Origin of the sequence: Shewanella sp. 10N.7 (genome assembly GCF_020806285.1) — a bacterium.
Classification (GTDB): Bacteria; Pseudomonadota; Gammaproteobacteria; order Enterobacterales; family Shewanellaceae; genus Shewanella; species Shewanella electrodiphila.
This window is the reverse complement of sequence record NZ_JAJGZS010000016.1, coordinates 1-57,671: the sequence shown is the minus strand read 5'-3', so window position 1 is coordinate 57,671 and position 57,671 is coordinate 1. Positions and strand designations below refer to the sequence as shown.

Below are 57,671 nucleotides of genomic sequence, written 5' to 3'. Positions count from 1 at the left end.
TGAAGCCGATACAGAACCGTAAGTTTCAAACTGTGTCGCTGCTGGCAGTAAATACACACCATCAGTACGTTCGTGCATGACACCTGCCATTGTTGGGAAAGGATCCACAACAACTACTGTGTCCATTTTGTTCAATGCTTCACGCACTTCACGGCCACGAGTTTCAGTGTTAACTGATTGACCCCAGAAGAATGACATACGGATGTTGTCGTTCTGAGCAATCTTAGATTTGTCTTCAAGCACACCATCATGCCAACGTGAACATGGGATACCCGTTGAAGTCATTGGGTCTTGGCCTAAATGTTGAGCTTGGTCGAAACGGCTTTTAACCCAATCGAAATCAAGATCCCATACATTACACCAATGCTTCCAAGAACCCGTTTTCAGGCCGTAGTAACCAGGTAATGTATCGAACAATAAGCCAAAGTCAGTTGCACCTTGAACGTTATCATGACCACGGAAAATGTTAGTACCACCACCTTCAACACCCATGTTACCAAGGGCTAATTGGAGGATACAGTATGCACGAGTGTTCGCATTACCGACGTGATGCTGAGTACCACCCATACACCAAACCACAGTGCCAGGCTTAGTCTCTGCGAGTAATTTAGCCACGCGATGCATTTGCTTTTCTGGTACACCAGCAACATTTTCAACTTCCGCAGGGTTCCACTTCTTCACTTCCTCACGGATACGTTCCATACCGTATACACGTTGGTCGATGAAAGTTTGGTCTTCCCAGCCGTTTTCAAAAATGTGCCACAACAAACCATAAATGTAAGGAATATCCGTACCAGGACGAATATGCACGAACTCGTCAGACTTAGCTGCAGTTCGGGTGAAACGAGGGTCGACTACGATAATTTTCGCGCCGCGCTCTTTACCTTCAAGGATGTGTTGCATTGAAACTGGGTGAGCTTCACAAGGGTTCGAACCGATAAACATCATCGCTTTCGATTTACGAATGTCATTAAATGAGTTCGTTTGCGCACCGTAACCCCAAGTGTTTGCAACACCGGCTACAGTGGTAGAGTGACAAATACGTGCAGAGTGGTCGACGTTGTTCGTGCCCCACATTGCCGCTAATTTGCGGTACATATAAGCTTGTTCGTTTGAGAATTTAGCACTACCCATGAAGAACACTGAATCAGGGCCTGACTCTTGACGAATGTCGAGGGCTTTTTGACCTACTTCTTCAATCGCTTGTTCCCAAGAAAGTTTCTTCCACTTTCCGCCTTCCAGCTTCATTGGGTACTTAAGACGTTTCTCACCATGGCCGTGCTCACGTAGTGCAGCACCTTTAGCACAGTGACCACCAGCGTTAAATGGGTGATCGAATGCAGGTTCTTGACCTGTCCACACACCATTTTGTACTTCAGCGTAAATACCACAGCCCACTGAACAGTGAGAACAAATAGTACGTTTTACTTCAGTTGGTGCATCATGTGGTACGTCTTTAGCTTCTGCTTTACGCATCATTCCAGCACCAAGCATTGATGCAGCGGCGATACCACCTGTTGCGAATGTTGCTGACTTTAAAAATTGGCGACGATTCAGTCCAAGTGCAGGCTTATCTGCCACTTCAACTGTCTCTGTTTTGCGGGTTAATCGCATCACATATTCTCCTTAAATTACTTACTACGTAACGTGTCGTAGTAACTACGTACATGGCTTGTTTCTCTATAACCATCACTTTTACCCACAACTGGTGTGGCTTCTGGTGAGGCAGCTAGAGCTTGTCCGCTAACAGTAGCAACTGCGCCAGCGGCACTGCCGACAGCCAATGCTTTTAGCATTTGACGACGACCCATGTCGGAAGCTTGCTTCTTCATAGTCTCTCCTTAATAAACGCTTAAAATAAAAGGGTAAATACACCCTAGATTGAGTGGGAGTAACCTCCCGTTTCGGTCTATGCCACTGAATTTACATTCAGTGGCATAAATCTTTGTACCAACAACAATGTAGGCTAATTAAGATGCCAATTCATTGGTTGAAGGTTCAATTTTTTCTGCAGATTCTGATGCAGCAGCTTCTGCTTCACTGCCTGGGCAGTTCACAGGGATATCTAAGCTTAATTGCTCAAATTCATTTGCTTCTACTTCAAAAAATGCTTTAGCTAGTAATGCAACTGGAGCGTAAAATGCAGCACTAGGTGTTTTTTCTAATGTGTCACAAAAACGAGCTATCCAGCTGCCAATATGGCGTTGGTAAAACGCTAACTGACGGTAACCGGGTGCTTCTAAAATCAGAGTCCCCATCACTTCACATAATGCAGCAACATGATCTTCAGGCTCTTTCACTTCATCTTCGCGAGCAAAACCCAGTTGCAGTAGGTCTTGACGCAATAAAGCCAAAGGCTTATCCATCAATGAACCTGTCATAAACCAACTTGCATAAGGCAATACTTCACCACGGCCAACACCGTAGAAAATGTTGAAGTATTCTTCTTCGAGTTCTTTTGCGGTGTACTGAGTTGCAGCAACTTTCAATGCAGCCCAAGCCGCTGTCATGTCATTTTCTTCTTCAGCATCGATTTCAAGCTCAGCTAAAAACGCTAGCAGTTCAGTACTTGGCTCACGGCGTAATAAGGCTGCTAATATTTGGTAAATATCTGCCCGTAGCTGATCGTTTTCTGAAATTTCTCTAACTAATTCGGTCATATCGGGTCTCTTATCGAAGTTGCTTCTCAGGGTCTTCAAGAATGTCTTCAAACATATCTTTTACGCGGCAATCACCACACATTTTTAAACGCTCAATATTGGCGTTAAATGCTGAGTGACCTCCAATCATATCAATCATGCGATGAACCATTGATTGAGTTGCAAACGCTGTACCACAGCGAATACATTCAAATGGAGGTTCTTCTTTTAAGGTTTGGCGCTGCTGACGTGACGCTTGGTCTAAATTGACTTGTGAAGTAATCGTAATCACATTCTCAGGACAAGAGCTTTCACATAAACCACACTGAACACAGTCTTGTTCAACAAAATGTAGTGCCGGTTTATCACCGCCATCAGTCAATGCTTGAGTTGGACAAGTCGCCACACAAGACATACATAAAGTACATTTGTCTTGATTAACTTCGACTTTACCGTAAGGCACATTGTGAATAGCAATACAGGTGTCACTTGCTGCAGCTTGTTGATTAAGATGATCAATAGCTGCATATAATGTTTCACGCTTGGTTGTTTGCGTGAAAGCTGCTGGCACAGTTAATGGCCAATCTAAACTTATAGCCAATTTGTCATTAAGTGACGCTAAGGTCTCTGTATCAATTAAACTAATACGTTGCGGCTGACCCATTTCATCTAAAACAGTATTCGCCAGCGACAATTCACCGTTCAACATTTGCGTCAATGTCGGTGCTGTTGCATCTGTATTTAAAATTAATACCTGACGTGCGCCCCAAGCTAACGCTGACATCCAATGATCAATACTGGCAACGGTAATTTCTTCCAGCTCAACCGGAATAATGTCACCGACCAAATCTGCAGTAATTAATTCAGCACCAACGGCACTGTCATGGAATAAAATGACAGGTGCAGCTTGAGCTTGCTCAAGGTAGCGGCTGATTAACTTTTGAATGTAACTATGAAGTGCTTGTGGCGTCGGTAAATCAAATGCGATTGCACCAGTTGGACAAGCATTGGTACAACTGCCAGCACCATGACAAAGGTATGGATCGATTTCAATTTTCTGCTCGATACTGCTAATCGCATCTGCAGGACAGAAATTCAAACAACGGTTACAGCCATTAACGCCATTACGGTTATGTGCACAGATATCACTGTTCACTTTCACATAGCGTGGCTTATCAAACTCACCAACAAGGTCTGGAATTTGCTCTAATGCATCAGCGAGTTTTTCAGCATCTTGGCCGACGTAAAAGTAACCCGGTGGCAGCATTTCAAGGTTTAAACATGGCTCCATGCTCAAATCTAAAACGATATCAAAATGCGGCTTACGGATGGCGATTAAGCTTAATTCAGCTGCTTTACTGTCTTGTCCGTCACTTTCTACTGTTACTTGGAATTGGCCTAAAAAGCCTTTAACAGAGATAAGTTTGTTGTAATAGCTTTCACTATTCACAGCAGCATTCATTACCGCTTCAAGATGCGCTTCATCTTGGCTAGTAATGGCTTCGTTAGCCAAAATTACGGTATTGGCCATAGTAGACAGTTTGTCTGCAGCTAATCGAGCCAAATCTTCTGGGCCGATGACTAACACATTGCCTTCAGTCGTATAACTGACTGTTGGTGGGATCAAGTTTTGGATCACTTGAGTCTGTGCTAATACCTGCTGGCGAACTTGTTGTAGTTCAAGCGGGGTTTGACTATTGCTCACATTGCGTTCCTGAACAGTTTTCAGCTGCTGGGAATACTTATTACGCTGTTCAATCCATTCATAATCAATGCGTCATCTACTCGCGTTAATTACATCAGCTAAAACAATAAGTAAAACACCTAACACGCCAAAATAGTGGACATAAAATTATTGCGTCGAACTAGACTTTTACTTGGCTTTGAAGCGGTTGTTCCACTTCCTGCGCCAGAATCAGATCATCATTCTGATTAATTAAGTCAGTCTCTGCGACTAATTCACTCTTCTCATTTATACCTTGTGGGGCATCAGCTGCATCACCAACTGTGTCATCTCCCTCACTGGCTAATAACTCTTCATCTTCAGCTGTTTCTTCCTCGTCTTTCATGACGTTTCGGAAAACTTTTTTGGCCAACTCAGCAGAGACTTCTGGGCTCAGTTTGGGTTGGTTGCTGTAATCTAAGGCATACTCAAGTAAGCCATCAATTTCGTTATACTGTGGTTGTTTCCATAACGCTTTTAACGCTGCCGATTTTGCCTCAGGAGAGACATTAGCTCCCATAAACGAAGCAAAACTACCGCCAACTTCGATTTTTTCTGGGTCAGGTAAATCTTCAGCTTCAAGTATCTTCTCAGGTTGGTCTGCTTCTGCCGACTCAGCTTGAGCATCATTACTTGGGATTTCTTCGTTATCAGCTTGCGCCTGTAAAGCTTGTGCTTGTTGCTCTTGTTGAGCTAACTCAGCAGTTTCTGCTTCAACTTGTTCGCGACGCTCTGTCCAGCGAGAGAAAAATCCTCTAGGTTTATCGCTCATTAATGACTCCGAAGGTGATCTGTACTTGGGCCTTGATCCTTGCGGCGATTAACGTGTTTACGTCGTTTAGCTGAAATTTCAACTTCTCCATGACGCGTGATAAATGCTTCAACCCAACATGCTAATGCTTCTGGCATTGGCATATTTAACACCGGAGTTTCTGACTCTAAGCAACCTGCAGCGACATTTTGGTCACATGAAATAACGGCAGGAACATAGGTTCCATCCGCTAGCTCATCACACACGATATAAAGCATGGTGTTGTCCATATCTAAATTGATACGGTAACTTCCGCGCTCATCTTTATGTAATTCAAATAACACTAACTTCGCGCCCTCGGGAGCTTCGTGAGTCGCAGGAAGCATTTGATCGACTTCCCACGTCACCGATGGCCACCGACCTATCATTTTCTCAACTTTCTTGAGTGATACGTACATAGGCCAAACATTTTCAGTGTGTTGCATAAAAGCTGTGCCCTTAAAAACATGAATCAACGAGGAATAAACAAAAGAATAATAAATACATAAACTTAATTAACAATTGCGTGACCTTTTCAAATACGAAATATGGCCTTATTCCTCTATATAGTCATTAACCTGCAATAATAGTGCCAAATAAAATCAAACCAAAAATTTGACCTAGATCTCTTAATCAACATTAAGAGTAGGACAATTTGTCCATATTGCTAATTTTACTAGGACATAAGGCTACGTTAATTAGCTGTTCCTGATTAACTTTTGTGTTAGATCACGCATTTACAATCTACTTGCTGTTACGGGAACAAAAGTTGCTATGCTGATACGCAGTTACTTTAATCACGATACTCATCTTAAAGCCGATGACGGCAATGGATGACACAGTCAGAGGCCTCAATATCAATGACGCAATCCAATACACGTGCTAAAGCCCCACTGAAACTCGTCAAAACTCAAGCAGAAGTGCCTTTAACCTTGCCAGTTAAAGCCATAAATGAATTAGGCGAGAGCATTGATAAATTTGTCGCCTGCGAGCGACCACTGACGGTTTACTTGAATTGGCAACCCATTGTGACCTTAATGACTTTGGGCGCTAAGCCTGAGTCTCTTGCCCTTGGCTATTTGAAAAACCAAGGGTTTGTGAATGATGCGAATTTACTCGAATCAATTATTGTCGATTGGGATGTCAATTCGGCAGCTATTCTGACGCAAGAACAAACCGCCGATTTAGATGCAAAGCTCTCTGAAAAAACAGTGACCTCAGGTTGTGGACAAGGCACGGTGTATGGCGGTTTCATGCAAGGGTTGGATGATATCAACTTACCGACACCAGAACTCAAGCAATCTACCTTGTATAGCTTGCTAAAAAATATCAACGCTTATAACGAGACCTATAAGAATGCTGGCGCGGTACATGGTTGCGGTATTTGTAAAGACGATACCATTCAGGCCTTTATTGAAGATGTCGGGCGTCACAATGCTGTTGATACTCTAGCGGGTGATATGTGGCTTGAAGGTGAGAACGGCAATGATAAGATCTTTTATACCACCGGTCGTTTAACCAGTGAGATGGTGATTAAGGTTGCCAAGATGGGGATTCCAGTATTGCTTTCTCGTAGTGGTGTAACCCAAATGGGACTTGAATTAGCACAAAAGATGGGCATTACCATTATTGCGCGAGCTAAAGGGCGCCACTTCTTGGTTTACCATGGCGCTGAAAACATTGAATTTGATGCTAATAAAGAGAAATAACATCATTTATTCACGCTGAGTCAAAAGTGTGTTTTAGCAAAAAAGCCTACTAAAAAAATGGCTCCAAACAAGGAGCCATTTTTATTGCATATTTCTAAATTTTGCCCATTGAAGCCGCTGCGCTTTGGTTAAAAAGCTCCATGCCAATACTCGAGTAATCTTATTTCCCTGTTGCATTTCAATGGTTTTGACACTATCTGCTGATAGTTTCTCTAACAAGGCATAACACGGCTTAAGGTTTTCTGATTTAGACACTAACGAACTAAACCACAAGCACTGTGAAGCAAATTGCTGACTTTCAGTAATCATATTGGCTAAAAACTGCTGCTCACCACCTTCACACCATAACTCGGCTTTTTGGCCACCGAAGTTCAAACCACTTACTGCATTATCTGGTTTTTTAGTGGTTAAAGTTCCAGATGCAGCACCTTTAGCTGTCCCCTTCTTTGCTCTGTTAGCAGCTAAATTGGCGTTTTTCTTTACACTGCCTTGGCTTGCCTCTTCGAGAGAGCGATGAAAAGGCGGATTACACAATGTGATATCAAAGCGTTCATTCTCAGCAATGATACCGCTAAAGATGTGATTGGGGTTATGTTGCTGACGTAAAGAAAGCTTTCTTTTAATCGCCTGATTTTTATCAGCAATACTAGCAACATTGGCAATCGATATAGGATCAATATCACTGGCAACAAATTGCCAACCGTATGACTGAATCCCAAGTAATGGGTAAATACCGTTCGCGCCAGTACCAATATCTAACGCAATGACTTTCTGACCTTTCGGCACTTTGCCTTTGTCACTTAATAAGTCCGCAATGTAGTGTAAGTAATCAACTCTACCTGGAACAGGTGGGCATAAAAAGCCTTGGGGAATATCCCAATGCTCAATCTGATAATCAGTTTTTAGGATTGCCGCGTTTAATGATTTAACTGCTTGAGGATCAGAAAAATCGATTGATAAGTTGCCATAAGGATTAGGCTTAACAAAGTGGGACAATTTGGGACACTCTAAAATAAGCTCTTCAAAATCATAACCTTGGTTATGCTTATTACGAGGGTGTAAAGTCTTTGATATCGGTTTAGCGACTTTAACCTTCGACGATTGAGAAGATTTATTCACCTTTTGAGTTTGCTTGGCACTTTTCGTATTGAGATTAGATTTACGTGCAGTGCCTTTGCTTGATGCTTTGTCTGCTGATGTCGATTGATTTTTATGTTTCATTAATCGTATAAGTACTTAGTAAACAATAAATTAACGACTATTTGTTGCCCAGTTTCTTCTTCTAGAAGCCTATTAACGGTTTCGTAGCACTCACGTCGAATGTCTTCACGGCCCGTTAATGATTTCACTTTGTCTTCCGCTTGGTTACCTAATACCTCAACAATTGCTGAGCGTAACAATGGATCATGATGCTCAATAAGCAAAAGGTGATCAGGATCTTTTACCATCAATTCTACACTGATTTTAACAAAGCCTAACTTCTTACGATTTGAAATGTAATTCGTCACTATGTCAGGTTCAAACCCATAATAAGCAAAGTTTTCTACCGTTTTTTCATCGGCACTATATACATTCATCGATAACATCATTGAAAGTAAAATTGCGTATACATACTTTGCCATAGTTAAACAAACTCCATTATTTATATAAGCTCTGTCGTGATAAACTGCACTCGTTGTGTACATTGTAACGAGTAATGAATGAAAGTGACCAGCCTTAGCTTCCCTTATGGTGAATCAATCCAATGGTTTTCACCTGAGAATTTCAATTCTATGCCAAAAACAGCGCTAAAAGAATGGTTACTTGCCACAGGCAGTTTAACTCAAAAATTAAGAAGCTGTTGCCAACATTTTGAAGTCAAAGTACTTGGGGAGCATCTAACGACCCCGTTAGCTGGCGAATGTCCTCATCAACACCGCGTTTGGGTTCGAGAAGTTTTATTATGCCTCGATGGCGAACCTTGGGTTTTTGCACGGACATTAATCCCCGAAGTATTAACCACTTTTCACCAACATAACTTCAAAGCACTCGGCACTAGACCCTTAGGTGAATTGCTATTTTCAAGTAATGATATTGTCCCAGGAAAAATTGAAGTTGCTGAGTTTGAAAGTTGCAGTAAGCTAGCCCAACTGGCCACCAGCTTATCTCAAGAGGTGAACACGCCTTTATGGGGGCGTCGCCGTTATTTCAATTTAGCTAACCAAGACATTATCGTCAGCGAAATATTCTTACCAGCTGCTGTCGCTAAGATTAATCAATCTATTTAATTCTAGAACAACACCTAACAATAAAAAGGCAGGGATTTCGCCCTGCCTTTTAACATGTCTTGTGTCTTCGCTAAAACAGCGTTAACAGCGCTTTTGTCTTCCAGAGGCAAACAGACCCAATAAAACAATCGATAACCAACCAAGGCTACCGCCACTGCTGCTTGATGGCTCCACTTTTTCTTCTGCTATCTCAGCTGGCAAAGTTAAACTCCATGCATGTCGCTTTTCAGTGCCCTTTTCATCAGTGACGCTCAGCACGATAGTATAAGACCCAGCTAAGGCATAGGTATAATTCTCAGGGCTCATACCCACTATCGTATTGCCATCACCCATATCCCATGAATAATTCAACTCACCAAAGCCACCCGTCGTGGTATTAGTTAACTTAACCGTCATACTGTCATCGCCAACAACTGCAATCTCAAAATTGGCGTTCAACTCAATGATCACTTCAACAATCTGATTGTGAGTCACAGTTGCCCCTTCTGAGTCAGTCACCGTCAGTGAGACCACAAAGGCATCTGATGAACTATAGGTGTGCGTTGGGCTAGCCAAAGTACTGGTTGCATTAGACTCACCAAAGCTCCATAAGTATGTGTAATCAGCACTACCACCTTGGATTACAGCACTAAAGTCAGCGGTATAATCTGTAACGACAACCTCAAAACTGGCTTCAAGAGTCGACTCGTCCGGATTTGTAACCACCGCATTTCGCTTAAACTCTACTGTCGCTGTGTCACTATTTGATGACTGAGCTATCACACTCATGGTTAAGCCTAGCTCTTGCAATACCAAGCCTGATTGAGGTTTTAATGGCGCACTATAATCTCGACTGTCATCAAACAAACTGCTGTTACTCAAATGAGTATCCGATGCATAAGCTGATTGTGTATATAAACTGAAACTCGCGTCACGGATCTGTACATCCGTGCTGTTATTGCCAATAAGGTTTTGATCCGCATCAACAACACCAATTAAGCCGTAACCTGCATGCTCACCAACGTTATTATCTTCATAATTACTGTTTTCAAGCCAAAGCAGCACACCGGCCTCGTAACCGATATTTTCAAGACCTTGGTCAATGCCTTGATAGTTACGCAGCTGGACAATATAACGCTGAGGCAAACCGGGTAAGGTATCTTCAATTCGGTCAAAACCATTGAGAATGACAGCTCCAGCAACTTCAGCACCATCTTGAAGTATCACACTTCCTTGATGATTTATTTCAATATCATCAATCGCAATACCATAACCACCTACAGCCTCGTCGGTAATATAATTGATTTGAATCTGTACATTTTGCCCTGCAAAACTGGTTAAATCATAGGTGAGTTCAACCCAAGAATCAGAACCAATAGCACTGCTATTATCACTCGATAAGCCGGAAATATAGTGATTTACACCACTATAAAGTGAGTTATTAGCCACGGTATGATTACCTTCAATGGCAACCCCATCAACTAATACTTGTGTGTAATCGTAGTCCACCTCGATATCCCAATGCGCTTGAAAAGACAGAGATAACGGCGTGCCAGCAGGTAAATCAGCATCAAAGCTCATGCTATTAGACATTAAATGACCTTTGCCTGAGTGATACTGATACTCACCTGTCAATGGCTGTTTAAAGTCGACTCCTGAGGTTGGAATAGCAATGGAGAGTTGGTTAATATCATCAGCGTTCACTGCTGACACTAAATCAGCGCTAAGTCCTGACTGGTCAATATCGTCCCAACTAATTGATTGTTCGTTAACCCACTTGCCTTTATAACGCTCTTGTAAATATGAACGGGCATACGGGCTAAAACCTGAAGGCCTGGTCCCTGCAATATAAGTTCCACCAGTCGATTGCCCGACCCAAGAACCGCCAGACATTAATGACCAGCTCCCGACAGGCGAACCATCACCACTATAAGCAGTGTCATACTCATCTGGTAAACCTAAGTCATGACCAAATTCATGGGTGATAACTCCCGTTGCCGAATCAATAGGCTGCACTGTGTAACCAAAAACCTTCATTGATGTGCCAGGAATGGTGCTTCCAAAAGAGCTGGCACCGACAAAGAATCGATGCGACCAAATAGCATCAGTACCTAAGGCGCCGCCTCCCGCCTCTTCACCGACACTAGAGTGAAAAATAACAATATGATCAATAATGCCATCAGCTTCATCCAAATTACCGTTGTTGTTCACGTCATAAGGATCTTCAATATCAAACTGGGCTAGCTCAGCACTCGTCATGCCAGCAACAGCTTTGGTCACCGCTTCCATGACTAAATCCGGAGCCGCCATATCATTGTCATCATTATCTGTGTCATTGCCACCATAATGCGCGGCATTATTATCTGCAGTAACCCAGCCTTTAACTTCGCCGTTAAAGGTAAAAGTATCACCGGATGCTTGTTCAAAATACTGATATGCAGTTTCTAGGTTTTCACCATTTGGACCAGTAAAGCCAGTGGTAGAAAACAAAATGTCTTCATAATGTGCCACTGAATAATCATTGTAATACATACCGGTATCGGCCGCTGTCAGCCGATTGTCGTTGTATGGCAAATCAGGAAAATCGACTAGAACAGCAAGCACATTTACGCTTTTCTTTATGTCACTATCAGCAAAGGCAACAACAGAGGCCGCATTTTGCAGCTTAGTTCGTGCGATTTGATTCACACGTTTAGTTTGCGCTAATGGTACCGCGTGATTGTTTGCGCGAGCTTTACGCGTAAAATTAGCAACTGCAATTTGCTTTTCAGCATCAGAAGCATCAACGCTCAGCTCACCCCGTTTCGTTAACCAATAAACAATTTGTTGCGGGTTTATCACCCCTGCATCGGCAGGTGATGTGTGCTTTACTGGAGCCGCCAAGGAAGGAGCACTCAAAATTGCCGCCAAGGTCAATGCTAAAGGAGTGATAAAAGATGATTTGCGGTGCTTTAATATATTAACCATAACTACTTCCCTTGATTACATTTCTTGTAAGCATTATTGCGCTTAGCGATATATTCATTAACAACAGCTTGCTGCTCAGCAGCAGTCATCTCAGAAGTAATATCTCCTCGCTTTAGTAAATTGTTTCTAATTCCTTGAGTGTCCAGCGGAGGCGGCGTCGCACCGCATTGAACTTTAGGAGGCTTAATTTCTGCATGGGTATTTTGAACTGCAGTTTGGTGGCTGCATGCCAGTAAAGAACCGCTTAAAAGTACTGCTAAAATCCGTTTCATAAGTCAACTTACAACATTGTAGATTAACCGAACATTAACAGTTGTTACCGCGCGATCACAAATTAAATCCACAGAATTTTAGCCCCATTTACATAGCCAGTGTTTACATAAATAGACAGTGGTTAAGCAAGATAAATAAACTGAATCTTTTCAGATTTTTAGCCTTAAACAATAACAACAAAAAAGGCCGCGATTGCGGCCTAGGTATACATACTTTATTTAAAAGGTTGAGCGCTTATGCAGTGCTTTTCAAATAACTTGAAACACCATCTAAGAACATTTGTACTGAAATCATCACCAATACCATTCCCATCAGTCGCTCAACCGCAGTGAGTCCTTTTTCGCCCAGTAGTCGGGTGAATACTTTATAAAATAGTAAAATCACCGCACTCACACCCCAAGCAGCAAGCAACGCAATAGTCCAATCAGTCATTCGGGAGCTATCACTATGGGCAAGTAGAATTAATGCCGCCAATACAGAAGGGCCTGCCATTAGTGGGATTGCCATTGGTACAATAAAAGGCTCTTCGCCTGCAGCAAGCCCGACGACTCCGCCCGGCTGCGGAAATATCATTTTAATCGCAATTAAAAATAAAATAATACCGCCAGCAATACTCACCGACTCTTGGCGTAAGTTGAGGAAATTAAGTATCGCTTCGCCAGCAAATAAAAACAGCAGCATGATGGCTAACGCAATCAACAACTCACGAATAAGCACCCGACGACGTTTTTTAGGTTCGATATGTCGCAAAATTGAGGCGAAAATCGGTAAATTCCCTAAAGGATCCATGATCAAAAATAGCATCACAGCAGCTGAAAATATGTCCATTACAAATATTCTATTATTAATTAACAAAGAAGCGCCATTGTATACTTAATGAGGCTGTTTTGGAGGTATGAACAGTAAGATTTGTTTATATTTGTCGGTTTTCGTGGATGTTTACCGTGTAAATTCTAAAGATGATGAATAATCAAGCTAAGCAAGTATTAAGTTAAATGAAATACTAGGATATACTTGATTGTTTTTTTCGTCTCTTTGATTCTTTTGGATTCCATGCTCTATCTTGTCGCTAGTTGTATTGCACTTTTATTCGGACCACTTTTTTATCGCTACTTCTCATCGGGAAGTGGGCTACAAAAAGGCTTGGACGGATTTATCTTCGTCTCTTTAGGCGGGCTAGTGCTTATTCATATTTTGCCTGAACTGCTCGAGCACGGCGGGATCCTCACATTATTATTTGTCGTGCTTGGCCTTTGGGGGCCTACAGCAAGCGAACGACTATTTCATCGATATTCTGAAATCACTCATAACGTCACCTTGACCCTAGGGATTGGTGGTTTATTGCTGCATACCATTACTGATGGCGGTGCAATGGTACTGGCTCAGCAAGAAGGTAATTCAACTTTACTTGCTCTTGGAGTCATCATGCATCGACTGCCTGTTGGTGTGGCTATTTGGTGGTTGTTAAAGCCGCAAGTAGGCACAAAGTGGGCGAGTGCAGTGCTTGTGGCAATGATGGCATTAACCTCTGTGGGTTATTTTGCCGGTGAGCAACTACTACAGCATTTAAGCATCGACAATACTGTTTACCTCCAAGCATTTGTTACTGGTTCTATTTTGCATGTGGTGCTACATCAACCCCATGGCAATCAAAATGATGATGTCCAGGGTCGTTACCAATATCAAGCGGGTATTGGCAGCTTACTGGGTGTTGGATTACTAGCATTGTTATTACTTGTTGATACAGGTGGTCATAACCACCATAGCCACGGCTCAGATCAATTTATGACTTGGTTACTCACAATCTCACCGATTCTGATTCTAAGCTATTTGATCGCAACGGCACGATTTAAAGCGGGTTTATCGCCTTTAAACGAAGGGTTAGCTAGTCGCTGGCTACAACGTTTAGCGGGCCCTGAAGCATTGATAATTACCCTATTATTACTCGGTCCATGGTTTGCAATATATCAAGCCATTGGCTTATTGGTTATTGGTACATTACTGAGTTTAGGTAACGTTGAGCTTACTGATCCCCATGAAAACCTACCGCAATCAGCATGGCGTTTTGGTTTTGCACACTTGGTAGATAGAAGTGCCCCTTGGATTGCTTTAAGCCTTATTTTGGCGAATTTAATTGGTCACCCTTCGATACACCTTGAGCACCCAGCGCTGCAAGTATTGATTCTGCTGGCGGTATTTTTACCAATGCGTTTCTGTAATCTAGGTGCTGCGGTATTAGCCCTTTCACTAGCCTATAGCGGCTGGAGTAATGTGGCTGTTGCGTTTGCCTTAATCGCTGCGCCTGTACTCAGTATTAGTCAGCTTAAACTGATGAGTTGGGGAATGCGCGCCGCTTTATCGACAGTGTTAGTTGTAGCTTTGTTATTTGCACATCACTATCTTGTCGATTGGCACCAATTATTAACCTTGCCAGATAGCATCAACATTACTGCTGCTGTGGTAGTAGGGTTAATCTTTAGCGCCAGCTTATTGCGTTTAGGCCCAAGAAAATTCCTCAGTCGTTTGCTGATTAAGTTTAACAGCCACAGTCATGATCACAGTCATAAAGACGGCCATGAGCACAATCACGGTCATCATCACTAAACTTATGCCATACTCAGTCTCAGCTTATTCTAACCAAGCATTGTCGTAGCGCTTGCTGCGACAATCGCGCAGCAGGATATAACGGTAACGTCTTAATTTAATCCGTTTAATTCACCCATACTGCTTTACTAATGCTTCACCTGTAAATTTTAGGTTATGATGTTTTATCATCTTCTTTAGGTAGAGCTTATGTGCATTTTATTTATCGCTGTCGACATGCATCCCAAATGGCCTTTGATTGTTTGTGCTAATCGAGATGAGTTTCATCACCGCCCTACTGAACCTGCTCACTTTTGGCCAATTGCTGCCAGTTCAACTAACCAAGCCACATCCTCAGCCGCTCAAATCCTAGCAGGCAAAGACTTACAAGCAGGTGGCACTTGGCTAGGCGTCAATAAACTCGGGCAATTTTCAGCCTTAACCAATATACGCCTCCAATCTGAACATGAAGGCATGCGTAGTCGTGGCGAGTTAGTGCTTAAAGCCCTATCGGGTGACGGCTTATTGAATCAACAATGGTTACATCAGCATAGTGACAACTACAGCCCATTTAATCTGGTTTATCAGCAAGATAACCAGCTATGGTGTTTTAATAGCGCTACAGCGGAAAATTTACCATTGAGCAAAGGATTTCATGCGGTCAGTAATGGCGCGTTAGACGATGTCTGGCCGAAAATGGCTAAAGGGCAACAGGCGTTAGAGCAACATGTATTGAGCCATGACGAGCCAGATATAGCACAAATGCTATCATTCATGCGCGATGAATCTGAGGCAGATGACACCGGTTTGCCAAACACTGGTATTGATCTTGAGTGGGAAAGATTACTTTCAGCGATATTTATTAAGCACCCAGAATATGGCACTCGTTCCACCAGCGTGGTGATGCAGGACAGTAAAGGTAATATTGAATTTACCGAAGTACGTTACGACGGTAAATCCAGAAATCTAGGGCAGCAACGATTCAGTATAAGCACTGAATAGCTTGCCCATTTTGATAAAATAAACCGCTAGTCTGATGAATGATCATGAGTAATAACCCACTTATCATCAATACGTTCAATCAATAAGGTAAACACACCACTTGGTTTGTCCTTAGCGCGTTCTAATGTCCAGCGCCCAACGACGAGTGCCGCATAGTTACTGAGCATTTTAATTTCTCGCACTTTAAAGTTGAGCTTGCCCATTCTGGCAGAGGTTGGATAGCTACGCTTGTAACTGGCTAATATTGAATCCCAGCCATAGTTGTACTTACCATTAGACACAAAACGCAGCTTGTCGCTTTTCCAGTAACCTTGCATGTAAGCGTCAATATCACCGCTATTCCAGGCTTTTTCTTGGTTAGAAATAACAGAGCGAATGCGATCCGTCGGAATTGCACTGTCTGAATTCACTTCATCTAAAGAAATAGGTGCAGCATCTTCTGGGTTTATATCAACAGCAGCAACGGGGGTTACTGGTGTAAAAGCTTCAGGCTGCTTTGGCTTGTCATCATTATCAGCCACATTAGCCGGTTCATCAGGTATCACTTCACTGATGTCTGTAACAGCGTCTTCTACAGCAGTTTTTGTCTCAGCAATATCTACAGCTTTAATTGAGCCGACTTGCACTTTTTCAGTGGTTGTTGGCTTTAATGGTACTGATTTGAGAACTTGCTCAGTCGATGTTTCAGTAACCGTGCCAGCTTCTGCTACTGTTTGAACTGCCGTGTTATTTTCTGCAGCCGGTAAGGTGTCCATCGAGACTTTTTCAGTCGCGATACTCACCATTGAAAACAGCACACAAAAAACGCTGCTACTGATTATTGTAAGGTGCTTCACACACTCTCCTCGCTGATTGGATATGCTTGATTTCTCCAGAAGAAAAAAAGAATTAGTCCTTTTGTATTACGACAATGAATACGATAGGTTAGTTAACTATCACAGCATTGACGCTTAAAATGGGTTTGTAATCTGGCATTTTACCGACTCAATCGACACTGTAATCAGGCCGGTATTGTTTGGTAAACAAATCATAACCCAAATAATATTCGTAAAATATTTCATTATCTTATCGTTAGATTCTAGCGTATCAGATACAAATAAACTGGAAAATAGTCCATGTTTCGCAAAATTAGTTTATCGCTACTCACAATATGTGGTTGGCAGTTTGAGGGGAGCGCGCCTCATGATGGCCAGTTCATTATGGTCGTTGGCCCGCATACCAGTAATTGGGATTTTATTATCGGAATCATTGCGCGATCTGCGCTGGGGATAAACATCCATTTCTTAGGTAAACACCAATTGTTTATTCCACCTTGGGGCTGGTTCTTCAAATGGCTCGGTGGCAGCCCTGTTGATCGCCGTAAGAATAACAACATGGTCGATGCAGCAGTGCAGCATTTTGAAGCCGATAATCAATACAAACTAGCATTAGCCCCTGAAGGAACACGCAGTGAGGTTACCCGTTGGAAAACAGGATTTTACCATATTGCGGTAAAAGCGAAGGTGCCCATTATTACTGTGGGACTGGACTTTTCACGTAAATCGATAGTGCTCAATAAGCCGATGGATACCAGTGATGATATGTCAGCGGACATGAATCAGATACTGGATTTTTTTCGCGGTATAACGGGACATCACCCTAAGGTGATCCCTGATTATCAGCCTTCAAAAACACAAAAGCCGAACTAGACAAGGTTAGTTCGGCTTTTGTTTCTGTCACTTTTAAGCAATAGCTAATAACTAAGATGCTAATGCACTTTAGTGTCAGGTTTAATACTGCGAATATCGTTACCCGTTGGGTTTTGGAATGCTTTTAAACCAAACTCAGGCAGGATGGCAAAGATATGGTCAAAGATATCAGCTTGGATCCCTTCATAAAATGCCCAACGCGTATCGTTAGTGAAGACATACAATTCAATAGGTAAACCTTCAGTGGTTGGCGCAAGTTGGCGCACCATTAAAGTCATGTCTTTATGAAGCTTATTATTATGGCGAAGATACGCATCTAAGTAAGCTCTAAAGGTGCCTACATTCGTTAAGCGACGACCATTCACTGGCATATCAAAATCATTAACCTGCTCATTTGAGTGATTGATTTCAGATACGACTTTAGGAAAGTAATCTTTGAGGTAATTCACTTTTGATAATCGTTCTATTTCTTGTTCAGATAAAAAATGAATACTATTCACATCAAGATTAATTGCGCGCTTGATACGACGACCACCTTTTTCAGACATGCCACGCCAGTTTTTAAATGCATCTGATACCAACGCATAAGCTGGGATCATCGTAATGGTATTATCCCAATTACGTACTTTTACGGTATTCAGCGACACCTCATCTACTGCGCCATCTGCGCCGTATTTATCCATTTGGATCCAATCGCCTTTACTCACCATGCGGTTGGCCGCAAGCTGAATACCCGCAACAAAGCCTAGAATCGTATCTCTAAACACCAACATGACTAAACCCGTCGCCACACCTAAACCACTTAAGAAATAGACGGGTGACTGATCAGCAAGCACTGAAACCGAAATAATGACGCCAATGAAAAATAAGAACAGTTTAAACAGCTGCACAAAACTTTTTACAGGCAAGCGACGGCTAATAAGCTTTACATCGGCAATTTCATTTAAGGCATCAAGACCTGCATAAATCGCACGAATAATAAAAATTACCACCAGTACGCTTAAACCGCGATCAAGTATGACACCTAATAAATCCTGATGGGTCAACACGATAGGTACGAATAGGTCGAGGATAAATGCAGGTACTAACAAGGCTAACTTTTCAAGCACGCCATAGCGCATGAAGATGTCATCCCAGGTCACTGCAGATTTGCGAATAACAGCATTAACCGCCTTAACAAAGACTTTTTTAGTAATGTAGTAAGCAATCGTTGCGACTAAAAAGCTGACAAACAATAGAATTGATGTCGCCACGCTATCGGAAGGCTGACTATTCACCCCTGCTTCCAGTAACCACTGGGCAATATCTGCGCGTAACTCGTTATCCACTACTTTCATTCCTTAATGACCAAAAAATCATTGGCTAACATATCATATTTCTGCTTTGAAACGATGGCAATCAAATATATGACAAAACATCAGTAAGCTTTCCACTGACATAAAACAAATTGTTAACACTAATGGCCTATTCAACGATATCGGCCGCAAAAATACGGGCAAATATTGACCTCTGATTGGCAAACCCTAACAATAGCGCCATCCAATCAGGTAGAGGTATTCATGAAAAAAATCTGGCTTGCCATTACATTCTCTATTAGCTTAGTTGCTTTTAGCCAACAAGCTCAAGCAAACACGACAGAAGAAGGTCAACAATACACTCCGTCAGTAGCCTTGCTGGTAGATTATGTTGATAGTCGTGGTGATATGTTTGGTGTCACGATTGCTGCAAAACATTTCGACCCAGATTATGCCGATTGGGGCTATTACATTGGTTATGCTTGGGGCGATAAATACGATCTTGATGTGCCTGAGCCTGGCGAAGGTTATGCTAAAGAATACATGTGGCGCTTCGGTCTAAGTTACAGCCTAACCCAAGACTTAAGTGTCTATGGTGGCGCAACAGCCTACATTTATGAAGAAAACACCACTGATAATATTGTGCCTTTCATTGTCGGCGGTGAGCCTGTGTGGGAACGCAGCCGCAACAAAGAATGGGGAGCTGAGTTTGGCGTGAGATATAACGTCACCAAAGGCTTTGTTATTGGTGCTGGTTACGATACGAGTGCTGATGCTGCCATTTTCTCTATTGGTGTAACCATGTAAGCAGATTGAGACTTGATGATCTGCAAGCAATGTTAAACATAAAAAAGGACCCTAAGGTCCTTTTTTAATGCTTGATTCTTCGCTTTGAACGATAAGCGAAAAATTAAAAGCTCGCTAACATTCCAGCAGGTAAATAGCGATTAAAGCTCGCGGTATAAAGTAAGTCTGTCGCGTTCTCAATGTCAGGTGCAAAGAAGCGATCTTTATCATAATAAGCCACCACTTCACGTAACTCAGCTTTAGCACTAGCAACCGCATCACTTGGCGCTAATGGCTTACGGAAATCCAGCCCCTGTGCAGCAGCAAGTAGCTCAACCGCTAACACACCTCGGGTATTTTCCGACATATCGCGTAAACGGCGCGCTGCAAACGTGGCCATCGAAACATGGTCTTCTTGGTTTGCTGAAGTCGGTAAGCTGTCTACTGAAGCTGGGTGAGCATAAGTTTTGTTTTCAGATGCCAATGCAGCCGCTGTCACTTGCGCAATCATAAACCCTGAGTTAACCCCGCCATTTTCCACTAAAAAGGGTGGCAGTTTAGATAAACTAGAATCGATTAATAGCGCAATGCGGCGCTCAGCAATTGAGCCTAACTCAGCAATCGCAATCGCTAAATTATCCGCCGCCATGGCCACTGGCTCAGCATGGAAATTACCACCAGAAATAATATCACCAGTGTCTTGGAAGACTAATGGGTTATCCGTCACACCATTGGATTCGACACCTAATACTTCAGCAGCATGGCGAATTTGAGTTAAACACGCACCTAATACCTGTGGCTGACAACGCAATGAATAAGGATCTTGTACCTTTTCACAATCCACGTGACTGGCACTGATTTCAGATTCATCACCCAATAAGTTACGGAAAATCGCAGCAGAATCAATCTGACCTTTTTGACCGCGTGCCGCATGAATACGTGCATCAAACGGACTACGACTGCCCATTGCCGCTTCAACACTCATTGCACCGATGACCGAACTCGCCGCAAATAAGTCTTCAGCATGGAATAAACCTTCAAGGGCTAAAGCTGTTGACGCTTGCGTGCCATTCAATAATGCTAAGCCTTCTTTGGCCGCTAATTCAATCGGCTCAAGACCTGCAATTTCCAGTCCTTCTGCTGCAGTGATAATTTGCCCTTGATAGCTCATTTCACCTTCGCCCAATAACGGCAAACACATGTGTGACAGTGGCGCTAAATCACCAGATGCACCCACTGAGCCCTTTTCAGGAATACACGGATAAACTCCTGCATTTACCAATTGAATAAGGAAGTTAATCACCTCTATGCGAATACCTGAAAAACCACGGCTTAACGAGTTAATTTTTAACACCATCATTAATCGTACGGTTGCATCTTGCATGTATTGGCCAATGCCCGCGGCATGGGACAATACAATTGAGCGCTGCAGCAGCTGTAAATCTTCAGGCGCAATTTTGGTGTTCGCCAATAAGCCGAAACCGGTATTAATACCATACACTGTGCGGCCTTCATCAAGTACTTGCTGCACTAAACCTGCACTCGTATTAATATCAGCTTTCGCTTCTTCAGCGAGTGTTACATGGACAGCACTGCGGCTAATTTTACGCAGCTGGGCTAATGATAACGTGCCAGGACTCAGCAATAATCTATGTTGTGTTGCAGTCATTACTTGACTCCTTGCATCGGTAAATCAAGACCTTGCTCTTCAGCGCAGTCAATCGCAATATCGTATCCAGCATCAGCATGGCGCATGACACCAGTGGCAGGATCATTCCATAAAACTCGACCTAAACGCTCAGCTGCATCATCGCTACCATCAGCCACAATCACCACACCAGAATGCTGACTAAAGCCCATACCAACCCCACCGCCATGATGTAACGACACCCATGTCGCGCCACTTGCCGTATTTAATAACGCATTCATTAATGGCCAATCAGACACTGCATCTGAACCATCAAGCATAGATTCAGTTTCACGGTTTGGACTAGCAACAGAGCCAGAATCTAAATGGTCACGACCAATCACGATCGGCGCCGACAGTTCGCCATTCTTGACCATTTCGTTAAACGCTAACGCTAAACGAGCACGGTCTTTCAGTCCGACCCAACAAATACGAGCAGGTAAGCCTTGGAACTCAATACGTTCGCGGGCCATATCAAGCCAATTATGTAAATGCGGATTATCAGGAATAAGCTCTTTTACCTTGGCATCAGTTTTATAAATATCTTCTGGGTCACCCGATAATGCTACCCAGCGGAAAGGGCCAATTCCTTCACAGAATAACGGACGCACGTAAGCAGGAACAAAGCCAGGGAAATCAAACGCGTTTTCTACGCCTTCTTCAAATGCCATTTGACGGATATTGTTACCATAATCAGTCGTTGCAGCGCCTGCAGCTTGCAGCGCTAACATGGCTTTGACTTGTACCGCCATTGATTGTTTCGCCGCTTTAACCACTGCAGCTTCATCTTTTAGACGCATTTCAGCAGCTTGGGCTAACGTCCAACCTTGAGGTAAATAGCCGTTTAACGGATCATGTGCCGAAGTTTGATCGGTTACTACATCAGGCGTTACACCGCGCTCAACTAGCTCAGCAAAAATATCCGCTGCATTACCCAGTAATCCTACAGAGACAGGAGTACCTGATGCATTCGCTTGCTCAATCATGGCTAATGCTTCATCCAGTGAAGTGGCTTTTTTGTCGACATAACGAGTACGTAAACGAAAATCGATGCGGGTTTCGTCGACTTCACATGCCAGTACTGAGTAACCTGCCATAGTGCCAGCAAGAGGTTGTGCACCACCCATACCACCAAGACCACCTGTTAAAATCCACTTACCTGCAGCACTGCCATTAAAATGTTGTTTTGCCATGGCAACGAAAGTTTCGTAAGTCCCCTGAACAATCCCTTGGGTACCAATATAAATCCATGAACCTGCGGTCATTTGGCCATACATGGCCAGGCCTTTTTTATCGAGTTCATTAAAATGTTCCCAGTTAGCCCAATGCGGCACTAGGTTTGAGTTTGCGATAATCACGCGCGGGGCATTGCTATGGGTTTTAAACACGCCAACTGGTTTGCCTGACTGCACTAATAAGGTTTCATCGTCTTCAAGACGTTGAAGCACTTCAATGATCTTGTCATAACACTGCCAATCACGAGCTGCGCGGCCGATACCACCGTATACGACTAAGTCTTCAGGGCGCTCGGCGACATCAGGATGAAGGTTATTCATTAACATGCGCATGGCAGCTTCTGTTAGCCAGCTTTTACATGCGAGCGTAGTGCCATGAGGCGCAATAATATTGCGACTAGGGTCGTGTCTGTTATTCATTGTACTTCCTTCAATTATCTTCAATCGTTTCGCACTGACTGCGCTAACGATTTGGCTTTATTATTGATTTACTGACTAAAAGTTAAATGACCACCTAGGCTAAATTTGCTACCTGGATGGGTTAAACGGGCAAAACTCACCACACCTTTACGAGACCAGGTGCGACGTATAATTTGTAAACAAGGTTCAGCTGCAGTAATGGCAAGCAGCTGCTGGGTTTGCTCATTGGCAATCACGGCTTCAACGGTATGACGAGCCTCAGTTAAAGGCGCAACTCGAGATAAATACTCATGGGGCGTCAGTTGATTAAAATCTTGCTGTAAATAATCAGGGATCATTTGTGGGTTCACATAACGCTCTTCTACCTGCAGGGGTTGCTCTTGTTCGCAATGCACCAACACAGAATAAAACACAGGGCTACCTTCTTCTAAGCCCAGCGAGATCGCCACCGCACCTTCTGCGCGAACTTGCGACAAGGCTAACTGTTTAACGCTATAGCCATGGCCGCGCTCTTTAATTTCATCGGCAATATTACGAATATTTAGCAGCGATGATTGAGACTTCAGCCCAGCGACAAAGGTACCTAGACCCTGGCTTCTTTCTAACACACCAGATGCAACTAACTCAGTTAATGCTCTGCGGGCGGTCATACGACTACAGTCCATTAATTCAGTTAACTGGTTTTCTGATGGCACTCGATCATTTTCTTTCCATTCGCCCGACTCAATACGGGCTAAAATGTGCTGCTTGATTTGCTCAAATTTTGCTAATGCCATTGTGTTATCCAATCTGGTTATCAGGTCAATCGTGGTTATTAGGTCTATTGTCATCAGGGCTTTATTGCTGCAAACAACACCGATATCATGGAATAATGGGTGATGAAAGCCACTTAATGGCTAAAAACTCAGCACCAACCTTACCTTGTATATACAAGTAAAAACAAGTATTGTTTTGCTATTATTCTTTCAATTTATTGCTAATGCTGGAGTTGCCATGTCGTGGGATCATGTTTGGATAGACGTTAATTTAGCTACAATGGATCCAAACAATTCAGCCGCTTACGGTGCCATTACCGATGCCGCTATTGCAGTTAAAGATGGCAAAATTGCATGGCTTGGGCCTCGAAAAGAATTGCCTGATTTCGATGTGTTTTCGATGCCGGTATACCGCGGCAGAGGTGGATGGATAACCCCTGGTCTTATTGATGCTCACACCCACTTAGTGTTTGCTGGTAGTCGCGCCAATGAATTTGAAATGCGCCTTGAAGGGGCAAGTTATGAAGATATCGCCCGCGCTGGCGGCGGCATTATATCAACGGTTAACGCTTGTCGAAAAGCTGAAGAATCAGAGTTATTCGAGCTTGGCCGTCAACGCTTAAATGCCCTAGCCAAAGAAGGTGTTACGACCGTTGAAATCAAATCAGGTTATGGCCTAGATACTGAAACCGAGGTCAAACTGCTAAAAGTGGCTCGCGAGCTTGGCCGTAATCATCATGTAGATGTCAAAACTACTTTCCTTGGCGCTCATGCAATTCCACCAGAGTACAAAGACGATGTTGAGGGCTATGTGGATTTGGTCGTCAATGACATGCTGCCAAAGGTTATTGAGCAAGGTCTTGCTGATGCTGCAGACGTATTTTGTGAGAATATTGCCTTTAATTTAGCCCAAACAGAAAAAGTACTTACCGCAGCTCAACAAGCTGGACTGGATATCAAACTCCATGCTGAGCAGTTATCCAATATGGGCGGCTCTGCGTTAGCCGCTAAGCTTGGCGCTAAATCTGTCGATCACATCGAATACCTTGATGAAGACGGAGTTAAAGCACTCGCGGCCAGTGGCACTTGTGCCACATTACTGCCTGGTGCCTATTACTTCTTACGTGAAACTCAGATGCCACCGATTGAGTTGCTGCGCAAACATCAAGTGCCTATTGTGGTTGCCAGTGACTTTAACCCAGGTTCATCACCAATTTGCTCAATCCTATTAATGCTTAATATGGCCTGTACACTGTTTAGGTTAACCCCTGAAGAAGCACTCAAAGGTATTACCGCAAACGCAGCAAAAGCGCTGGGAATAGAAGAAAAGGTCGGTGTTTTAGCCCAAGGCATGCAGGCTGACTTTTGCTTGTGGGATATCACCACCCCTGCTCAACTTGCCTACTCATACGGCGTTAACCCATGCAAAGATGTGGTTAAAAATGGCGTGTTAGTTCATCAATAATGCGGACCAGAGTCTGATTTCAACACAAAAAAGCCGACAAACTTTTTTACTTAGTTATGTCGGCATAATTTGCGATTCTAATGACTAAAGCTGTCGATTGAAAAAACAGCCTATTTATTCAAGTTCACTCACTGGAAGCCAGTTCACCTTCACACCCGCTTGCAAGAACATATCTTGGCTGACTTTAATTTTATCACCCCAACGAGAAAGAAAATCTTCACTTTGCTCAGGGCAATAAACACCAGTGATCCCAGTTTGAATAATTTTTGCAGCGCAATTAGGACAAGGAAAATGCGTCACCCAGATATCACAGTCACCTAAATCACGCTTGGCGAACAAAATGGCATTTTCTTCTGCATGTAATGTTTTCAGTAATTTCATTTCACGGTCATCGGTTTCAGCACTATCCGAAATCCCGTGGGGATAACCGTTAAAACCGACTGAAACAATACGGTTATGCTTAGTGATCACCGCGCCAACTTGCGTTGATGGATCTTTACTCCATGATCCAACTAGCTCAGCCATCTGAAAAAATCGTTTTGCCCATTTTGAAATCATAGTGACAGCCTCAAAAGTTGAAATAAAACACCTGTTATATGTCTATTCATAATACCTAAACTTCACCGTATTGGCAGCTAAATACATGGAATATCATTGATTTGAAGATAACTGCTATTCTAGACACCAATTTGACTAGCCATCAGACCCAATAAAGCTTAGGATCTTGAACAAGCAAATTTAAGGATTGGAGTACGTAGACACTATGGGTATTAGAGCGATTATCGTAGATACAGCTGGCACCACGACTGATCTTGATTTTATTCACGATGTACTATTTCCTTATTCAAAAAAAGCCATGGGCGACTTTCTGAATAAGAATCAGCACAACCCATTGGTTGAATACTGTATTAGTGATGTACGCGATCTTGCACTAGAACAAGACGCCTCTGTTGAACGCGTAACAGAAATCCTCGCGCAATGGATTGATGAAGACCGCAAAGCAACACCACTTAAAACCCTTCAAGGTCTTATTTGGAAACAAGGTTATGCATCTGGCGAGTTCACCGGTCATATCTACCCAGATTTCATCGACGCGATCCCACGATTTGAAGCCGCTAACATGCGAATCTATAGCTTCTCGTCTGGCTCTGCTGAAGCACAAAAAATGCTTTTCAGCCATAGTGATGCGGGTGATTTAACCCCTAAATTTAGTGGTCATTTCGATACGCGTACGGGTAACAAATTAGATAAGCAAGCTTACTGTAATATCTTAAACACCATCAGCTTAAGCCCTAAACAAGTGCTATTCGTTTCTGATGTTGTTGAAGAATTAAAAGCGGCAGAAGCGGCAGGATTACATACTCGCCAAATGGTACGTTTTGATAATCAAAAAACCGCTAAATTTGCGCAAATCAGTGACTTCTCAGGATTAGATATCGACGCATAAAGATGTCTGTCCTAATATAAAAAAACGGCCTCTGTGGCCGTTTTTTATTGCCTGTTGTAACGTCGGCAGTGACATCTAGAGCTAGAGCTAAATCTAGAACTAAAACTAGAGCGACGCTTTAACACAGCTAAATATCCTCATTAAACAGTAGCACCACACTGCCACCACTTAGGGCACTATCAATATTGACCGTGACGCCAATCCCTACATTGGTCAGCCAAGATGACAATGAAGGGGTTTCAACTATCCAGCCTAGACCGGTTTCGTAATAGTGATTTGTGTTCATTGTTGCCACTGCATCACCCGTTAAATCTATGCGTTTGAATAGGAAGCGCATTTCATTGCGCAGGTTCATCATTGGCGGAAGTGCGTAATGAAAAATAAAAGCATTACTGAAACGACCGACATTAGGCGAGCCATCTTGCTGCGGGGAGTCTGTATCAAACAGTTGCCCACAAGCATAGTTATAACGGCTGATGAATTGCCACTTATTACCCCACAGCGTATCTTGATAGTGCAACTCAATGGTAGGGTCGAGCATCCAAGCTGCATATGAGGTATTAAACAAGCTGCCATCTTGCTCATCTTGAAAATCACCAAAATCGCTGCGATAGTCAAAGTCATTTTCATACCATATCAAATGCGCACCCACGGCTAATTGTAACCACCACTTGTCCGATAACAGATACTTCCAGCGCTGCTCAGCAAACAGTAAATAACTTTTCTCATTAAGTTTATCAACCAGTGTTATATCGTCTGATAGCTGTAATGACTGCTTAGAATTGATATAAGAAAATTTTGCAAATGTCGCTCGCTGCCATTCATCTTCTTTACCTTGCCAGTCACTTTCCCAGGGGATTGAATAAACACTAAGCTCTTTTCTACGCTGTATTGAAGTCTCCGATCCTGCATCGAATCGGTCAAGACTAACAATATTGTTAGGGTCAAAATTGACTACGCCCAGTGAGATTAAACCTGCATCAGATAACACGATAGCTGAAGCAATATTACCTTTAGCAATATCGCTGATGCTTTGCTCAATCACAGGTGCTGACATTGAAGCCTTTGCCAGCAACATAGATAAGCCGATAAAGATGCTATTACGGATCATGACTCCTCTTTAGCAGGAAAAGCCGGTGACACGCATGCTTTCACATCAAATGAATACCCATATCGGCTTTCATCTTTTGCCGTGGGCAATACTTGTAAGATCTCATAGTCATTGAGTTCAACCACTTTACTATTGGGTTCAGATTCACAACGAGAATACTGGTTACCCTCAAAATAATAGATAAAATTGGCAATCGTCATTCTTACCATCAAGCGATAACTCTCTCGAATAATATCGTAACGTCGCTCAGCCGCTTTATCCGCCCCCACATCCAAACGTGTAACCTCGTTTTGTTGTACTTGTTTAATAGATTGTTGAACGGCATCCTCAATCACCTTTTGAGTACTCGCGGCGATATCTGGAGGAGTCACTTCGCTAACACTCGAAGTCACAGGTTCAGGCGCTGGCATTGACTCAGTAGAGCTAAGGTTTTCTAAGTTCACAACAGCTAAAATTGTCTCAGTCTCTGCCTTAGGTTCTGCCTCAGTCTTAGTCTCTGCATTAGCTTCGGCAATTTTCGCACCGACGGCTGAGAGCTTCTGCAAACCAGCTTCAATATCTTCAGTTTTTTCACCCGTTTCCTCTTCTAACAATTTGATCATTTTGGCTCTGGGATCACTGGTTTCAAAGGTGTTCTCAATATCACTTAATAAATACAGGTTAGCTAACACCACGTAAGCCAATATCATTCGCAGCAATATAGTGCGTTTTCGGTAATGCTCACTATTAGTAAAACGTATTGATTTAACGCCAAGCAAGTTAAGTAGTGGCATCAATACAAAGTAAATTGGGATGACGGCTTGCAGCAACATTAAAGCCACTCCGCTAACCAGTACGAACCATACCGGCATATAAAGCAGAATAACGAGATTGTGGGTATAGGTTAAATGATCTGCATCAACGCCTGAAACTTCATTAACTACAGAGGCTGCCCACACCAACGAAAAGTTAGCAATAATGGCGTAAAACAACAGCAGAAATGCTTTACCCGCTAAGCTATGCCAAGTTTTAGTAAACAATGGCCAAAACTCAATCATCATTGCAATCATGGCAATGATCCCCACCATCGTCACTCCATCAGTGGTAAACATCAAAAGAAAGGCGATGAAATACAACTTTTGCGCCACGGTCAGCTTACCGATGATGGTCTTAATATAACTGAGTATCACTCGAGGCAAGGCCGATACACTCTCAACGGGGCGATAAAGTAACTGCTGTAATCGTGGGTAGTTAAAAGAGTTCAAACGACGCATTCCATAGCAAATAGTGGTTTAACATTATCAAAACATATTGCCCAATTGATAGCAAAGCATTCCATGCTTGTTGAACTAGGTTTTGCCTGTTAACCTGAATAAAAATCAAACAAGCGTTTAACTTTATTAGGGAGCAAGATTTATATGGACCAGTTTATCCAGCAGCATGCGATTATTACCGAAATTCCAGTGGCATGGGGTGAAATGGACGCACTCAATCACGTCAATAATGTGGTGTATTTTCGCTACTTTGAAACCGCTCGGATCGATTTTTTTAGCCAGATAAACATGATGGCCGATCTTAAAGAAACCGCTGTAGGCCCTGTGTTAAGTGAAACCCACGCGCGCTATAAACGACCAGTGACGTTCCCTGATACATTATTAGTCAGCGTCAATATTAGTGACGTAAAAGAAGACCGCTTTATCATGCATTACCGAATTTTCAGTAAAGCCCAACAAGCTGTTACGACCACAGGCACCGCCAATGTGGTGATGTTTAATTTTAAGACAGGCCAAAAAGCCAAGCTAACACCTGAACTACTCGCAGCGCTGGAACAGCATAAAGTAGCCGAATAGCCACTCAAAAAAAGCCCTGTATTTTGTGTATTCAAAATACAGGGCTTTAAAAAGATAAGAAACCTACCTCTATAATCTACTCAATCTCACCGGTCAGTGCAGCAAGTTGCGCTTTTACTTCATCAGACATCGGCTGACTTTTTTCAGCTTGATAGTTGTAATGCACCATCGTCGTTTTGGCTTCTGCGGTTTGACGGCCGTTTTGCCAGCAGCTTTGTGCAATCTCAAAACTACTGTTGCCCACACGGCTGATATAGGTTTTAACCGTCACTTCTGCGCCATAAAAGGTTGGTGCATTAAAGACAATATTAAAGCCTGCAATAATCATGTTCCACTTCGACAAATCTTGTCCTGGGTTCACAATATCAAACACTGGATCGCGCGCCGCCTCAAACCACACAGGGATCACCGTATTATTGATATGCCCTAATGCATCGGTTTCACAAAATCGTGGCGTGAGATTTAAACTGAATTGATTATCTGACATGCAAGCCTCTTATTTTTATTATGTGCGTTCAGTAATGATAAATAAAACAGCAGGCAGTGTATGACAGCTTTAAAAGTGAGTCACCCTATTCTGATTTTTCAAGCTCAAATGTCATCAAAGAAATCTTTATTACGGATGTATTTGTGCATGTAATGAAAGGCAAAAGGCGACACTATCCAACTAAAAAAACTTAATAAGAATCGCTTTACCGGCGATATGTTTTCATAAATCCGTTCGTTATGCAGCCACAGCATTTTCCCCACATGAAAGTAAATACCTGGCAGTGGTGGCAAAAAAGTCACCACATCAATATCACAGCAAATACGATAAGTACGTCGATGTAATAAATACGCTTTTTGAAAGCTTTTAAACCCCGGTGACGGCTGGCCAAAAGTCACCACCCGCTTAATTGAGTTTGGGTATAATCGCTCTAATCTATCTGCGGCTAATATTGCCATTGAGCCACCTGATGAGTGACCAGTTAGTGAAATACGCTTACCAGCCAGAATCAACGGGTTGAGGATCATTTGTAACTGAGTGAAAAGACTAATATCAGCCTCATAATGCGGTGCTATCGGGTTAGTACTTTGCTCCAATAAATAGTCATAGCCAGAATGCACATTGTAACGACACCCTTTAAACTGCTTCGCTTTCGGCCAGCACTGACAATTGAGTAGCCATTCGTTCATAGTTTGCGAACCACGAAATACCACCAGCACTTCTTTTTTATTGTCACGCCACATAACTCGGGCACATATATTACCCCAGCGATTGGCAATTTCACGATAATTACCCCTAGAAAACCCGAGCTTTTCTGGCTCAAAGTCAGCACGGTAAGTGACCTTACATAACACGGCATAACGTTCGTATTGATAGCGTTTAAGTTTTTTCAAAAGTTACATATTCACAGGAATAAACTAACCAGAGAATAGTCGGCTTTTATGACACTTATGTGATGATCATTTATACAAAAATAATTGAGACAAAAACAACAGACACAAAAAAGGACGCTAATGCGTCCTTTATAATATGCTCAGAAAAAATTACTTAGCGTACATCGCATTAATTTCACGATCATACTTAGAGTAAATCTTCTTACGGCGCAGCTTCATCGTGGGGGTAATTAACCCTGATTCCATTGAAAATGCTTCAGGCAGTAAGGTGAATTTTTTAATTTTTTCAAAGCCTGCTAATTCGTGTTGTAGCTCTTTTAAACGTTGTTCAAAGTGCTCAACAACTTGGCTGTGGCGCAATAATTCCATTGGATTTTCAAACTTAATCTCATGCTCTTTCGCCCAAGATTCAAGTGACTCAAACGCGGGAACAATAAGCGCTGATACATAGTTACGCGCGTCAGCCACAATCGCGACTTGTTCAATGAACGGGCAACAGCTGACCTTACCTTCAACACGCTGCGGCGCAATGTATTTACCATTTGATGTTTTCATCAACTCTTTAATGCGATCGGTAATATATAAATTACCTTCGGCATCTAACATGCCTGCATCACCGGTTTTTAACCAACCATCTTCGAATGCTTCAGCGGTATCTTCTGGACGATTGTAATAACCACGCATCACCGTTTCGCCGCGAACTAAAATCTCATTATTACTGCCAATTTTCACTTCCATCGCATGTAATGGCTTACCGTTAGAACCCGATACTCGGTTATCTAAGGTATTACAGGTGACAGTTGCACAAGTCTCAGTCATACCGTAACCACACAAGATTGGTACGCCAATACTATGGAAGAAACCACCAACATTCACGTCTAACGCCGCGCCGCCTACCGGCATAAACTTAAGGCGGCCACCTAATACATTTTGTAATTTGCTGAATACCAGCTTGTTGGCTAATTTCCACTGCAATGATAAACGTGTGCTTGGTCGTTTGCGCCCTTGAGTCACTTCAAATTGACGCGAACCCACACCAATAGCCCAATTAAATAGCTTCTGGCGGATCGCTGGTGCTGTACTGACTTTATCATGCACGGCGCTATACACTTTTTCTAAAAAGCGCGGTACGACACATAAGGTGTGCGGGCTTACTTCTGCAATGGCTTCTTTTACACGGTTAGTGTCACTTAAATAAACATTATGGCCACCACGGCACAGAACATAGAAGCTCCAACCGCGTTCAAACACATGGCTTAATGGCAAGAAAGCAAGCGATACATCACCCGCTTTAAAAGCAATTTCATCATCATGCTGCTCTACCATTGACGCAATATTACGATAATCAAGCATGACGCCTTTAGGATCGCCCGTGGTGCCAGATGTGTAGATAAGGGTAAGTAAGTCATCAAGGTTGGTTTGCGATAAACGAGACTCTAGCTCGGTTGCACTTGCTGGCGTTGTCTCAGCAATTAAGATGTCATCGAAATGAAAATGTTCATCTGAGGCTAATTTTACTTGGCTATCAAACACCACAATGTGTTCAACAGTAGGACATTGAGCTTGGATCTTACAAGCTGTGGCATATTGGCTTTCGTCACCGGCAAAAATCACTTTAGCGCGAGCATCATTAACGATAAAAACAGCTTGTTCCATTGGGCTAGTTGGATAAACAGGTACCACAACAGTACGTGCTTTTAGCGCACCAATGTCAGCGCAGCTCCACTGTGGGCTGTTTTGCGCCACAATTACCACTTTATCTTGAACAGCTAAACCAAAGTCGATTAACAGCTGTGCCACTTTATTAGTAATAGTATCAAACTGACTCCATGAAACTTTGTTCCAAGGAGCTGCCATCTCAAATCCTTCGAGTGCAATGTTATCTTCTAGCGCTTTACTTTGCTCTTGCAGAAGTCTGACTATATGAAATTTTTCGAGAGACATTAATAATTACCTTTTAGCTTACAAGTGTTCCGCTTTTTGGCATTCTACTGTATGCCTCCCATAAAAATAAGAGTTTTTAGTCTAAATTAGCGTCAATTCACAGAATAAGGTCGTTTTTTACAAACCAGCAACACCATTTTTCCATAATTTGTTTCTGCTGATAACGAGTAAAACTCCCATTAACAGGAGTAAACCTAAATCTCCCCAATAATAGCCAACGTTTATAGAACCTTGCTCCCGTAAGCCAACTAATGAAGTTGAAAGCCATATAGCACTACTAAAGACAAGCATCATAGATAAGCTAACGTGCAGAGTAGATCGACTCATTGCACCGAACGCTAATGCCAAACCAGATGCCCAAGTCGTCGTTGCGACGATATGTAAGCCCACCATCAGGGTTATCTGTGAGTTAAACAGAGCAGATAACAGGGTTATCAGTGACATAATCATTATCACGATACCCATTAAACGTAATTGCGACTTAAAAAACTGCTCTACCAAGCCAGCTTTACCGCTAAAGCTTGGTAGCATATATAGCGTCTCGGCTGCGCGCCAACGCTGAACACGTGTCCAGTGAATTAATGCGCATACCATAATCATTAACTGAGAAAGCACCATTAAAATGGGAAAGTCTGCATCTATGTAAGCTGCAAATAACACCCCAACAGCACTTAATACCAATGAAGCAATCAACACCATGCCGAGCATTGGGCCAATAAAAAAACTGGCAGGATGTAGGTAGCGACTTAGCTTAATAAACCAAGGGTTTTGTCCCACTATTGGGCCAACCATCCACCCCGTTTCTAGGCCATTTAAATATATGGCACGAGCATCTTGATTCCAGCTGAAACGTTTTAGCTTCCGATCAATTAAGAACCCTAATAACACCGGGATCAATACAATATAATCAGCCAGCAATTGCGGAATATAGTTAATTAATTGCGGTGTAATCGGTAAGACTAAAAACACCAGCATGGCATAATTAAATCGCTGCGGTTTGATTAAACACGCATAAATAAACCCAGTACCAATACTGACAAAAAGCATCAATGTCGCGATACTGGTCAATTCACTTAGCTCAATAGCCACGAAACTCAGAAATAAGCTCACCGCCCATATACTGCTAGCTTGTATTAATACCTGCTGTCGATAATGAGGGATAAGCATTGCGCATTCATTGGCCGACAATTTAATGAATTGCCAGGCTACTGCGCAAGACATCGATAAAATAGTCATGCCTAAAGCAAGATTGATGACGTCAATTTTTTCAGGTTTAGTTATTATGGTAAGTATTGTCAGGCCACAACCCAGCAAAGCGACCATCAAAAAGCTCAGACTGCCAAAGTCTCTTAGCCATAGTGAGTAGAACCCTTTAAATGGGTTGCGAAAAGCATTTTTAGTCACTTTAGCGCTAGGTTGTGTTGAGGGCGACGGGCTATTCATCGGTGAAGTTCCATGAATAGTTGTTCAAGATTTAATGAGGTAGTATTTACCACGCCAGCAATGTCGATTTGATCGGCATTATCCACTAACACTTGTTGCTGATTGCGATTTAACACCGTTAACCCCTCGGGTAAATCTTGGTTATCTGCGAGTTGCACTAAAACAACCTCTTCCCGTAAGGCATCAATTTCTTTAAACAAGACTAATTCACCTTGTTTGAGCAGCGCGACATGGCTGGCAACACGTTCAAGATCGGAGGTAATGTGAGATGAGAATAGCACTGCAGAGCCAGACTCAAGCGCTAACTCAAATAAGTCACCCATAAACTGACGACGCACAATAGGGTCTAAACTGGCAACAGGTTCATCAAGGATCAGTAACTGGGGACGATACGCCATCGCCATAATTAGCGCTAAAGATTGACGCTGCCCTACTGATAACTTTTGCACTTGTTGTTTACTATCAAGCCCAAAACGAGCCAACCAATCAGTTTCAAGTGCTTTATCCCATTGTGGGTAAAAACTACTGTGTAATTCAAGTGCACTGGCAATAGTGAAACCTTCATAACCAAACGGCTGTTGTGGCACATAGCCAATTTTAGCCTTCGCATCAATAGACAGGTCAGTGGCGGTTTCACCTAGAGTAGTAATATTACCTGCATCAATTTCTAAAATGCCTAATGCTGCACGCATTAAGGTCGATTTACCCGCCCCGTTTTGCCCCAATAAGCCCACAACCATGCCAGCCGATAAGCTAAAGCTCAGTTGGGTTAATACAGCTTGGTCATCAAATCGTTTATCGACTTGTTGAAACTCGAGAATCACTTCAGAGTGTTCCATCAACTTGTTCCTTGTTATCTTGCGCTTACTGCTTGCTGTTATCAGTATTTAAAAAGATTAAATTAAGCTAGGACTACTTATCCCACTGCTGCTCCATCAACGACTTTAGATCATCCAAACAAATGCCTAATTGCTTAGCTTTAGTTATTAAATCATTGGCTTGAGATTCTAATAACTGCAAACTTGTCGTCGTAGGCGCATCTTGCTTATTAGCAACACGAGTAGGTTGCCCACGGCGGCGCTCTAGCCAGCCTTGTTCAACTAATTGCTGAATGGCACGGGATACTGTCATCGGGTTAACCGCTAAATGTTCAGCAAGTTGCCTCACTGATGGCAGTACTTGATCTACCTGCAGTTGGCCGCCCACAATCAATCGCACGATTTGTTCATGCAATTGTCGATAAATAGGTTCACCACTACTGGGGTTGACTTTTATTAGTTCTAGCATTAGCCTTTACTTACTGTATTAATACATTGATACACCGATACACTAATGTTAAGTTACCACAATCATCCTGAAATGCAAAAAGGAAAGATGTTATGAACATCGGAAAAGTTATGTTGCAAGGAACGTTTAATAAGGTTCGTAAGCCAAAGCTATTGGCTCGCCAATCAAAATTAATCAGCGCAATTCAAGTTGGTTTGCTCTCTATGCTTAGCTTGTCAGTGACAGCAGAAGAGACCACGTCAAAGCAGGCACCACTATCAGCTTGTTATGTTGATGGCCTATCAGAGCAAGTTCAATGCGGTTCATTAATGGTGGCAGAAAATCCAGCGATACCAGATGGCAAGCAAATCGCGATTCATTACGCAGTATTGCCTGCGATTAAACCCAGCTTTAAAAAACAAGCTTTGTTAGCCATTGCAGGTGGTCCAGGTCAGTCAGCCATTGAAAATGCGGCAGGCTTTAATCGCGTGCTGGCGAAAGTGCGCCAAGATAGAGACATTCTATTAATTGACCAACGTGGTACTGGACAATCCAGTATTTTGGCTTGTGATGACGACAATATGTCAGCCTTATCTTTTAATGATGACGACATGGACTATGTTGCAGACACGCAAAAGTGTCTCGATAAGATTGATGCTGATGTGAGCCAGTACGGCAGTTTAACGGCACTTAAAGACTTTGAAGCTGTACGTGAACACTTAAACTACGACAAACTCCATTTATACGGCGTGTCTTATGGCACGCGTATGGCGCAACTTTATATGCGCGAATTTCCACAAGCGCTCGCCACAGTTACTTTAGATGGTGTGGTGCCAATGCAGCAAAGTGTGATTGCAATAGGTAGTGCTATTGATAGGGGCTACGCCTTATTATTTAAAGATTGTCAGAAAAACAGCCAATGTCAGCAGCAGTTTCCTACGCTTGAGCAAGATTTTCAACAGGTAGATAACGCATTAGCTGAAGCGGCTATCGTCACGCAAACCCGCGATCCACAAACCGATGAAATCGCTGATTTTACTTTAACCCGTGGCAAGTTTAACGGCGCAATTCGTATGGCCTTATATATGCCCAATATTCGCGCCTTAATTCCCCATGCGATTCATCAAGCATCCATCGGTAACTATCAACCCATTTTAGGTATTTATACCCTTACTGCCGACAGCACTGGGATTGCAATGGGAATGCATGCATCTGTGGTGTGTGGAGAAGACATACACCGCCTTACTGATGACATTCGCCAACGAGCCAAAGGCTCGTACATGGCAACCACCATGATTGAAGGGTTAGAAGCCACCTGTAGCGTATGGAATATGCCGCAAGTTGATAGCAGTTTTAGTGATGCCATCGAAAGCGACATCCCCACCTTATTATTATCTGGCGAATTAGATCCTGCCACTCCACCAAGCTGGGGCGAAATGGCCACCGAAAAGCTCAGCAATGCAAAACACTTTATCTCCAAATTCGCCACTCACGGGGTCGCATATCAAAGTTGCGGCAATGAGTTAATGGCAGATTTAGTCACGAGTGGCTCGCTGGACAATATCGATGGCGAATGTTTAGAAAAAGATGTGAGCCGTAGTTTTTACTTAAATGCCAACACCGTTGAAGTTATTCCAACGACAACTGAGGAAGAATAATCATGATTACTGTAACGAATCTATCTAAAAAAATTGGTGACGTGCAAGCACTTGATAACCTCAGCTTCAGCGCACATGACGGTCATATCACGGGTTTGCTTGGCCCTAATGGCGCAGGTAAAACCACCTGTTTACGCACTGTATTTGGTTTACTTGCCGCCGATGAAGGTCATGCAGAAATTGACGGCATTGATGTCGCTAAAGAGCCAACTAAAGCCAAAGCACAACTGGGCTTATTCCCCGATCCATTTGGCCTCTATGAACGTTTATCGCCTAGAGAATACATCAGCTACTTTGCCGAGCTCAGTGGCATGTCAAAAAATGACGCTAAGCAAGCAACCCAAGATGTGATTGCTCAGCTCAAACTTGAAGATATTGCCGATAGACGCTGCAAAGGGTTTTCTCAAGGCCAGCGAATGAAAACCGCATTAGCTCAGGCTATTGTGCACAAGCCAACCAATATTATTTTGGATGAACCGACTCGTGGTTTGGATGTGATGAGTACACGCTTACTGCGTGACATTTTGCTCTCGCTCAAGGCCGCTGGACACTGCGTGTTGTTTTCAAGTCATGTTATGCAAGAAGTTGCCGCACTTTGTGACCAAGTGATTGTGATGGCAGACGGTAAAGTCGTTGCCACAGGCAGCCCAGAAGAGCTTTGCAAACAAACAGGCAAGGATTCACTTGAAGATGCATTTATACAATTAATTGGAACTGACGAAGGGATCGCAGCCTAATGAAAACAGTTATTGCAATGGTTCGCAAAGAACTCATCGACGCCATGCGCGACAAACGCTCTGTCATGGCTGGACTTTATTATGCTATCGGCACACCGCTATTAATGTGCGGCATGTTTATGGTGTTAATCGGACAGTTATCAAGCCCAGAAGATTTAAACATTAATATTACTAACAGTGACAATGCGCCAGATTTAGTCCGTTTTCTCAATAATCGCGGCATCAATGCCTCGACAGATGAAGGTGTCAGCGTAAAAGATGTCAAAGACATTGAGCTTATTATTAGTGACGATTACGCCGAGAATATGGCTAAAGCTAAACCTGCTGAAGTGACCTTAATTGCAGATAACTCTAATGAAAAGCTACAAAAATCAATTCGTAGAGTTGAGCTACAGTTGCAAGCTTACAGCAGTGAAATGGGCAGTTTACGCTTAATTGCACGCGGAATTAATCCAGCGGTTGTACAGCCAGTTAAAGTGATTGTAGAAGATCAGGCTACACCTGACTCTAAAGGCGGCTTTATCTTGGGTATCGCGATTTTCACCATGATTTATTCGGTGTTTATCTCTGGCATGAACTTGGCCATTGATACCAGTGCCGGTGAACGCGAGCGTAACTCACTCGCCTTGCTGCTAAGTCACCCAATCAGCACCAGACAGTTAGTGTTAGGTAAAATTATTGCGGTCACCTGCTTTGCTTTACTGGGCTTGCTGCTGATCTTGCTGGTGTCTAAATTCGCTTATACCTTTGTCCCTTGGCAGGAACTCGGCTTTAGCGTCAACATCTCGCCTGACTTTATGGGACTAATGCTATTTATCGGCATTCCACTCGCCATCATGGCGGCAACGTTACAGCTGTTTGTGTCTTTCATGGCCAAAAGCTTTAAAGAGGCCCAGTCTTATTTAACCATGGTGCTATTTGTCCCATTAGCCTTATCCATGGCTGCCAGCTATAACATTGCCCCAGATGTATTGGAATGGCTGCCTGTATCAGGTCAACAACAAGCACTAATGGCCTTTATTAAAGGGCGAGAAATCCCAATGCTGCAGTTATTGGTGTCTTCAGGTGCCACATTAGTCTTGTCAGTTGCACTTGCATTAGGACTAGAGAAACTGCTGAAAAGCGAGAAAGTGGTTTTTGGTTTATAAGCGTCGATAACACAGGTCATTTTGCTGAGCTTTATCAGCAAATGGCCTCAATCGTCATTGTTATTAACCCAAACTTGGGTTCATCAAATAGAAGGAGTTTATTATGGAACAAGAATACGCCATTGTGGCCTTAGTTATCATCATTACCCTGGGCACAACTGCCACGGAAATGTTTAAGCATTACGTCAAGATAAAATCGACAAAACATGACAAAGATAATAATGCTGAAATCAGCATGCTTCGCCAGCAAAATAAAGAACTGCAAACGCGGATAGCTACGCTAGAAACCATTGTCACTGAGCCAGGTTATGATTTAAAGCAAACTATCAATGGATTGTAAAACCTTGCCAACACGATTAAAAAAGCCAATAAAACCACCGATTTTATTGGCTTTTTGTTTATCTATATTTTAAATCAGCAGCAAGTATGGGTATTAAATTTTTGTCGATATGCTCTTGGCGACAAACTAGTTAACTGAATAAATAACTTCCTAAATGAGCTGCTATCTTCATAGCCAACTCGTTCAACAATTTGTTCAATCCCCAGTTCCGTGGTTTCAAGTAATCGCTTGGCCTCATCAACTCGTAAACGTTGCATATAGCTCGCAGGTGTTTCATTAACGGCCTTTTTAAAGCGTCTTATTAACGTGCGTTTACCTACGGCAAATTTATCGGCAATGTCATCCAACAACCAATGTTGATCTAAGTGCACTTGCATCCATTGCTGCACTTTATGAATCAATTCATCTTTATGTTGCTCAGGATTGATACTCATTGTCATAAAGGGTTGCTGTGAACTCCGATTAGGATCAATCAATAAGATTTTCGACATTTGCTGTGCCATTTGCTCACCCACCAAAATCGAAATTAAGTGTAAAGCTAAGCTTAAACTGGATGTGGTTGCTCCAGCGGTATGTATATGGCCATCTGAAACCACCAATGAATCCATGCATAACTGCACATCTTTAAAGTTACGTTCAAACATTTCACTTAGCCACCACACAGTGGTTGCACGGCGCTGGTTTAATAACCCCGATGCGGCTAACAATAAGGTCCCCGAACAATAAGCCGCCACAGGTTTTCCTGTTTCAGAAAACTGTCGTAATGGCGCAAATAATGGCTCGAAATCACTCAAAAAATGCTGAAACTCATCTCGATTAGTCACAAAGGCCGATGCCAATATCACCGCATCAGCTGCGAGAATATCTTCTTCATGCTTAAGGCCCTTAGCGGGTACTTCTATGCCCTGATTCGTCATTACTGGCCCACCATGGGCAGAAATAACATGGCAATGAAACAAGTCCTCAGTGGCATCTGGATTCATTCTGCGCCAGAAACTATTGCAGAAACTAAACACATCTAGAAAACTCATTAAGCCACTGGCGACCACATTACCCGCAGCCATAATGTAGATCGTTTTCATCTATCGCACCTCAAATGTCAATTTTGACCTTATATTTGTCAATAATGACACTTACAACTCGTTTGTCTAGTTTTTATACTGGGCTTATTCATCATTGAGGTACTCAGTAAGGAAACGAGCAATGAAAAGTATCAGTTCAAATTGGTTAATCAGCGTAAGCTATTTGTTGGTAAGTTGGGGCTTATTACTTTGGCTAAATTTCAGTACTGAGCCCAGTATATTTGCGCACTTGATAGCAATTCCAAGTTTAGTGCTATTCGCAGGCTATAGCGCTAACTTGATCCTAAGGAAGGGGATTTGACAGTGCGATACAAAGTACTAGCCACAAAAAAACCAGCCGTAGCTGGTTTTAATATTCGCAGATTTTAACTGCTGTAAACTTAATAAACTGAAATCAGATTACTTCGCTTTCGGTCTAAATGGCTTGATGACTGACTCGTCACACTCTAAGAATGGGCCGTCCATTAAATCGATGCAGTATGGGATAGCTGGGAACACTGCATCTAAACATTCACGAATAGACTTAGGCTTGCCAGGTAAGTTAACGATTAATGAGTCACCACGTAAACCTGCTGTTTGACGAGACAGAATAGCCGTTGGTACAAACTTTAATGACTCAGCGCGCATTAACTCGCCAAAGCCTGGCATCATGCGATCACACACAGCTTCAGTCGCTTCTGGAGTCACATCACGCTTAGCTGGCCCAGTGCCGCCAGTTGTCACGATCAAGCTACAGTTTTGCACATCAGCCATATCAATTAACGTAGCTTCAATATCAGCCGTTTCATCAGGAATGACCTTATAAACAGGTTCCCATTCAGATGTTAAATACTCATTTAGCACATCAATAATGGCTTTACCTGAAATATCTTCGTAGATACCTGCACTCGCACGATCGCTTACCGTAACAATGCCGATTTTAGCTTTGGTCATGACAAAATCCTTAAACTTGATCATTTAATGGCTGTAAGTCTACATAACACTATAGACTTTAGATGTGGCTAAAATACCACAATTTTCAAGCAGAGACGGAGAGATTGATCAAGAGTTGCAAAACATGGGTCACTGCAGCTATGCCTTGTTCAAAAATAAGACAACGTAATTCGCTGAGGTTATAAACGACTCGCAAACCAGTATCGCGGTTTCCAATAAACGTTATCCATGCTTGAAATTATGACGCCTTTTTTAGTCGACACGTGCAAAAAGCGATGCCCAGATAAATACACTCCAACATGACGACCACGGCCTGTGGTTTTGAAAAAGACTAAATCGCCACTTCGTAAGTCACTTTTAGCAATGCGAGTGCCTAAACTTGTTTGACCTTGCACTGTCCTTGGAATACTTGGACCAACAAGATCTTGATAAGCCACATACACTAAACCAGAGCAGTCCAACCCCTTCTTAGTTAATCCACCTAAACGGTATGGCGTCCCCTGCCACTGCTGGTGAAATTGTAATAAACGCGCTTCGTTCCACAATCTTGAATCAACATCATCTAATGATGCTGCAGGGGCGTTATCAGGAACTGTAATATGATTGCTGGCACAAGCTGTCAGAAGAACACTCATAATGAGCAGTAAAATTAATCGTGACATAACAATATATCCACCCAGTATTTAGCTCAAAATCAGTATAGATTTGTATAAAAATAACACGACCAATTCCCATGTAGGCTAAACGAATTAAAGCGTGAGTTAAACCGGCCAAGGTCTAAACAAACCTACAAATCATTAATAATTAATCACCGATACAAGCTTTGAGCACATTGTTGATTATGACGTTCTGTGTGGGGCTCCTTCAGTATTCTTATATGAACTGAGTAAGCAACCTAATGACATTGAAACGACTAACATGCCTCCTAAATTAACATGTCTCATTATAAAGTCGCCTCTTATACCACCATGAGTTAGTCATCTCAGCTTATCCTAATAATGAGTCAGACATCTAGCATGATTGATTACACTACCACTTGCTTAAACAGGTTTTGGACAATGAATAAGCCAATGAAGCAGGCAATGAATAAACCAATAAATAGACCGCTATAATCATCAATATGCCATTGCTGGCCGCTATACCTTAGGTAAAACCGCCGTTGAAGTGCTGCAATTAAGCAAACACTTAACTAAGTGATCACCTAACTATATGCACTGCTATCTAAGCTGACTCCCAAAACCACCCTATTTCGGTGGTTTTTTATGTAACCTCTTCAGGCAAAGTTCTGCTATCACTTCAAGATGATCATTTTATGAGATATCCAATGTGTTTTTAGCGATAAAGCCTCCCCCGCAGTTGTAACCAAAAATCAGTAACACAAAACACAGTCTTAATCTCACAACGCTGTTTTTAGGGCTTAGTGGTGATTGCTGCTATCAATGGTTTGAGTATGTATGTCAAACTATTGCGATTAATCACACAGTATTCTTAAAGTTAACAAGGAAGTATTATGGAATTTGCTGACGGCATTGTGCAGTTAAACTCTTTCTTTACTGTCACGGTAGGGATTATCGTGCTGTTTATTGGTAGACGTTTAAATCAGGTTGTGGGCTTTTTAAAAGAATTTAGTATTCCTGAGCCCGTTTCTGGCGGGATCATCTTTTCTATTTTATTCACCCTTATTTATGCAGCCACCAGCATTGAAATTAACTTTGATCTAATGGCCAGAGATGTCTTACTGGTGTACTTTTTTACCACTATCGGTATTAATGCCAGCTTAGGCGATTTACTCAAAGGTGGTAAGCCTTTAGTCATTTTGCTCATTGTCACTATTGGTTACATGATTTTGCAAAACCTTACCGGTATAGGTGTAGCAACCTTGTTTGGTCAAGAACCGATTGTCGGTTTACTCGGTGGCAGCGTGTCATTGATTGGCGGCCATGGTACCGCCATTGCCTGGGCACCAAAAATCCAAGAACAATTTGGTTTATCCAGCGCCATGGAAATTGGTATTGCTAGTGCCACATTCGGGTTAATTCTTGCCAGCTTAATGGGCGGGCCCATTGCCAAATACTTGATCAATAAACATCAATTAAAACCTTCAGTTGATTTAGAAGCTGCAAATACGCAAGGTAAAGAAACCGAAACAGCTGTCAAAATGACTTCGTTTGATTTCTTAGACGCCCTATTAGCGATTCATATCTGTGTGATTTTAGGGTTTCTGTTAAATGAAGTGGTCAGCAGTTTAGGGCTAGACTTACCCTTGTTCGTGACTTGCCTATTCGCTGGTATTGTAATAAGCAATTTAATCCCTAAAAGCTACCCACGTATTACTGGCACCGCTTGGCCTAGCCGTACTGCAGCGATTGATCTCATTGCAGATATGTCACTAGGAACGTTCTTAGCGATGTCATTAATGAGCATGCAATTATGGACATTAGTGGATTTAGCTGGACCTATCTTTGCCATTCTTGGGATGCAATTTATTGTGGCTATTGTGGTCAACTTATTCATCGTGTTTCCTGCAATGGGCAAGAATTATGATGCCGCTGTGATTTGTTCAGGCTTTGGTGGTATCTCACTGGGCTCAACACCAACAGCGATGGCTAACATGTCAGCAGTCTCAATGCGCTATGGATACTCTGCTCAAGCCTTCATCATTGTGCCGTTGGTTTGCGCCTTCTTTATCGACTTAGCCAATGCGTTAATCATCCCTTACTTTATTGGTCTAATACAGTAATCTGCTAGCGACTTACTGAAATCAATCACTCATTAAAAAGGGAAGCAGTTGCTTGCCTTTTTAATTGCCATAAACAAATGCAGCCTATACAGAAAACTTAGTAATTTCAGATTCAAGTGTCTGGATTAATTTTTGGGTTTGATCTGTCCCTGCGTGTACTTGGACAGAGACAGCTGAGGTATTTCGCGCAGTATCGGCAATAGTAGCAATGCGTGTTGCAGCATCTTCCCCCGCTGTTAATTGCTCAACGGCAGCTTGAGATATTTGATGACTCATTGACGAAATGGCCGATAACGACTGCGCAATATGGCTTAATGCTAAGGCGACATCTTGAGACTTAGCCACGGTATCCGCACTCGTCGACACACTTTGCGATACGGATAACTTGGCGTCTTGTGTTGCGCTTTGCAGTTTAACAATAGTGAGTTGAATTTGCTCCGTGCTTGTTTGAGTACGCTGCGCTAACTGCCTCACCTCATCTGCCACTACTGCAAAGCCACGACCTTGATCGCCTGCCCTAGCCGCTTCAATGGCTGCATTCAGTGCAAGTAAGTTGGTTTGCTCAGCAATGCCTTGGATCACTGATAGCACACTAGCGATGTTATTCACTTCATCATCCAAAATTTGGATATTCTGCCCTGCGCTGTCAATTTGGTTTTCAAGTAAGGAGATTGTCTCTGCTGAGGATTGGGTTAACTGATGAGCTTGTAAGCCTTGCTTTTCAGCAGCTGTAACTGAATCGGCTGCTTGTTTGGCAAGTTCTGCTACGCTGGCTGAACTTGCTGTAAGTTGAGTAATTGATGACGCGACGATTTGCGCTTCTTCGCTAAGTGCATTGGTTAAATCATCCAACTCTGCAGAGCGTTGCTCCGAATCGTGGGTTTGTGAGTTAAGTATATTTGTCACTTCACCGATTGCACTAACCACTCCCTGAAGCCCCACTTGCATATAGTTCATTGCCCCCACAACACTGTTATCGTTAGTACTAACAAAGCTGTTTTCCTGTTTTAAGTCACCACGTGATACCCGCATAACAAAACGACGCACATCTTCAATTTCAGCCCCTAACGAGCCTTGTAAGTTCAGCCCAAATCGTATTAATAATAAGGTGATAATAATGGCTATCGTCAACGAAAAAGTTAATAACCATTTGGCCACCGCCCAATAACGACTATCCGCTTCTGCGTAGCTAATGCCTGTACCTATATACCAATGCCATCCTGGTGTTTTTTGCACCACTGAAGTCATGTCGACGATATCGCCATCACGCTGTGACTCCCAATGATACGTAATAATGGTTGCTGTTTTTTGTCCCACTAATTGCTCAACCATTTCGCCGATACTGTGGCCTGATGCATCACGGAAATCATTAAAGCTTGTTCCATGTAGTTGGGGATCATGTGGTGCAGCAACAAAATCTAGTTTTTCGTCAACGACATAGACATACTCTGAGTCATGATATTTGTTTTCTCGAAGTAGTTGGCTAGCAAACTTTTTGGCTTGCTCTTCTGACAAGGAGCCTGTACTTGCTAACTGTTCAAATTGCTCAACTATGTTAACCGTGCTTTTCATCAGTTGATTTATTCGGGCAATGTTGTCGCGCTCACTGGCATCAGAAAGCGCATGTAACCCCCAAAGCGCAATACTGATAAAAGCACAAAAAATGACCGACGAAAATACAACGATTTTACTTTTCAAACGCATGCAGCATCCTTGTTTATTCTTATTGTTATGGTTAATTCAAGCGCAATATTAAAAACAGCATTTTCATAACATAAGTAATAAGTAGTACAAGATGCAAGCAATTTATGACATCGCTGTCATTGGTATTTATAACAGAAGAAAATGGTCGTTAATGCTTAACGTTACTCACGACAGCTTTTGATGGCTACTTACCACCAGCGATGTCAACAAATGAGCCTGTGACATAGCTAGCCTCATCCGATAATAACCACGAAATGGCATTAGCCACCTCTTCGGCTGTGCCGCAGCGCTGTAACGGGGTGGTCGCCCCCAATCGTTGTGCACGTTCTGGCTCTCCGCCATCAGCATGAATACTGGTATCGATTAGCCCAGGACGAACACCATTAACCCGTATGCCTTTGCCTGCAACTTCCAATGATAAGCCTTTAGTTAATGAATCTATCGCACCTTTTGAGGCAGCGTAATCAATATACTCAAATGGCGCACCTAGGCGAGATGCCGCAGAAGATACATTGACGATTGCGCAGCCTTGCTGCATCACTTTTAGGGCTTCACGACAACACAAAAAACAACTAGAGACATTAGCGACAAGAACGCTATTGAATCGCTCAAGACTCATATCGACTAAGTTTGATTGTTGATATAAGATGCCAACGTTATTAACCAAATGTGTCACTTGTCCTAAAGCTTGCTCAATCGATAAAAAGAGTTGTATCACTTCTGCTTCTACGGACACATCTGCTTGTATCGCAATGGCTTTACCACCTTCAGCCTTAATTGCTGCTACAACATCATCCGCTGCATTTTTCTGACTTCGATAATTAACACACACAGCATACCCTTGGCGTGCGAGTAACTTTGCCGTCGCAGCACCAATTCCTCTACTTGAACCTGTTACTAAGGCTACTTTTTTCATATATTCACTTCCGTATGATGTCACGAGTCTTGAGTAGATAAAGACACCTAGGCACGCTTAAGCTAAGCGTTATCGACTTAAACATAAATCGTCCCTAACAGATACAAAGTGCCATAGCCTGAAACCAACACACGGTCATTGTCTATCTGACAATATAAAACCCCGCTTCTCGCAGAGGCCTGCTGAGCAACAAGTGCGGTTTTATTTAATATGCTAGACCAATAAGGTGCTAACCCCGCATGAATAGATCCTGTAACCGGATCTTCGTCACCGCCATTTGCAGGCCAGAAATAGCGAGAGATAAAGTCATGTTTACTGTCATCATCGGCTTTTGCTGTTACGACCACATCAAAAGGTGCAAACCGTTTGAGCGTTTCCGACTGATATTGTATGTCTTTGACTTCATCAGCTGACGCCATAACAGCAAAGTAGGCTTGCTCGCTTTTTAGGACGCTTTGCGGCTTAATGGATAAGCCCTCATATAAGTCTTCTGGTACCACTTCAATTGGTGAAGGAGCGAGATTAGGAAAGCTCATTTGAATACGCATGTCAGTTAATTGAGTAACCTGAAGCTTGCCGACCTTTGTGGTCAAAAACTCAAGCTCACCATCACAACCTAAATGGTTAAACAACACAAATGATGCTGCCAAAGTTGCATGGCCACAAAAATCTATTTCAGTGAGGGGTGAGAACCAGCGGATCTCATATTGGTTAATACCAATTGCTTTAATAAAAGCGGTTTCAGATAAGTTATTTTCAGCAGCAATATTTTGCATTAACTCATCATCAAGCCAGTCATTGATAGGGATAACTGCGGCAGAATTGCCCTTAAAGTTTGTATCGGTGAATGCATCCACCACATATATCTCTAATTCCATGAGTTTGCTCCAAATCCTTGAGTAACATCAACTCGATGACCTAATGATAATTTCAGATCACGCATACCTACTTAATTTAAACGGATTTAAGACTATAAGGCTATCAAAATATTTTCGTATTTATTAGCTTAAACAGCGCTTAGCCAATGAAGCGTCGGCCAATAGAATTAGAGAGAGTAATACAAGAGAATAATTGGGAATAACGAAAAAGCATAGAGTGAATAGATAAAACATCACTCTATGTATAGATGAAATAAATGAGCTCAATAAACTGTCATAAAAAAACCTAAACGGCCATTCCTGCAGCCACCCCTGATGACCATGCCCACTGGAAATTGAACCCGCCGAGCCAGCCACTGACGTCCATCACTTCACCGATAAAGTATAAGCCCGTGACATTTTTCGCTTCCATGGTTTTAGATGACAACTCGTTGGTATCAACACCGCCAAGCGTTACTTCTGCGGTGCGGTAACCTTCGGTGCCATTCATCACGATTGACCACTCATTTAAGTCTTTAGCAATTTGGTCTCGTTCACCGTGCCCTAATTGATTTAAGGCTTTATCCAGATGAGTTGCATCAAACAACGTTTCAACAAGACGCTTTGGTAGCCACTGACTAACCGTATTTCTTAAGCTTTGTTTAGGATGATTAGCCAGCGCAGTTTCAATTTTTTCTTTGGCACTTTCATTGGGCAATAAGTTAATACTAATTGCTTGGCCTGCTTGCCAGTAATTTGAGATCTGCAAAATAGCTGGGCCAGATAAACCACGATGAGTAAACAATAGTGCTTCACTAAATTGGGTACCATCTTCAGCGGTTATGGTTGACGGCACAGCAATGCCTGACAGCGGCTCAAAACGCGCTTTTTGTTCACTATGCCATGTAAATGGCACTAAGCCAGCAGTGGTCGGTAACACCTTGAGTCCAAATTGTTCTGCAAGTTTGTAACCGTAAGGTGATGCGCCAAGTTTTGGCATGGATAAGCCGCCTGTAGCAATCACTAATGAATCACAGCTAAATTCACCATTGGAGGTTTGCACTTCAAACTGTCCTTGGGCATTTTTCGCCACACTCATGATCTCAGTGCGCAGCTGTACTGTAGCGCCCGCCCAATCACATTCAGTCATCAACATGGTGACGATCTCTTTGGCTGAATCGTCACAGAATAACTGCCCGTGGTCACGTTCATGGTAGTTAATACCATGACGTTCAACTAACTCGATAAAATCCTGTGAACGATAGCGGGCTAGTGCAGACTTAACAAAATGGCTGTTGCCACATAAGAAGTTATGCGGCTCTACTTTTTGGTTGGTAAAGTTACAACGACCACCACCGCTGATAAGAATTTTTTTACCTGCCTGTTTGGCGTTATCTAACACCAGTACATCACGACCTCGATAGCCTGCAGTTGATGCACACATTAATCCTGCTGCGCCTGCGCCAATAATAATTACGTCGTGATGTTTCACAGGTTTACTCTCTTATTCGTTAAGCGCCTTACGGCAATCGATTAGCATATTTTAGTGGCGGATTTTTCATCAGCCACAAAAAAGGGCGCTATATTAGCACCCTTTTCGTTGTATTCACACTTGCACTAGCTTGAGAGTGTTTCAGACTTCTGTTCGCGTCCTAGTAGCTCTTTGGCTGCATCTACAGGGGCTTTACCTTTATAAAGCACTTGATAGATTTGCTCAGTGATTGGCATTTCAACACCAAGACGTTTAGCTAAAGTGTAAACCTCTTTGGTATTGCGATAACCTTCAACCACTTGGCCAATTTCTTCTTGGGCGGTATCGACATCGCTGCCTTTACCTAGTGCCAAGCCAAATCGACGATTCCGAGATTGATTATCTGTACAAGTCAGCACTAAATCACCTAGGCCCGCCATACCCATAAAGGTATTAGCATCCGCATTTAATGCGACGCCTAAACGTGTTAGTTCAACTAAACCACGGGTGATCAATGCAGTACGAGCATTAGCGCCAAAGCCAATTCCATCTGACATACCCGCGCCAATTGCGATAACGTTTTTAACAGCGCCACCCAATTGTAAGCCAGTAAAGTCATCATTTGCGTAAACACGTAAACGTTTCGGGCTATGTAATAACTCTACCAAATCATGAGTAAAGTCGGTACATGTTCCCGCTACCGAAATAGCTGTCGGCATACCGGCAGCAAGTTCTTTGGCAAACGTTGGTCCTGATAATACTGCTAATGGAAATTTCTCACCAAGTTGCTCACGAGCAACATCTTGCAGTAATCGACCTGTTTCAGGCTCTAATCCTTTAGTGGCCCAGACAATGCGCGCATCATCTCGTAGTAAAGGTTTGGCCTGTTTCAGTACTAAACCAAATACATGGCTTGGTACTACAACCAAAACATTTTTACTCGCAGCAAGTGCTTTGCCTAAGTCGGTTTCTAATTCAAGTGTGTCAGGAAAGGTAATTCCTGGCAGAAATGCATTATTAGCGCGCTCTTTGGCTAGGGTTTCCATGTGCTCAGGCTCATGGCCCCATAGCAAGGTCTTATGACCGCTGCTTGCGAGGGAAATGGCAAGAGCAGTGCCGTAAGACCCTGCTCCTAATACCGTAATTTCGGTAGTATTATCCATATTGATTAAGCGTTTGCTTCTTCAGCAGCTGGAGCTGCAGCAGCGTCTTGCTGACGTTGTTGAACGTACTGAGCGAATAATGCGTCAAAGTTAACAGGTGCAAGGTTAAGCTGTGGGAAAGTACCACGAGCAACTAAGTTGCCTACAGTTTCACGTGCATATGGGAATAGTACGTTAGGGCAGTAAGCACCTAATGAATGAGCAAGTTGCTGTTCAGTTAAACCAGTGATAGAGAAAATACCAGCTTGTTGAACTTCACATAAGAATGCAGTTTCTTCACCGTTTTGAGCTGTAACAGTTAAAGAAAGAATCACTTCATACACGTCATCAGAAAGTTTGTTGCTACGAGTGTCTAGGTCTAGCTTAACTTCTGGGTTCCATTCTTTTTGGAAAACAGCTGGGCTGTTTGGCGTTTCAAATGAAACGTCTTTAGTGAATACGCGTTGAATGTTGAATTGTGGTGCTTGTTCTTCGTTGTTAGCTACTTCAGCCATGATTTTCTACCTTCAAATTGTGTTTTAGCTCTTCTATGAAGCTAATTTTAGATTTGGGCTTTTATTACTAAAATGCAGCTGATGCCATATTTTAGTCCATCCCGATTAAAGTTGATCTAACTAGTTAACAAAACGCCTGTAAGCCCTTTATACAAGTAGGATCTTGTTCTACTCGCTAACATTAATATCAGCGAGTAGCTGGTTACCTTTTACTTCTTACCTTTAACAGTCGGTAAGTTAGCCGCAGTCCAGTCACCCATACCGCCTTTTAGGTTACTGACATTTTCAAAGCCTTGCGTAACAAGAAGTTGAGCTGCTTGCGCAGAAGTCATACCAGCATTACATACAGTAATAATGGGACTGCTTTTATACTTTTCAAGGCTTGTCGCTTTATTATTTTTAATTTCAGACAAAGGCACATTTAACGCATCTACGATGTGGCCTTTACGAAACTCTTCTTGAGAACGAACATCAATGACTTTACCGTCTTGTTTGTTCATTAGCATGGTCAATTGTTGCGTATTGATATTAACGACTTTAGAGGTTGCAGCTTTAATCGTAGTCACGACTACCGCAATGAACAAACCAACCCACGCAATACTCAATACTGGGTTTGCTTGAAAAAATTCAATATATTCTTGCATCTTCTCTGCCTACTTTAAAAATGGCTAAAATTAATAAGCCACAGAGTATACCGATTGCGTCTTTATAATGCAGCAAGTTCAAGCCTATTACTCGACTCCAATGATTTATTAGTGCCACTTTACCTAAGAAAGATTGCATTTAGTTAACAAGCAAAGGTCAAATCCGCAGTAATTATGCTTTTATTGCAATTAATTCATCAAGCCTCCCAGCCACTCAGACTACGCCATGGCTATTGAAATAACCTCTCTTAGAGCAAAGCTGTAAGTAAATTACTTTTTCAGCGCCTGCATAAGTAGTAATATCGATACCATTAAAATTTTAACTTTCTCATCAACTTTTAACTTTCAAATTGAGGTATTTCCATGGCGACTCAAAAGCGTCCATTGGCACTCCTTATCTTAGATGGTTGGGGTTACCGCGAAAATACGCATCAAAATGCTATTTTTCACGCTAACACTCCCGTTTTAGATAAATTGAATGCTACTTATCCACACAGTTTAATTTCAGGCTCAGGTTTAGATGTAGGTTTACCAGATGGGCAGATGGGTAACTCTGAAGTGGGTCATATCAATATTGGTTCTGGCCGTATTGTCTATCAAGAACTGACACGTATTACTAAGTCGATTGCAGATAATGAATTCACTCAAAACGCTGCTTTATGTGAATCTATCGACAAAGCAATTAGCAATAATGGCGCAGTGCACATCATGGGGCTGATGTCTCCAGGTGGTGTCCATAGTCATGAAGATCACATTGAAGCTATGTGTCGTATGGCAGTTGAACGTGGCGCAACTAAAGTGTACTTACACGCTTTCCTAGATGGCCGAGATACGCCACCTCGCAGTGCAAAAAATTCATTGGCGCATTTTGATGAGTTATTTAACAGTTTAGGACACGGTAAAATCGCTTCATTAATTGGCCGTTACTACGCAATGGATCGTGATAACCGTTGGGATCGCGTACAAAAAACCTATAACCTCATCACTCAAGGTGACGCTGAATTTAACTACTCTAATGCCGTTGAAGCATTAGAAGCTGCATACGCCCGTGATGAAAATGATGAATTTGTTGCTGCAACCACTATTGGCGAAGCTGCTCATTTATCTGACGGTGATGCGCTTATTTTCATGAACTTCCGCGCTGACCGTGCACGCCAAATTACTCGCAGCTTTGTAAATGCTGACTTCGATGGCTTTGAGCGTAAAGCGACGCCTGACGTCAATTTTGTGATGCTGACAAACTATGCCAACGACATTAAAGTCCCTGTGGCATTCCCATCAACAGATTTGGTTAATACCTTAGGTGAGACTTTACAAAACCAAGGTAAAACTCAGTTACGCATTTCAGAAACTGAAAAATATGCTCACGTAACCTTCTTCTTTAATGGCGGTAAAGAGCAACCATTTGAAGGTGAAAGCCGCGAACTGATTAAATCTCCAGATGTAGCAACTTATGATCTTCAACCTGAAATGAACTCAACAGAGCTAACCAATAAGCTGGTTGCTGCAATTGAGTCAACAGACTATGACGTGATCATTTGTAATTACCCTAACGGTGATATGGTTGGTCACACAGGAAACTTCGATGCCGCAGTAAAAGCATGTGAAGCTGTGGATGCATGCATTGGCCGTGTGGTTGAAGCGTTACAGAAAGTGGGCGGCGAATGTTTAATTACCGCCGATCATGGTAATGCTGAGCAAATGACCAATGAAGAAACAGGTCAAGCACATACCGCCCATACCAGTGAACTAGTCCCATTCATTTATGTTGGACGTGATGCCACTATCGAAGAGGGCGGCCGATTGAGCGATATAGCGCCAACTATGTTAACCTTGATGGAACAAGAAGTGCCATCAGAAATGACAGGCCACTCAATCATTAAACTCAAAGAGTAAATAGCCACTCGTGAAAAAACGACTATTGTTTAAAGCCAGCATACTTGCTGGCTTTCTGATACTTTCATCATCAGTTCAAAGTGCCGATCTGAACAAGCGTCAGTCTGAGCTTAAAGCTATTCAAGCACAGATTAACCAACAACAAAGCTCTTTGAAAGACAGCAGCCGCCAACGAGAAAAGCTCATTTCGTTACTCAAACGAGATGAGCAAGCTATTTCTAGTGCTGCACAAAAAGTAAATTTAACCCAAGCGTCTCTCAGCCAAGTTAATAGCAAACTCAGTGAGCTAGATGTAGAAAAAATTCAACTAGATAAACGCCGTACAACACAACAAAAAACCTTATCCAAGCAACTTTCAAGTGCCTATTTAGCCGGTAATCATGACTACTCAAAAATGATGCTGAACCAACAAAATCCCGCAACAGTTGAAAGAATGCTGGCTTACTATCAATATCTAAATAACGCTAGAATTGCCGCTATTACAAATCTAAAGAGCACCATAGAGCAATTAGATACCGTTAAGACTCAACAAGTTGAAGAACAGCAAAAGCTGAATGCATTAATCATTGAGCAAAAGCAACAAGCTGAGCAACTCAATAAAGAACAAAGCCAACGTCAGCAAACTTTAGCGCAGATCCAGCGCACCCTTACCAGTAAAGGTGCGGAACTGGAACAAATGCAAATTGAAGAGGCCAGCTTGAAGCGCCTCATTGAGCAAGCGTTACTTGCCGCGAAAGACAACCCTCAAATGGATGGCTTAGCTAAAAAACGTGGACAATTAAATTGGCCAACAAAAGGCCACTTAGCCTCAAAGTTTGGCAGTCGTCGTTCAGGTCAAATCCGTTGGAAAGGAGTGGTAATAGCTGCACCTGAAGGACGTAACATCACAGCCGTTGCCCCAGGCACTGTAATTTACGCCGATTGGTTACGCGGGTTTGGTATGGTGATGGTCGTTGATCATGGTGAGGGTTATATGAGCCTTTATGGCCACGCACAGGCGTTATTAATCCAACCAGGTGAAACGGTGCAGAAAGGTGAATCAATTGCCCTTGTCGGGAGTTCAGGCGGACAAACAGAATCTGGCCTATACTTTGAAATACGACACAAAGGGCAAGCCGTTAACCCAGCGAAATATTGTCGATAATCATCAGGCTAGAAAAGCCTAATTCGCTGAAATAACCGACGCCCTGAATATACCTTAACGGTATTAAGGGGCGATTATGATGCAATTTGCACGCTATTTATTATGTTTTCTATTGGGTATTTCAGTTGCTTTATCAATGAGCTTATCAAGTTCAGAGCAACATTATAAATATGAATCTGAATACAGTTACACGCTGCTATTAGATGTTATCGACACAATTCACACCTACTATTTCAACGATGTTGATCGCGAAGATTTAATCGAATTCGCCATCGATGGCATTTTTACAAACCTTGACCCATATTCCGGCTTTTTGGATTCTGAAGACTACCAAAGCATTAACGATAGTAATAGTGGGCAGTATTTCGGCTATGGTTTTGAAGTGGCAACCGACGACGATCAAATCACTATCATTACTCCTTACCCTAATTCACCTGCAGCAAGAGCAAACTTACAGCCTGGCGATAAAGTACTACAGCTAAACGATACCATTATTAATAGCAGCAACTTAACTGACGTACTGATGGACATAAAGCAAAATAGTAATAATAAACAGACAATTAACTTAACCATTGAACGTGAAACTGACTTGCCATTCAAGCTTTCATTAGATCCAGAGCTTATTCATATAGAGTCTATCAACGCTAAAATTATTAAAGGTAATATCGGTTATATACAGTTAAATTCGTTTCAACATGATGCGACTAGCGCCATTATCAAACAAGCTAAGCTTTGGCAAAATGAATCATTAAGTGGACTTATTTTGGATGTTAGGAACAATCCGGGTGGCTTATTGGGTCAAGCAATTAGTATTGCGGATCTGTTCTTGAAAAAAGGGTTAATAGTCTCAACTGAAGGGCGTTTTTTTGATGCCAATGAAGTTTATTACGCATCTCAACCAACTATTTTCGAAGATATCCCAATGGTGGTATTAATCAATAAAGGTTCAGCTTCAGCATCAGAAGTGCTGGCAGCAGCACTGCAAGAAAACGAACGAGCAACACTTGTAGGTGAAACAAGCTTTGGTAAAGGTACAGTACAAAGCCTAATACCCATGTTAGAAATGGGTAATGCGATAAAGCTAACCATTGCAAAGTACAGCACGCCTGATGGCAATGACATTCACAGTAAAGGTATTGAACCCGATATTAAAATTTCAAACGAAGCTATTCTAAATTCTGATTATCTGGATATAATTGAGCAAACAACTGCGCAATATGATGAACCACAGGATGGTCAGATTTCTTCAGCTATTGCATGGATAACTACTCATAACTAAAAAGCAGACTCTGTGCGCAAAATATTTTTTGGATTAGCTCTACTCATTACTGGACACGTACAAGCCGCAAACATCGCTATCATCATTGACGATATAGGTTATCGTCAATCAGATGAGGCTGTGCTGACGCTCCCTAATACAGTCACCTTATCAGTGTTACCTCATACCCCTTTAGGCCAAACATTGGCTCAACAAGGGCATCATCAAGGTAATGAAATTATGCTGCATATTCCAATGCAGGCATTAAATGGTAAAAAATTGGGAAACGGTGGTTTAACTAATGATATGGATGAGCAGCAATTAAAGCGTCAGCTTAAAGCATCTCTCGAAAATATTCCTTACGCCAAAGGTGCCAATAACCATATGGGCAGCCTATTAACTCAGTTAGATAATCCAATGAACTGGTTAATGGAAAGCTTAAAGAAAAAGGATTTGTATTTTGTTGATAGCGTCACCACTCGTTACAGCAAAGCGAGCGATAAAGCCCTGCAATATGGAGTGCCGTTACTCAGAAGAGAAATCTTTTTAGATAACGATGTCAGTGAACAAGCGTTAGAGAAACAATTCACTCAAATCATTAAGAAAGCAAAAACTGAAGGGAGTATTGTTGTAATCGCGCACCCTTATCCGGAAACAGTGCGCTTTTTAAATAAAAACCTACATAGATTGGAAGGTAAAGGTATCGACTTAGTCCATACCTCAAAACTTTTGCCAGTTTCAATGGCTAAGAACGAAGGAACTAGTTCAGCTCAAGTACTGAGATAGACAGATCTGGCAGCGTTTCCATTAACTCGTCTGAATTTTTTACTATATCAGCTAGAGTACACTGATTTAATACTTCCATATAAGCAGCAACAGCCTCAGCTAATATGCCCTTTAAGCTACAAGCAGGCGTAAAGCGGCAATAAGGTTCAGTGCAGTTAACTGGGGCTAATGATGGCTCAAGTTCACCCACTAATTTACCCAGATTTATCTCAGCAGGCTTTACCGCCAACTTAAACCCACCGCTTTTTCCTCTAATGGTTTGGATATAGCCAAGCTTGCCTAGATGATGAATAATTTTTGCAACGTGATTCGATGACAGCTCAAAGACAGTCGTGACTTCCGCAATACGAAATAACGTTTCTCTTTGTGGCTGGGCAGCGACGTACATTAAAATACGAATGCCATAGTCTGTATATCGTGTTAGTTGCATAAGTTAATTCCAGGCTTAAAATTTATCTGCTTAAGATGTTGATGATTCAAGTTCAGTGATCAACCATAAAGCTTGTTCATTCGTCGTACTGCACACGTCAATTGTGGCTGTAAACTCAGCACAAACCTTTGGCCTAGATGGGTCGCCAAACAGCTTACATAAGTTATCGTCATTTAATTGAATACAACGCTCACCAGCAGGTTTACCCTTTGGCATGCCAGGGATCGGACTAGTAATAGAGGGCGCAATGCAACAAGCACCGCAGCCGAGACGACAATCCATAATTCTACCTAAGCGTTAAAGCAGCAATATATCTTACTAATGCCTAATATAAAAACATCTTTTGTATAAAAAGCACATAAAATACATCTTTAAGTTTAAAGTGGGAGTTCTGTACAATTTTATCTGATAAACATCTGACAATCATTGCTATGAGCTCAGTCATTCATCACTTATAAACGCACTACTTTTATGCATTTTATCAATCTAGTTAGGTAAATTACATTAACCTACATCATCAAAAGTGCACAGAGCTATAAACTTCAGACACGAAAAAGCCCTAACATTGCTGTTAGGGCTTATCGTAA

At 42.4% G+C, this 57,671-nt stretch carries 55 protein-coding genes (1 of these 55 running past the window's edge); 18 read left to right on the top strand and 37 right to left on the bottom strand.

Annotated features, from left to right (window positions below):
* The 6 genes from LMH66_RS11590 to LMH66_RS11565 all read right to left on the bottom strand — a co-directional run.
* Nucleotides 1-1,614, bottom strand: the 5' portion of a protein-coding gene (locus LMH66_RS11590; protein WP_102527586.1) for a formate dehydrogenase subunit alpha. It extends 1,236 nt beyond the left edge of the window; the window shows 1,614 of its 2,850 coding nt (coding positions 1-1,614); its start codon is at nt 1,612-1,614; the stop codon falls past the left edge of the window.
* Nucleotides 1,615-1,631: 17 nt separating this feature from the next.
* On the bottom strand, nt 1,632-1,832 hold the full coding sequence (locus tag LMH66_RS11585) for a twin-arginine translocation signal domain-containing protein (protein WP_102527585.1): 201 nt from the start codon (nt 1,830-1,832) through the stop codon (nt 1,632-1,634).
* Between the two features lie 138 nt (nt 1,833-1,970).
* Nucleotides 1,971-2,660 carry a TorD/DmsD family molecular chaperone gene (locus LMH66_RS11580; protein ID WP_229370188.1) on the bottom strand — a complete coding sequence of 230 codons (690 nt, stop codon included), beginning with the start codon at nt 2,658-2,660 and terminating at the stop codon, nt 1,971-1,973.
* A gap of 10 nt (nt 2,661-2,670) precedes the next feature.
* A complete protein-coding gene (locus LMH66_RS11575; protein WP_229370186.1) occupies nt 2,671-4,344 on the bottom strand; it encodes a 4Fe-4S binding protein in 1,674 nt (557 codons plus the stop codon).
* A gap of 160 nt (nt 4,345-4,504) precedes the next feature.
* Complete coding sequence (locus LMH66_RS11570; RefSeq protein WP_229370185.1) at nt 4,505-5,134, bottom strand: DUF3306 domain-containing protein; 630 nt, start codon at nt 5,132-5,134, stop codon at nt 4,505-4,507.
* On the bottom strand, nt 5,134-5,598 hold the full coding sequence (locus LMH66_RS11565; protein ID WP_102527581.1) for a DUF3305 domain-containing protein: 465 nt from the start codon (nt 5,596-5,598) through the stop codon (nt 5,134-5,136). The genes LMH66_RS11570 and LMH66_RS11565 overlap by 1 nt, the downstream gene beginning before the upstream one ends.
* 414 nt (nt 5,599-6,012) lie before the next feature.
* Here LMH66_RS11565 and LMH66_RS11560 point away from each other — a divergent pair, with 414 nt between their 5' ends.
* Entirely contained in the window at nt 6,013-6,861 is an 849-nt protein-coding gene (locus LMH66_RS11560) for a formate dehydrogenase accessory sulfurtransferase FdhD (protein ID WP_229370273.1), read from the top strand.
* Between the two features lie 81 nt (nt 6,862-6,942).
* On the opposite strand, the gene rlmF is transcribed toward LMH66_RS11560, so the two are convergent.
* Nucleotides 6,943-8,082: a 23S rRNA (adenine(1618)-N(6))-methyltransferase RlmF gene (rlmF, locus tag LMH66_RS11555; protein ID WP_229370182.1), complete on the bottom strand. Its 1,140-nt coding sequence runs from the start codon at nt 8,080-8,082 to the stop codon at nt 6,943-6,945.
* Nucleotides 8,082-8,483: a flagellar basal body-associated protein FliL gene (locus tag LMH66_RS11550; RefSeq protein WP_102527578.1), complete on the bottom strand. Its 402-nt coding sequence runs from the start codon at nt 8,481-8,483 to the stop codon at nt 8,082-8,084. Before LMH66_RS11550 ends, rlmF begins: the two co-directional genes overlap by 1 nt.
* Nucleotides 8,484-8,561: 78 nt before the next feature.
* On the opposite strand from LMH66_RS11550, the gene LMH66_RS11545 reads away from it, so the two are divergent.
* The gene (locus LMH66_RS11545; RefSeq protein WP_229370180.1) at nt 8,562-9,128 is read left to right on the top strand and encodes a chorismate--pyruvate lyase family protein; all 567 of its coding nucleotides are present in this window, start codon (nt 8,562-8,564) and stop codon (nt 9,126-9,128) included.
* Nucleotides 9,129-9,209: 81 nt separating this feature from the next.
* On the opposite strand, the gene LMH66_RS11540 is transcribed toward LMH66_RS11545, so the two are convergent.
* From LMH66_RS11540 to LMH66_RS11530, 3 genes are all read right to left on the bottom strand, one after another.
* The gene (locus tag LMH66_RS11540) at nt 9,210-12,074 is read right to left on the bottom strand and encodes an immune inhibitor A domain-containing protein (protein WP_229370177.1); all 2,865 of its coding nucleotides are present in this window, start codon (nt 12,072-12,074) and stop codon (nt 9,210-9,212) included.
* Nucleotides 12,075-12,076: 2 nt separating this feature from the next.
* Nucleotides 12,077-12,346 carry a hypothetical protein gene (locus tag LMH66_RS11535; RefSeq protein ID WP_229370175.1) on the bottom strand — a complete coding sequence of 90 codons (270 nt, stop codon included), beginning with the start codon at nt 12,344-12,346 and terminating at the stop codon, nt 12,077-12,079.
* A gap of 235 nt (nt 12,347-12,581) precedes the next feature.
* Entirely contained in the window at nt 12,582-13,175 is a 594-nt protein-coding gene (locus LMH66_RS11530) for a YhgN family NAAT transporter (protein ID WP_102527576.1), read from the bottom strand.
* A gap of 225 nt (nt 13,176-13,400) precedes the next feature.
* Between LMH66_RS11530 and LMH66_RS11525 the strand changes: the two genes are divergently transcribed.
* On the top strand, nt 13,401-14,951 hold the full coding sequence (locus LMH66_RS11525; RefSeq protein WP_102527575.1) for a metal transporter: 1,551 nt from the start codon (nt 13,401-13,403) through the stop codon (nt 14,949-14,951).
* A 189-nt stretch (nt 14,952-15,140) separates the two neighbouring features.
* Nucleotides 15,141-15,932, top strand: coding sequence for an NRDE family protein (locus LMH66_RS11520; protein WP_102527574.1), 792 nt, complete (start codon nt 15,141-15,143; stop codon nt 15,930-15,932).
* 26 nt (nt 15,933-15,958) lie between these two features.
* Here LMH66_RS11520 and LMH66_RS11515 read toward each other — a convergent pair whose 3' ends face one another.
* A complete protein-coding gene (locus tag LMH66_RS11515; protein ID WP_229370270.1) occupies nt 15,959-16,381 on the bottom strand; it encodes a YybH family protein in 423 nt (140 codons plus the stop codon).
* A 666-nt stretch (nt 16,382-17,047) separates the two neighbouring features.
* On the opposite strand from LMH66_RS11515, the gene LMH66_RS11510 reads away from it, so the two are divergent.
* Nucleotides 17,048-17,620: a lysophospholipid acyltransferase family protein gene (locus LMH66_RS11510; RefSeq protein WP_229370173.1), complete on the top strand. Its 573-nt coding sequence runs from the start codon at nt 17,048-17,050 to the stop codon at nt 17,618-17,620.
* A gap of 59 nt (nt 17,621-17,679) precedes the next feature.
* Here LMH66_RS11510 and LMH66_RS11505 read toward each other — a convergent pair whose 3' ends face one another.
* On the bottom strand, nt 17,680-18,948 hold the full coding sequence (locus tag LMH66_RS11505) for a mechanosensitive ion channel family protein (protein ID WP_102527572.1): 1,269 nt from the start codon (nt 18,946-18,948) through the stop codon (nt 17,680-17,682).
* Between the two features lie 231 nt (nt 18,949-19,179).
* On the opposite strand from LMH66_RS11505, the gene LMH66_RS11500 reads away from it, so the two are divergent.
* Entirely contained in the window at nt 19,180-19,722 is a 543-nt protein-coding gene (locus tag LMH66_RS11500; RefSeq protein ID WP_102527571.1) for a TonB-dependent receptor, read from the top strand.
* A 103-nt stretch (nt 19,723-19,825) separates the two neighbouring features.
* Here LMH66_RS11500 and hutH read toward each other — a convergent pair whose 3' ends face one another.
* The 3 genes from hutH to hutC form a co-directional block, all read right to left on the bottom strand.
* Nucleotides 19,826-21,370, bottom strand: a complete 1,545-nt coding sequence (gene hutH / locus LMH66_RS11495; protein WP_102527570.1) for a histidine ammonia-lyase — start codon at nt 21,368-21,370, stop codon at nt 19,826-19,828.
* Nucleotides 21,370-23,043, bottom strand: coding sequence for a urocanate hydratase (gene hutU, locus LMH66_RS11490; protein WP_229370171.1), 1,674 nt, complete (start codon nt 23,041-23,043; stop codon nt 21,370-21,372). Before hutU ends, hutH begins: the two co-directional genes overlap by 1 nt.
* Before the next feature lie 68 nt (nt 23,044-23,111).
* Complete coding sequence (gene hutC / locus LMH66_RS11485; RefSeq protein WP_229370170.1) at nt 23,112-23,819, bottom strand: histidine utilization repressor; 708 nt, start codon at nt 23,817-23,819, stop codon at nt 23,112-23,114.
* A 217-nt stretch (nt 23,820-24,036) separates the two neighbouring features.
* Between hutC and hutI the strand changes: the two genes are divergently transcribed.
* Nucleotides 24,037-25,263 carry an imidazolonepropionase gene (gene hutI, locus LMH66_RS11480; protein WP_229370169.1) on the top strand — a complete coding sequence of 409 codons (1,227 nt, stop codon included), beginning with the start codon at nt 24,037-24,039 and terminating at the stop codon, nt 25,261-25,263.
* 114 nt (nt 25,264-25,377) lie between these two features.
* Here hutI and LMH66_RS11475 read toward each other — a convergent pair whose 3' ends face one another.
* A complete protein-coding gene (locus LMH66_RS11475) occupies nt 25,378-25,821 on the bottom strand; it encodes a dCMP deaminase family protein (RefSeq protein WP_102527566.1) in 444 nt (147 codons plus the stop codon).
* 205 nt (nt 25,822-26,026) lie between these two features.
* On the opposite strand from LMH66_RS11475, the gene mtnC reads away from it, so the two are divergent.
* Nucleotides 26,027-26,710 carry an acireductone synthase gene (gene mtnC, locus LMH66_RS11470; RefSeq protein ID WP_102527565.1) on the top strand — a complete coding sequence of 228 codons (684 nt, stop codon included), beginning with the start codon at nt 26,027-26,029 and terminating at the stop codon, nt 26,708-26,710.
* Nucleotides 26,711-26,837: 127 nt separating this feature from the next.
* On the opposite strand, the gene LMH66_RS11465 is transcribed toward mtnC, so the two are convergent.
* Nucleotides 26,838-27,821, bottom strand: a complete 984-nt coding sequence (locus LMH66_RS11465; protein ID WP_229370168.1) for a Solitary outer membrane autotransporter beta-barrel domain — start codon at nt 27,819-27,821, stop codon at nt 26,838-26,840.
* A complete protein-coding gene (locus tag LMH66_RS11460; protein ID WP_229370167.1) occupies nt 27,818-29,065 on the bottom strand; it encodes a hypothetical protein in 1,248 nt (415 codons plus the stop codon). Before LMH66_RS11460 ends, LMH66_RS11465 begins: the two co-directional genes overlap by 4 nt.
* A gap of 153 nt (nt 29,066-29,218) precedes the next feature.
* Between LMH66_RS11460 and LMH66_RS11455 the strand changes: the two genes are divergently transcribed.
* Nucleotides 29,219-29,650, top strand: a complete 432-nt coding sequence (locus LMH66_RS11455) for an acyl-CoA thioesterase (RefSeq protein ID WP_229370166.1) — start codon at nt 29,219-29,221, stop codon at nt 29,648-29,650.
* 76 nt (nt 29,651-29,726) lie between these two features.
* Here the strand turns inward: LMH66_RS11455 and LMH66_RS11450 are convergent, their stop codons facing one another.
* The 6 genes from LMH66_RS11450 to LMH66_RS11425 form a co-directional block, all read right to left on the bottom strand.
* Nucleotides 29,727-30,137 carry an acyl-CoA thioesterase gene (locus LMH66_RS11450; RefSeq protein ID WP_229370165.1) on the bottom strand — a complete coding sequence of 137 codons (411 nt, stop codon included), beginning with the start codon at nt 30,135-30,137 and terminating at the stop codon, nt 29,727-29,729.
* A 104-nt stretch (nt 30,138-30,241) separates the two neighbouring features.
* Nucleotides 30,242-31,030: a lipase family protein gene (locus tag LMH66_RS11445; protein ID WP_102527560.1), complete on the bottom strand. Its 789-nt coding sequence runs from the start codon at nt 31,028-31,030 to the stop codon at nt 30,242-30,244.
* A 150-nt stretch (nt 31,031-31,180) separates the two neighbouring features.
* Nucleotides 31,181-32,974: an AMP-dependent synthetase/ligase gene (locus LMH66_RS11440; RefSeq protein ID WP_229370164.1), complete on the bottom strand. Its 1,794-nt coding sequence runs from the start codon at nt 32,972-32,974 to the stop codon at nt 31,181-31,183.
* A 117-nt stretch (nt 32,975-33,091) separates the two neighbouring features.
* Nucleotides 33,092-34,417, bottom strand: a complete 1,326-nt coding sequence (locus LMH66_RS11435) for a hypothetical protein (RefSeq protein WP_229370162.1) — start codon at nt 34,415-34,417, stop codon at nt 33,092-33,094.
* The gene (locus tag LMH66_RS11430; protein WP_229370160.1) at nt 34,414-35,256 is read right to left on the bottom strand and encodes an ABC transporter ATP-binding protein; all 843 of its coding nucleotides are present in this window, start codon (nt 35,254-35,256) and stop codon (nt 34,414-34,416) included. The genes LMH66_RS11435 and LMH66_RS11430 overlap by 4 nt, the downstream gene beginning before the upstream one ends.
* A 73-nt stretch (nt 35,257-35,329) precedes the next feature.
* On the bottom strand, nt 35,330-35,704 hold the full coding sequence (locus tag LMH66_RS11425) for a GntR family transcriptional regulator (protein WP_229370157.1): 375 nt from the start codon (nt 35,702-35,704) through the stop codon (nt 35,330-35,332).
* A gap of 92 nt (nt 35,705-35,796) precedes the next feature.
* Between LMH66_RS11425 and LMH66_RS11420 the strand changes: the two genes are divergently transcribed.
* The 4 genes from LMH66_RS11420 (at nt 35,797) to LMH66_RS11405 (ending at nt 39,566) form a co-directional block, all read left to right on the top strand.
* Nucleotides 35,797-37,341 carry an alpha/beta hydrolase gene (locus tag LMH66_RS11420; RefSeq protein ID WP_420709419.1) on the top strand — a complete coding sequence of 515 codons (1,545 nt, stop codon included), beginning with the start codon at nt 35,797-35,799 and terminating at the stop codon, nt 37,339-37,341.
* A gap of 2 nt (nt 37,342-37,343) precedes the next feature.
* Entirely contained in the window at nt 37,344-38,078 is a 735-nt protein-coding gene (locus LMH66_RS11415; RefSeq protein WP_229370154.1) for an ATP-binding cassette domain-containing protein, read from the top strand.
* Nucleotides 38,078-39,226: an ABC transporter permease gene (locus tag LMH66_RS11410; protein WP_102531648.1), complete on the top strand. Its 1,149-nt coding sequence runs from the start codon at nt 38,078-38,080 to the stop codon at nt 39,224-39,226. The genes LMH66_RS11415 and LMH66_RS11410 overlap by 1 nt, the downstream gene beginning before the upstream one ends.
* Nucleotides 39,227-39,329: 103 nt before the next feature.
* Nucleotides 39,330-39,566 (top strand): hypothetical protein, encoded by a 237-nt coding sequence (locus tag LMH66_RS11405; protein WP_102531649.1) that lies wholly within the window; start codon nt 39,330-39,332, stop codon nt 39,564-39,566.
* A gap of 74 nt (nt 39,567-39,640) precedes the next feature.
* Here the strand turns inward: LMH66_RS11405 and LMH66_RS11400 are convergent, their stop codons facing one another.
* The 3 genes from LMH66_RS11400 to LMH66_RS11390 form a co-directional block, all read right to left on the bottom strand.
* Nucleotides 39,641-40,648: a GlxA family transcriptional regulator gene (locus LMH66_RS11400; RefSeq protein ID WP_229370152.1), complete on the bottom strand. Its 1,008-nt coding sequence runs from the start codon at nt 40,646-40,648 to the stop codon at nt 39,641-39,643.
* A 399-nt stretch (nt 40,649-41,047) separates the two neighbouring features.
* Nucleotides 41,048-41,581, bottom strand: coding sequence for a molybdopterin adenylyltransferase (mog, locus tag LMH66_RS11395; protein ID WP_153912954.1), 534 nt, complete (start codon nt 41,579-41,581; stop codon nt 41,048-41,050).
* Between the two features lie 179 nt (nt 41,582-41,760).
* A complete protein-coding gene (locus tag LMH66_RS11390; protein ID WP_229370150.1) occupies nt 41,761-42,243 on the bottom strand; it encodes an NlpC/P60 family protein in 483 nt (160 codons plus the stop codon).
* A gap of 848 nt (nt 42,244-43,091) precedes the next feature.
* On the opposite strand from LMH66_RS11390, the gene gltS reads away from it, so the two are divergent.
* Entirely contained in the window at nt 43,092-44,321 is a 1,230-nt protein-coding gene (gltS, locus tag LMH66_RS11385) for a sodium/glutamate symporter (RefSeq protein WP_229370148.1), read from the top strand.
* Nucleotides 44,322-44,405: 84 nt separating this feature from the next.
* On the opposite strand, the gene LMH66_RS11380 is transcribed toward gltS, so the two are convergent.
* The 7 genes from LMH66_RS11380 to LMH66_RS11350 all read right to left on the bottom strand — a co-directional run bounded on the left by LMH66_RS11380 (nt 44,406) and on the right by LMH66_RS11350 (nt 51,570).
* Nucleotides 44,406-46,025: a methyl-accepting chemotaxis protein gene (locus tag LMH66_RS11380; RefSeq protein ID WP_229370146.1), complete on the bottom strand. Its 1,620-nt coding sequence runs from the start codon at nt 46,023-46,025 to the stop codon at nt 44,406-44,408.
* A 184-nt stretch (nt 46,026-46,209) separates the two neighbouring features.
* Complete coding sequence (locus tag LMH66_RS11375) at nt 46,210-46,941, bottom strand: SDR family oxidoreductase (RefSeq protein WP_229370145.1); 732 nt, start codon at nt 46,939-46,941, stop codon at nt 46,210-46,212.
* A gap of 77 nt (nt 46,942-47,018) precedes the next feature.
* Entirely contained in the window at nt 47,019-47,819 is an 801-nt protein-coding gene (locus LMH66_RS11370) for a PhzF family phenazine biosynthesis protein (RefSeq protein WP_229370143.1), read from the bottom strand.
* A gap of 286 nt (nt 47,820-48,105) precedes the next feature.
* Complete coding sequence (locus tag LMH66_RS11365) at nt 48,106-49,290, bottom strand: NAD(P)/FAD-dependent oxidoreductase (protein ID WP_229370141.1); 1,185 nt, start codon at nt 49,288-49,290, stop codon at nt 48,106-48,108.
* A gap of 125 nt (nt 49,291-49,415) precedes the next feature.
* Entirely contained in the window at nt 49,416-50,432 is a 1,017-nt protein-coding gene (gene gpsA / locus LMH66_RS11360; protein ID WP_102528889.1) for an NAD(P)H-dependent glycerol-3-phosphate dehydrogenase, read from the bottom strand.
* 5 nt (nt 50,433-50,437) lie between these two features.
* On the bottom strand, nt 50,438-50,926 hold the full coding sequence (secB, locus tag LMH66_RS11355; RefSeq protein ID WP_102528888.1) for a protein-export chaperone SecB: 489 nt from the start codon (nt 50,924-50,926) through the stop codon (nt 50,438-50,440).
* Nucleotides 50,927-51,135: 209 nt separating this feature from the next.
* Nucleotides 51,136-51,570 (bottom strand): rhodanese-like domain-containing protein, encoded by a 435-nt coding sequence (locus tag LMH66_RS11350; RefSeq protein WP_229370138.1) that lies wholly within the window; start codon nt 51,568-51,570, stop codon nt 51,136-51,138.
* Nucleotides 51,571-51,933: 363 nt separating this feature from the next.
* Here LMH66_RS11350 and gpmM point away from each other — a divergent pair, with 363 nt between their 5' ends.
* The 4 genes from gpmM to LMH66_RS11330 all read left to right on the top strand — a co-directional run bounded on the left by gpmM (nt 51,934) and on the right by LMH66_RS11330 (nt 56,654).
* Nucleotides 51,934-53,466, top strand: coding sequence for a 2,3-bisphosphoglycerate-independent phosphoglycerate mutase (gpmM, locus tag LMH66_RS11345; RefSeq protein WP_229370135.1), 1,533 nt, complete (start codon nt 51,934-51,936; stop codon nt 53,464-53,466).
* 10 nt (nt 53,467-53,476) lie between these two features.
* Nucleotides 53,477-54,610 carry a murein hydrolase activator EnvC family protein gene (locus LMH66_RS11340; protein ID WP_102528885.1) on the top strand — a complete coding sequence of 378 codons (1,134 nt, stop codon included), beginning with the start codon at nt 53,477-53,479 and terminating at the stop codon, nt 54,608-54,610.
* A 76-nt stretch (nt 54,611-54,686) separates the two neighbouring features.
* Nucleotides 54,687-55,889, top strand: coding sequence for a S41 family peptidase (locus tag LMH66_RS11335; protein ID WP_229370134.1), 1,203 nt, complete (start codon nt 54,687-54,689; stop codon nt 55,887-55,889).
* Nucleotides 55,890-55,901: 12 nt separating this feature from the next.
* Nucleotides 55,902-56,654, top strand: a complete 753-nt coding sequence (locus LMH66_RS11330; protein ID WP_229370132.1) for a divergent polysaccharide deacetylase family protein — start codon at nt 55,902-55,904, stop codon at nt 56,652-56,654.
* Here LMH66_RS11330 and LMH66_RS11325 read toward each other — a convergent pair.
* Nucleotides 56,629-57,084 (bottom strand): Rrf2 family transcriptional regulator, encoded by a 456-nt coding sequence (locus tag LMH66_RS11325; RefSeq protein WP_102528882.1) that lies wholly within the window; start codon nt 57,082-57,084, stop codon nt 56,629-56,631. The two genes, LMH66_RS11330 and LMH66_RS11325, sit on opposite strands and share 26 nt — an antisense overlap.
* A gap of 30 nt (nt 57,085-57,114) precedes the next feature.
* Nucleotides 57,115-57,366, bottom strand: a complete 252-nt coding sequence (locus tag LMH66_RS11320) for a YkgJ family cysteine cluster protein (protein ID WP_102528881.1) — start codon at nt 57,364-57,366, stop codon at nt 57,115-57,117.
* Nucleotides 57,367-57,671: the final 305 nt, after the last annotated feature.

Bases quoted from the DNA above. Each gene is read 5' to 3' on its own strand.
- hutH (WP_102527570.1), bottom strand. From the start codon at position 21,370: ATGACTGCAACACAACATAGATTATTGCTGAGTCCTGGCACGTTATCA.
- gltS (WP_229370148.1), top strand. From the start codon at position 43,092: ATGGAATTTGCTGACGGCATTGTGCAGTTAAACTCTTTCTTTACTGTC.
- mog (WP_153912954.1), bottom strand. From the start codon at position 41,581: ATGACCAAAGCTAAAATCGGCATTGTTACGGTAAGCGATCGTGCGAGT.
- LMH66_RS11465 (WP_229370168.1), bottom strand. From the start codon at position 27,821: ATGATCCGTAATAGCATCTTTATCGGCTTATCTATGTTGCTGGCAAAG.
- LMH66_RS11435 (WP_229370162.1), bottom strand. From the start codon at position 34,417: ATGAATAGCCCGTCGCCCTCAACACAACCTAGCGCTAAAGTGACTAAA.
- gpmM (WP_229370135.1), top strand. From the start codon at position 51,934: ATGGCGACTCAAAAGCGTCCATTGGCACTCCTTATCTTAGATGGTTGG.
- LMH66_RS11425 (WP_229370157.1), bottom strand. From the start codon at position 35,704: ATGCTAGAACTAATAAAAGTCAACCCCAGTAGTGGTGAACCTATTTAT.
- LMH66_RS11370 (WP_229370143.1), bottom strand. From the start codon at position 47,819: ATGGAATTAGAGATATATGTGGTGGATGCATTCACCGATACAAACTTT.
- LMH66_RS11410 (WP_102531648.1), top strand. From the start codon at position 38,078: ATGAAAACAGTTATTGCAATGGTTCGCAAAGAACTCATCGACGCCATG.
- LMH66_RS11580 (WP_229370188.1), bottom strand. From the start codon at position 2,660: ATGACCGAATTAGTTAGAGAAATTTCAGAAAACGATCAGCTACGGGCA.
- LMH66_RS11455 (WP_229370166.1), top strand. From the start codon at position 29,219: ATGGACCAGTTTATCCAGCAGCATGCGATTATTACCGAAATTCCAGTG.
- secB (WP_102528888.1), bottom strand. From the start codon at position 50,926: ATGGCTGAAGTAGCTAACAACGAAGAACAAGCACCACAATTCAACATT.
- LMH66_RS11430 (WP_229370160.1), bottom strand. From the start codon at position 35,256: ATGGAACACTCTGAAGTGATTCTCGAGTTTCAACAAGTCGATAAACGA.
- LMH66_RS11335 (WP_229370134.1), top strand. From the start codon at position 54,687: ATGATGCAATTTGCACGCTATTTATTATGTTTTCTATTGGGTATTTCA.
- LMH66_RS11325 (WP_102528882.1), bottom strand. From the start codon at position 57,084: ATGCAACTAACACGATATACAGACTATGGCATTCGTATTTTAATGTAC.
- LMH66_RS11530 (WP_102527576.1), bottom strand. From the start codon at position 13,175: ATGGACATATTTTCAGCTGCTGTGATGCTATTTTTGATCATGGATCCT.
- LMH66_RS11420 (WP_420709419.1), top strand. From the start codon at position 35,797: ATGAACATCGGAAAAGTTATGTTGCAAGGAACGTTTAATAAGGTTCGT.
- mtnC (WP_102527565.1), top strand. From the start codon at position 26,027: ATGGGTATTAGAGCGATTATCGTAGATACAGCTGGCACCACGACTGAT.
- LMH66_RS11565 (WP_102527581.1), bottom strand. From the start codon at position 5,598: ATGCAACACACTGAAAATGTTTGGCCTATGTACGTATCACTCAAGAAA.
- LMH66_RS11415 (WP_229370154.1), top strand. From the start codon at position 37,344: ATGATTACTGTAACGAATCTATCTAAAAAAATTGGTGACGTGCAAGCA.
- LMH66_RS11440 (WP_229370164.1), bottom strand. From the start codon at position 32,974: ATGTCTCTCGAAAAATTTCATATAGTCAGACTTCTGCAAGAGCAAAGT.
- LMH66_RS11570 (WP_229370185.1), bottom strand. From the start codon at position 5,134: ATGAGCGATAAACCTAGAGGATTTTTCTCTCGCTGGACAGAGCGTCGC.
- LMH66_RS11375 (WP_229370145.1), bottom strand. From the start codon at position 46,941: ATGAAAAAAGTAGCCTTAGTAACAGGTTCAAGTAGAGGAATTGGTGCT.
- LMH66_RS11560 (WP_229370273.1), top strand. From the start codon at position 6,013: ATGACGCAATCCAATACACGTGCTAAAGCCCCACTGAAACTCGTCAAA.
- LMH66_RS11475 (WP_102527566.1), bottom strand. From the start codon at position 25,821: ATGATTTCAAAATGGGCAAAACGATTTTTTCAGATGGCTGAGCTAGTT.
- hutC (WP_229370170.1), bottom strand. From the start codon at position 23,819: ATGGCATTAGCAAAATTTGAGCAAATCAAGCAGCACATTTTAGCCCGT.
- LMH66_RS11450 (WP_229370165.1), bottom strand. From the start codon at position 30,137: ATGTCAGATAATCAATTCAGTTTAAATCTCACGCCACGATTTTGTGAA.
- LMH66_RS11525 (WP_102527575.1), top strand. From the start codon at position 13,401: ATGCTCTATCTTGTCGCTAGTTGTATTGCACTTTTATTCGGACCACTT.
- LMH66_RS11550 (WP_102527578.1), bottom strand. From the start codon at position 8,483: ATGGCAAAGTATGTATACGCAATTTTACTTTCAATGATGTTATCGATG.
- LMH66_RS11520 (WP_102527574.1), top strand. From the start codon at position 15,141: ATGTGCATTTTATTTATCGCTGTCGACATGCATCCCAAATGGCCTTTG.
- LMH66_RS11350 (WP_229370138.1), bottom strand. From the start codon at position 51,570: ATGCAAGAATATATTGAATTTTTTCAAGCAAACCCAGTATTGAGTATT.
- LMH66_RS11510 (WP_229370173.1), top strand. From the start codon at position 17,048: ATGTTTCGCAAAATTAGTTTATCGCTACTCACAATATGTGGTTGGCAG.
- LMH66_RS11500 (WP_102527571.1), top strand. From the start codon at position 19,180: ATGAAAAAAATCTGGCTTGCCATTACATTCTCTATTAGCTTAGTTGCT.
- LMH66_RS11400 (WP_229370152.1), bottom strand. From the start codon at position 40,648: ATGAAAACGATCTACATTATGGCTGCGGGTAATGTGGTCGCCAGTGGC.
- LMH66_RS11390 (WP_229370150.1), bottom strand. From the start codon at position 42,243: ATGTCACGATTAATTTTACTGCTCATTATGAGTGTTCTTCTGACAGCT.
- gpsA (WP_102528889.1), bottom strand. From the start codon at position 50,432: ATGGATAATACTACCGAAATTACGGTATTAGGAGCAGGGTCTTACGGC.
- LMH66_RS11405 (WP_102531649.1), top strand. From the start codon at position 39,330: ATGGAACAAGAATACGCCATTGTGGCCTTAGTTATCATCATTACCCTG.
- LMH66_RS11380 (WP_229370146.1), bottom strand. From the start codon at position 46,025: ATGCGTTTGAAAAGTAAAATCGTTGTATTTTCGTCGGTCATTTTTTGT.
- LMH66_RS11545 (WP_229370180.1), top strand. From the start codon at position 8,562: ATGAAAGTGACCAGCCTTAGCTTCCCTTATGGTGAATCAATCCAATGG.
- hutU (WP_229370171.1), bottom strand. From the start codon at position 23,043: ATGAATAACAGACACGACCCTAGTCGCAATATTATTGCGCCTCATGGC.
- LMH66_RS11320 (WP_102528881.1), bottom strand. From the start codon at position 57,366: ATGGATTGTCGTCTCGGCTGCGGTGCTTGTTGCATTGCGCCCTCTATT.
- LMH66_RS11535 (WP_229370175.1), bottom strand. From the start codon at position 12,346: ATGAAACGGATTTTAGCAGTACTTTTAAGCGGTTCTTTACTGGCATGC.
- LMH66_RS11540 (WP_229370177.1), bottom strand. From the start codon at position 12,074: ATGGTTAATATATTAAAGCACCGCAAATCATCTTTTATCACTCCTTTA.
- LMH66_RS11585 (WP_102527585.1), bottom strand. From the start codon at position 1,832: ATGAAGAAGCAAGCTTCCGACATGGGTCGTCGTCAAATGCTAAAAGCA.
- rlmF (WP_229370182.1), bottom strand. From the start codon at position 8,082: ATGAAACATAAAAATCAATCGACATCAGCAGACAAAGCATCAAGCAAA.
- hutI (WP_229370169.1), top strand. From the start codon at position 24,037: ATGTCGTGGGATCATGTTTGGATAGACGTTAATTTAGCTACAATGGAT.